We start from the raw sequence: 57,671 nt of genomic DNA on the forward strand, positions 1-57,671 counted from the left end.
TTCCAGTACAAAAGAAATTTATCAGCAGTACAGGAAGTCGGGCTACAACAGGAATTTTTTTGAAGAGCATAAAGAAGAAATTATGACTCATAAAGCTGCGAAAGATGCTTTCGATAAATACAAAGGTAAGTTTCCATCTTACAAAGAACTCAGTGCTGAGTATGACAAAGTGCTTTCAAAAAAGAGAGCTGCCTATTCCGAGTACAAGGAAGTCAGAAAAGATATGCAGACATATCAGACTGCAAAATATGATATCGACCAGATACTTGGTATTGGAAAAGAACAGGAACAGAATAAAAATCGTGAACGTTCACGATAATCTTTTGGGGCAGTCCATCGTGGCTGCCTCTATCTATTAACAACAACCAAACGTCATTTGCCATCTTCTTGGCGGAATTTCTTTCAGCTCCGGAAGGAGCGTAGTCAGATTTTAATCTGAAGCGAGGGGATTGGGGATGTGCCCCAACAAGTGAGTTTCGATGGGTATATATCGAAACCCCACTTGCCACTTTACTCTACCCCTTTGGGGATGGGGATGATGCGCGGGGCTTTTGAGGGAGGAACAAATAAAAATGATCAGGGGAAAACAAAACGGTAACAAAAAATATGAAGTCATATATGCGGATCCGCCTTGGAGGTTTCGGGTCCGAACAGAAAAAGGGAAGGGCAGGAGTGCAGAGAATCATTACCCGACAATGAAGCTTGAGGATATCTGTAATCTTCCGGTTAAAGAAATTGCTGCAGAGGATTCGATTCTTTTTATGTGGGCGACCTTTCCGAATCTGAAAGAGGCGTTTGATGTTATCGATGCCTGGGGATTTGAATTCAAGACTGTGGCTTTCGTTTGGGTGAAACAAAATAAGAAATCGGATTCTCTTTTCTGGGGCATGGGCTATTGGACAAGATCCAACGCGGAGATCTGCCTGCTTGCAACCAAAGGACATCCGAAGCGAATTGACTCATCAGTACATCAGGTTATCATCAGCCATATTGAAGAACATAGTAAAAAGCCTACAGAGACAAGAGACCGGATTGTGAAACTTGTGGGGGATGTTCCTCGGGTGGAACTTTTTGCAAGACAAAAGACTCAAGGCTGGGATTCCTGGGGGAATGAAGTGGAGAATGATTTGGAGTTTGCAGCATGAATGGTTTTTGAATTATCGTATTGAGGAAAATAGAAGAAATAGCAGTCTGTAATATGATAAAATTATTATTAGGTTCTTTGAAGTATAATCTTTGGGAAAAATGAAGCCTTCAATGGAGAGGAATTATTATGAAACCAATAGACGATCTTGATGAACAGCTAAAAAATGAAGAGAGTACAAAGCTTAAATATATTACCCCAGCATTACAGAAAAAGTGGAATGCTGATGGGGATCAGATTGTAATGGAATATGGTAAAAAGGGTTCTGGTCATTATTTCACCGATGGTCAGATTTTGGTTGAACCTGATGGCAGTGTAAAACGTGGGGAGCAAAAGAAATTGGATTATCTTTTGCTCTTTAAGCATAATTTGCCGCTAGCTTTAGTAGAAGCTAAAGGGTATGACCATAGTGTTGATGAAGGTGTGAGTCAGGCATTAGAGTATGCAGAGTTACTTGATGTACCTTTTGCCTATGTTTCAAATGGACAAATATTCCATGAGGAAGATCGTCTTACGGGAAAAAACTGTGAGTTTGGGATGGATGATTTCCCTACATCTGATGAATTATGGGAAAGATATAAAAAGAGCGAGAATATAACCGATGAAGAGACGGATTTGATTATTAGTCCATACTATATTAGTCCGGATGGAAAGAAGCCACGTTACTATCAGAGAAATGCTATCAATAGATGCATTAATGCGATAGCTAAAGGGCAAAACCGCTTGCTTTTGGTTATGGCAACTGGTACTGGAAAAACATTTGTTGCTATGCAGATTATTTATCGACTCTATGCTAAGGAAGTGAAAAAGAAAATCTTATTCCTTGTAGACAGAAATGCGCTGGCGGATCAGACTTTTGATGACTTTGGCGTGTTTAAAAATACAATGGTTAAGATTGGAGAAAAATATACTTTAAAGAGTGAAGAAGAGATAAAGAAACTTACTTCATATGAAGTATTCATATCTCTTTATCATCAAATGAAATCCGGAAGTTCAGATGAGGATTGCGATTATGTCGAGTCTGAAGATAATGGGAAGGCATATTATAAAAACCTTCCTAAAGATTTTTTTGATTTGATTGTTGTTGATGAATGTCATAGAGGCTCTTTGAGAGAGCAGAGTGGCTGGCATGAAATGCTAGAGTATTTTGGTTCAGCAACACAGATTGGACTTACAGCTACACCAAGAGAAACTGAATTTGGTTCTAATATCGAGTATTTTGGTAAACCGGTATATAGTTATTCTCTTAAACAAGGTATAGCGGATGGATTTCTTGCCCCATATAAGGTCGTTACATATGAGCTGGATGTTGACAGAGATGGTTATATGCCAAAACCTGGCGAATTAGATATTAATGGCAAACCTCTTGAAATGCGTCGCTATGAGCAAAAAGAGTTTGATAGAAAGCTTATTATTGATGACAGGAGAAAGCTTGTTGCTAAGAAGATAAGCGATTATTTGAAGGCTACTGATCGCTTCCAAAAAGTCATTGTCTTTTGCGAAACTGAAGAGCATGCAGGCGCCATGGTCAATTATTTAAGAAATGAAAACAGTGATCTTGTGAAAGAGGATCATAGATATGTCATGAGAATTACAGCAAGTGATACTGTTGGAAAGAGTCATATAAAGAGTTTTAAAGCCCCATCGCAAAAGTATCCAGTTATTGCTGTTACAAGTAAACTATTGTCTACGGGTGTTGATACACAGACTGTAGAGCTGATTGTACTAGATAAAACGATTGGAGCAATGTCTGAGTTTAAACAGACAATAGGCCGTGGAACTCGAATCAAAGAAAACTATAAAGTCGGAGAAGAAGAGAAAAGTAAGACTCATTTTACTTTAATGGACTTTAGAAAGAATTATCTAAAATTCGATGATCCTGATTTTGATGGAGATATCGAAATAATAGATGGCGGAACTTCTATGCCATTATCTACGAAGACAAAAAAGAAAAAACGTGATGTCTTTAGGATTAAGGGAGTAAATGTTGAAGTAGCAGGTCACCAGATTATGTATTTGGATGAAAATATGCAACTGGTGAAATCACAGAATATTGAAGAATGTGTTAAGAATAATATTGTTGATAACTATCCAGATTACAAGGATTTTAAAAAAGCATGGAAAGAATCGGATGATAAGAAGGCACTTATCAATGAATTGCTGATTAATGAAGGCATTGCAGATAAGTTGATGTCTGATTTTGGTATTCCGATGGATTACTTTGATCTTATTGCTTTTTATGGTTATGGGATACCGGTACCATTGAAGGAGGATAGAATTAGTAAGGCTAAAGACTATATTGTTACCTTGGAAGATGGGCAGAAAGAGGTTATGGAAATAGTTATTGAATGCTACAGACATACGGACTTTACTGACTTGCGACACATAAAGATATTTTCTTTGGCGGCATTTGCTAATAAAGGCTTTACTCCAAAGACTGCAATAAAGCCATTTGGTAGTAAAGAAGGATACGAGAGAGTTATAGATAGTTTGGAGGATAAATTGTTTTGAACGGAGATGCATTAGTAAAGAAGACTACGAAGATTATGTTCGGTGATGCCGGCATTAGTGGAACAGCTCAGTATATGTCCCAGTTGGTATGGGTATTGTTCCTAAAGGTATTTGATTATAAGGAAGAGGAATGGGAGTTGGAAGGAGACTATATGCCTGTTATTCCTGCACCATTTCGATTTAGGGATTGGGCTGATCCGAGGAACGAGGACGGATCAAAAGATTACTCAAATAGAATGACAGGGGATAAGCTTATAGGCTTTGTCAACAATTCATTATTTCCGTATTTGAGTGGAAAAGAAATTGAGTTTGATGGTAAGAAAATACTGTTTAGTTCTGATGATAATAAGGCTAAGATAATACGTTCGTTCATGGCCGAATCTCAGAATTATATGAAAGATGGAGTTAGGCTAAGACAACTAATTAATGAGATTGGAGATATTGATTTTGATGTTTCCTCCCAAAAGCATGATTTTAATGATTTCTATGAAAGACTTTTAAAAGAACTACAGAATGGAGGTAAAGCTACAGGCGAGTTCTATACTCCTAGAGCCATTACGCAGTTTATTGTAGATCATGTTGATCCTATTATTGGGGAAAAGGTTGCAGACTTTGCTTGCGGGACAGGTGGATTCCTTGCGGATGCTGTTTCGCATCTACAAAAACAAGCAAAATCAGTAGATGATGCGATAAAGATACAAAAGTCGGTTTATGGCATAGAGTGGAAACAGTTGCCTTATATGCTCTGTGTTACCAACATGTATCTTCATAATTTGGATGATCCGAGCATTGTTCATGGTGATGGACTTGCGAAAAATGTATTGGATTTGTCTGATGATGATCTGTTTGATTGCGTTATTATGAATCCACCTTTCGGAGGTGAGTTTAATAAGGCTGACTTAAATAATTTTCCCGACAACATTGCTTCGTCTGAATCTGCGGATTTATTTGTCGCTAGAATAATCTATTGTCTAAAAAAGAATGGAAGGTGTGGATTAGTATTACCAGATGGCTTGCTTTTTAATTCGGATCCATCAAAAGTCAATTTAAAGAAACTGCTGCTTAATGAATGCAATCTTCATACGGTAATTAGGTTGCCAGGTTCTGTATTTGCACCATATACGTCAATCAGTACTAATTTATTGTTTTTTGAGAAGTCAGGAAAGACAAAGAGTGTATGGTTTTATCGAATGGACATGCCTGATGGAGTTAAGCATTTTAATAAGACACATCCTATCACGAGAAACGATTTAAAGGTTGTTGATGAATGGTGGAATAATAGACATGAAATAAAAGATGAAAAGGAAGACCCTTCTTCATCTGAATCATGGAAAGCTAGGGAGTACTCATATGATGAAATAGAGAAGATGGGCTTTAACTTGGATTTGTGTGGATATCCACATGAAGAAGAGGAAGTTCTTAATCCATTTGAAACTGTTCAAATATTCAAGGAAAGATTGAATAGTACATTTACTGAAATTAGTAAGACGACAACTGACATAGAATCACTGCTTGTAGGGGGAGATGCAGATGCCGCATTTAACAATCTGATTAGTGAGTGTATGCATTTGTCTGAAATAACCAATGATTTGCCTGGGAATTTAAGAAAATCGATACTTCAATACGCTATGCAAGGGAAGTTAACAAAGCAGTTAGAGTCTGAAGGTTCAGCATATGATTTGCTTCCGGAGCTATGCATAGATGACAAACTAAAAGTAACTGATATACCATATGATATACCAGAAACGTGGATGTGGCTTCCGATAGGTAGCCTGGGTGAAACTACTGGAACAGATAGTTTCTCAGATGGTCCTTTTGGCAGTAATTTGAAAACAGTACATTACATTTCTGAGCCAGAAGTTAGAATAATACAGCTAAGCAATATTGGTGAGAATGGTTGGAAGGATAAAAATGTTAAGTATACTTCATATAAGCATTTAGAAGAAGAGATTCCTCGATGTGAAGTTCATCCAGGAGACTTTGTTATCGCTAAGATGATGCCTGCAGGAAGGACTATCATTGTTCCGGATTTAGGTACAAGGATTACTTTGGGATCAGATGCTATGAAATTTGTTCCTAACAAAGCATTAGACAAGGAATATTTATTATATGCTATGCATAGCCAAGTTTTTTTGGACCAAGTTTATGCTAAGGCACATGGAATTACAAGAGTTAGAACAACGCTTAAAGGCATAAAATCATATGTATTACCTATACCTCCAGTTAAAGAGCAGGTAAGAATTGTAAAAAGGTTAAAAGAGATTCTTGTACGTATAGATGGTGGATTAGAGGAAGCATGATATGGAAAAAGTGGTACTGCGAAAGGATTATTCTGATACAAGCAGGCAAGCTTATTCAGAAGAAGAACTGATGCAAATAATGAGCGAAGCAAGAGATAAACTGCCACGCATTGTTTCGAGACATGCAAGAAGCATGGGAATTGATTATGAAAAAGTGTTAGTAAAGAGTCAAAGAACTCGCTGGGGAAGCTGCAGCGATAGAGGAAATATAAGTCTGAATTGCCTTCTTGTTCAAGTGCCTTCTTTTGTAAGAAAATATGTTATAATACACGAACTGGCACACCGGATAGAAATGAATCATTCTACTGCATTTTGGCACTTGGTATCTTCTGAAATGCCAGATTATAGAAGGGCAATAGAGTGGCTTGATACAAATGGAGAAGAAATGATAGATAGACTTGGATAAAGTGAGACTTTTCTCAAAGGTAACTCAATGACTGACATTAAAGAGCGGCTGTTTTCAAATTTACAGGCCGCTCTTTTACAATTAATAATTATAATGATATTATTTTGCGTTAATAAACAATTTATAATTCGTTGATATAATAATAGTAATATGGCGGATTATGAGGATATTATGGATAAACGATATAGAAATCTTATCGATGAAGCAAAAGAATACTATAGTAGCGAAGCTCCAGAACTCAAGAATATTGTAAAGAATGATAAGCTATTTGATTTTAAGTGGTGCGATTGGCTTGAACAAGAAATAAATCTATGGACATATTGGCAGGGGGCCGAATTAGAAACATCAGAGATTATGGTTATAGGGCAGGATTTTGGAACTTGCTATGATCCAAAAAATCAAGCTTTTTACAGGTACTTATGCGAATCAAATGATGACTATGTTAAAAAATCACAGGCTTATATTTCAAGGATAGAGGCGGATTCAAAAAATAAAACGGATAATAATTTGCTTCTGCTTACTGCGGAATTGGGAAAAAACTATTGTGCCAGTATACCAGCAAATAGAATGTTGTTTTTTACTAACATGTGTCTGGGGTATAGATCCGGATCTGGGATAAGTGGAGGAAATGTTTCGTATTATCTGAAACATGACAGTGTGTATATAAGAGAGCTAATTCGTATCAAACAACCCAAAGTTGTTATATGCTTGGGCGCAGATACATATTTTGCATTGCTATCGTGTTTATCTGTTGATAATAATACATTGAATTTAATAGCTACTGACTTTTGGACGCTTTTGGAAAACGCGGATAATTTTATTGATATTTCGCTTGATAAGCTTGACCTAAGAATATATGGTGTCTCCCATGCGGGGGCGTATGGGTTAGTAAATAGAAAGAAGCTTACAGGACATAAGGATGACAATTTTACAGGGCTTGATCTGATGAAATCAGATTGGGGTAGAATTGGAGTATATCTAAATAACAGATAGATGATCATTTGAATCGGAGGTAATTCCATGCAGATTATAAGCCAGAAAAAGGTGTCACTAAAGAATCATCCAGAAATAAATGAGAAAGCTATACAAGAGTATATTTTTGACCATCCAGAAGTGTTAAATTTAGGAGATTTACAACCAATAAAGATGGAAAAGATACAACCTCTTGGGGGACGTCTTGATATGCTGTTTAGTGATGAAGAAGATAATAGATATGAAGTCGAACTTCAACTTGGACCAACGGATCCAAGCCATATTATAAGGACATTGGAATATTGGGATACGGAAAAGAAACGCTATCCGCAGTATGACCATACTGCAGTTATAATTGCGGAAGATATAACAACAAGATTCCAGAATGTTATTTCGCTATTCAATAATCAAATACCACTTATTGCGATTCAGATGTCTGCTACGATGACGGATGATGGTAATATTGCGCTGTCTTTCATAAAGGTTATGGATAAAATAGAGCGCGGTACAGAAGAGGAAGAATATGCTGAACCCACCGATAGAGTTTTCTGGGAAACAAAGAAATCAAATAAAAAATATCTTGGACTTACAGATAAAGTGTTTGATGCATTGGGGGAAAGGAAAGAAGGATATGAACTAAAGTACAATAAGTTTTATATTGGTCTGGCTAGAAATGGTGTGGCTAAAAATTTTGTGCAGTTTGTTCCACATAAGTCTTTTTTGACTTTCAGAATCTACATTAGTCCTGATGAAGAAAATGGAGTTATTTTGGAAAACAATGGTCTTGACATAGAGTATTCCAAGAGACGAAGATGTTACCAAATTAAATTAAAAGATATCGGAGAGTTTAAGGATAATTCAGAAATTATTATGAAAATGGTGGATAATGCCAAAGAACAAAAAAGTGCAGAATGATTGATGGAGATTATGCAATATGGGGAAAGATCTATCTCAAATATTTGATAAGAAGCCAGAACAGTGGGGACTTAGAGGTGATCCCTATTTGTGGGATGAGATGAAAGAAGTGTTTGTCGGCGAATCTTTGGATATATCCACTAGAGACTTGGCAAATCAGATTTGTGAATATTATGAGAAAGCCGTAGGAGAACCCTTAAAGTATGGATCCATGGTGTATGTTGAGAGATTTGCTCACGGTGGAATGTCTTCAGGCCATGTTTCTGGTGAGTTTTGGATATGTTGCGGCATTCCTCTTCTGATAGAGAATTTTAATAATATATGTTCAGAAAAAAACGCGGAGCGATAAGGCGGTAACCTGGAATATCTGTTCGAACACACTGAGACATAATACGGACACCTTATGTGTTAATGTAGAATCAGATAAAGAAAACATTTTTGTGAATGAGATCAATACTATAAAAATCCGAATATGCGAGGGGATAGATATGAGGAATAGAGTAATAAATAAGATACTGGCATGTGTTTTGGCAGCCACTATTGTCTTTGAGACAGGCTATGTATGTTATGCCACAGAGGATGATACAACAACGGTGGATACTACCGCCACAAGCAGTCAGGTTGATAATTCTATTGCGATGCTAAATTACCTTACCGTAGTTACGCAGGAGATAAATGCATCAAGTAACAGTAGACTATTCCTGGAGGAGGCATATTCATCGCTTATAAACAACACATCGCCTAACGCTATTGATAAAAGGACCAAAACTCAGCTAAATGACATGCTTGATACTATTGATGCATATCGAATGGTTGATGTTAAAAGGGAACGCTTACAATATATTTACGAGCAGAATCAGGCTCAGGCATTAAGAGAGGCTGTTCCGAATCCATTAGGATTACTGGCAAGTGTACAATCATTTAATTTAAGAAGCCTGGTTACATCCATTGTTTATATGGCTATTGACTCAAAAGCTAGTTATGATACAGCAATGGCTCAGGCAGATATGCAGTACTTACAGGATGGATGGGAACTGGATGATGCTGAAACAAATGCTTTGACTGAAAGCCGAGAGCAGTTGTTCAATTATATGATTGATATCGTGCATACATACAATATTCCTGACAAGGATGCCCTCAGCGAAGAAGCTGTTAATGAATTTGTAAAATGCAAGAATAATACAAATGTTGCGAGAAGGATACAATTCCTTGAATCCAATAAAAAGAAGTATGAGAACTTTGGTGAATACTGGCTTCTGTGCGCAAAAAGCTACTATGAAGACGGTGATTATCAGAGCTGTCTTGATGCTATTGAGAAATATGATTCTATGGAGATAAATATCTTTAGAAAAGATCACAACTATGCAGATGTTTTACCGCTTGCAATAGCATCTTCTGAGGAAGTATATGGTGCTAAGCCTATATGTGAGGAAAAAATCCGTTATTATGTTGAGCAACTCACCAATAACCTAGAGACAGAGGATTGGTCATTAAGATATTTTGCGGCTCAGACGTATTTAGAATTATATACCAAATCCAAGAATAAGGCAGATATTCAGACAGCCTATAAGCTGACGGAAGATAATGTGAATTATCTTATAGATGAACAAAATACGAAGAATTCAGTGTATTTGAATCCTGTTGTAAAAAAAGATGTTCCTAAGAACCTTTCATCTGCAAAGCAGAAAGAGATCAAGCAGTATAACAAAATGCTTGAGGAAACAAGAAAGAAGGAGCTACCTCCAGTATATGAGCCGTTGTATTTAAATTGTGATCTTTTGTTTGCACTTGCAGATGAGTTGAGTCTTGATAAGAGTGCTAAGAGTAGAATGGAAAAAATACTCCACGGAGGAGATATACCGCTTTTCCTTACGACTCCTCTCGATAATACTTATTATTTCACCAATACGGCAGACGAACAGAGCTATGAGTTTAGTTTTGACAAGGGGGAGCTTATTCTTCCAGCATCGATTTTGTCAGATCGCAGCAAAATAGTTGTCAGTATTACAGACGGTAAGAATATGACTACTATAGATGACTGGAAAATAGATAAGGTAAAACGTGGGACAGAGAAAGACATAAGTACTTTCAAGGCAACATATAAGAGTGAAAAGGCTAAGAAATATAAGTATATTGAGGGAACGACAATAGATATCACAGTAGTACCGGTTGAGGGTAGCTCCTGTGAAGAAGTTGAGGCGCAGTTTGTTGCACATGAGAAGAAGTTCGTTGTTATTCCTACAATAGAATTTGAGAGAACAAAATGAAAAAAAGAGTAGAGCTAGCATGGAAGCTGATTGCCATACTATTAGCGATTGTTCTTGTAATTCCGGGGAAGGTCTGCGCTTATAATTCGGATGAGCATGATAAGTTCCTAAGAGAGGTTCTTTTTGGTAATACGGCCGTTAGAAATACGGATGTCTTAGATGCATTAAATGATGCGTCTGCAATCGCAATAGATCAGCATAATGGGGATGGGCAGCCTACATTAGATGAATTAAGAAATGTTTATAAGATAAAAGGGTTACCATCTTCAGTAAGTAAATTTAATGTAGGCCATGGATATTTACATAGAAATTATACACACAAGGGCTGGAATTATGACTATAAGAAAAACGATGGTGATGATGAGGCTCATTGGGGAGATATCAGAAAAGATATATTATTAAAGACTGTGAATCAGTCATTTGACTTTGGCTTTCTATCAGGAAAACCTTTGCTGGGCTATTCTGATCAATGCGAGGGACTTGCTGCATTGATTTACTATGTGCATGTTCTTGGTGACCATGTGGCTAATGAGACATACAGTTCAAATTATGAGGAAATACCACTAATCAAAGGGAATGGACAGTTAGGATTGATAGAGGACCTTGAATACTATAGCGGATTGTTATTTACTGATCATTCGACAAGGACATACAAGAGTTATATCTCTGAGCTGGATAGAATAAAGGATGATATAAGAGGAATATACTATGCACCTGCAGATCTTGAGGATCCTGAAATCTATGAGCAGTATCACGGATATGCTGAAGAAATAATGCAGTGCCTCAAGGATTACATCCCACTGTTGATAAAAAAAGAAAAGTTTTTTCAAAAGGTTTTTTACCCGGAATTAGTTGGAAAATAAGGAAGGACGCCATCTCTGTGATGTCGTTCTTTTTTATTGCCATTTTTTAATCTGTCTCGATATCTGTGTTATGAACATATCCCTAATAAGGGTAATACCGCATTTAAGCCACTACCTTGAAAAGGGTAACTGAGGCATTATTTTATTATGAAATACTGTTAATGATGGGCGAGGGATATGATTTCATACGACAGATTTTGGAAATATATACAAGAGAATAACATAACTCAATACAAGCTGATGAATTCTGGAATCAGTCATTCAACATTGACACGTCTTAAAAGAAACGAGTCAGTAAACATGGAAACAATAGACAAGCTATGTACCATACTTGAATGTGATGTTGAAGAAATTGTTGAGTGTAAAAGAAATCCCATAACAATGGGCGAAGATTGATTGTAATTGAATAGATGTATCTGACGGGACTGTAGCTTGGCTACAGTCCTTTATTGTGCTTTAAGCCTTTTTGTGTCTTCCGGTTCTCGAAAACTGCTTAATCTGCAATGAAAATACCGCGTAATGCGCGGTCATAAAAGCGTATTACGCAGTATAGGTATCGCGTAATTTTGTGTAGATTATAATTCGAGGTAGCAATATGGCATATAAAAAATCAAAGCATAGAGACACAAGAGATAAAAGACCTGACAGCTTAAAGGGGAAAAAGTTCAATAAAGTTGCAGGTACTAATCTTAAGACTTTGCAAGATAAAGTCGATTGGACTAATGTTCAGATGGCGGCACTTCTTGGAGTTGGAACAAGTAGCTATGACAGAATGGTTAGCGGGGAAATAGCTATCAGTCCGGAAAAGCTGTCAATACTATACTACAATCTTAATGCTGATCTTCACAGGCTTATCGGAAATGATAATAACTATGATGTGCTAAGGCACGGCGAGGATAATGAGTTTGATTTCAGTACTGCGATAAGTGATATCATCATGGATATTCAGAATACAGACAGCTATGATGAGAGAGCAGAAAAGATATTATATATGTATTCGGAGTTTGGCAAAATGATTGCTTATCTCATGAGGCCGGAAGGCAGGGATAAGAAGTAGTTTATTGACGTTAAGCAGTCGGGAGCCGGAAGCTTTCATGCTACTGCTAAAAACGTGTTTTTATTTGGGGTTCTTCAGTTTGACATAATTATCAAGGCTTAAATACTGGTGCTGGAATGCTCTTTATTCCGACCAGTTTTTCTTTTGGCAAAAAGTATGTTGGAGGGGCGTAACTGATGTTTGCGGTTTTTGTTATAGAGGGAAGAGATAAGGATGATTATAGGAGTTACAACACATGAGATTATCGTGAACGAGTGCATCGCAGCGGGGATAGACTATGAAGAGATGTACAAAGTTATTAGAGAATTGTTGATAAAGTTCAATGATGGAAAAGCTTTTGCAAAACGTATGGGAATAAACTGGCTAAATAATATGTCAAAGAAGATCCCATACAGGACCAAGTTTCTGCAGATAGTTGCAGAGCCATGGAAATATTCCCAGAAAGAGAAAAGATCATTTGCATGGAAAGTTGCATGTGAGAAATGGTATGGCGATAAGAGTGGGCTGGTACTGGAGCAGATGAAAGCCTTTGTGGAAGGCGGCGATATTTTGGCACATATCATTGACTCGGTATACATGAAAGGAAAGAATACAACTAAAACGGATGATGCAATGCTGATTGAGCTTTACATGGGGCGGACAAAGTATTTTTCGGTAAAAAAGGATGCAATAGTCTTGTATGGATTGCTGATCTGGAAATATTGCAAACGCAGAGACCAGGAAGACAAAGATAAAGGCATCATAGATGAAAATGGAGAGCTTATAGATTAAGGCAAAACAAGGTAGGGACTGCTTCGGCAGTCTTTTTATTTTGCTCAAAAATTGTGTACACAATTGCGAACTGACTGCGAACTGGCCGCGAACTAGGTGCGAACTAGGTGCGAATTTAATCTGAACTGACCGCGAACTTGGTGCGTATTTACTGCGAACTCGTAAGTACGATTTTGATGCTATCATTGCCATTGTTCAAGGGAAGGAGGTAGAAAAGCCTTGTTGGGACTAATCTTTTACTATGTTTGCGGTCCGCCATGACTCTGTTTCTTCTATATAATAATGTCTTCTTTTGGAAAGGAAATTATCATGGAGAAATTGTACGGAAGAACAATAGGGGAAAGAATAAGGATCCTAAGGGAAAGTGCAGGAATCCGGCAGGAAGATTTAGCTAAAGACTTTAAACTTGCTAACGCTGGAGTGGTTTCATTTTATGAAAATGATAGAAGACCGCTTCCAACAGATATAGTCGTTGCATACTCAGATAAGTTTGCAGTATCTACAGACTGGATCCTGAAGGGTGATGCATGTTAGTAGCATGTTTCCACACTATACAAATCTTATAAGTTTTATACAGATTGTAAAATGACCTTTGATACTGCAGGACTTACAATTAATAATGTAGAAAAAAGTTCTGCGGTTTCAAAAGGGGGAAACAGTAATGGGAGCAAGAATGAACGCAAGTATTCTCGATAACTATAGGAAAGCTAATGATGAAAAAAGGATAAAGATAGTCCTTGATCATTATTCTAGTTTCATGCCATATGTAAATGCTTATGAAGCGGGGCTTATCAGAACTATAAAAGCAGAACGGGAATATAACAGACGAGTTGCTCTTGGAGATCCTGGTGTGAGAGTTCAGACTTCTAACATTGGAAATCCTACATCCAGCGAAGGCGATGAGGACATGATAGTTCGCCAGGCGGTCAGAGCTGGAGACTATATCACTGCACTTCGTGGTGCTGATAAGTTTGAAACACATAAGTGGGAGATTCTTTTGCTGAAGGACATGAGAGAGATCTATGGGCTTGTAGAAGAGCAAATTGGTTCTCTGGGTGATGAAAAAGATGTATTCAAAAGATACCTCAAACGTGAGTTCAAACTTGCTGCCATTGCTGGTACTGAGGGGGTCACTTCTGAGGCAATGAAGAAGAGATTTGGAACCTTAAGGAAAGACGTGGTAGATAACTCTCTTAAGTGGCTTAAGGAGCAGAGACCTTACTCATATTTGGAACAAAAAGGAGCATAAGGAAATGAGTAATCAGTTGGAGATGGTAAAGAAGACGCGTGGAAATACGAAGCGTCTATATACATATGAAGAGATATCACATCTTATTGCAGGGGATAAGAGAACAATAAGAAAGATGGCCGAAGCATGTGGTGCATACCACTATATAAACAGGGCTACAGTGTATATTGATTATCCAATATTGGAAGAATTTATTTTGTCACATAAGAATCGGTAACGTATGAATAAGACTTGGCAGATTCAGATTAGTTCTTGCTACAGCGCTCGAATAGAGTCATAATAATATTGTGCTGAAGTGCTTTTCATGAATTACAGCCAAGTCTAATTTCATAAAACGTCTTTAACTTTGCAGAAAGGAATCAAATGGGCAATGACATTGCTACAGTAAAAGAGACTAAAGCAAAGGCAACAAGACTGATGCGACTCAAAGAAGCTTCGGAGTATTTTAAGGTCGGCAGAGCAACTATGAAAAAGTTGGCAGAAGCCTGCGGAGCTTATTATCCACATAGTAAGACGCTTGTTTTTGTGGATCCGGAACTTGTAGAGGAGTATTTACGAACCGCGAAAAAACGGTAGTTATGGAGGAAGAATGGCAAATTCAAGAAAAGACTTGAAAGGTAACACCCTCTTCCGCGGAGAACATCAGAGAAAATCAGACAAGCGTTATATGTATATCTACATTGATCCTATCGGCAGGAAGAAATACATATATGCAGATAATCTGTTAGAACTTAGACGGAAAGAGGACAAATTAAAAAAGGATCAGCTGGATGGACTAGATATCTATGCTGCAGGCCTTGCAACCATCAATTCGACATATGACAGATACATTTCAACAAGAATAGACCTGAAGGATTCGACACAGAGTAACTACGAATATACTTACGAGCGTTATGTCAGAGATGACTTCGGAAAAAAGAAACTTGTTGATGTAAAGTATTCCGATGTGTTGCAGTTCTACACCTTTTTACATTCGGAAAGGCATCTTTCATTTTCTACTATTGAATCTGTAGATGGATTGTTGCATCCAACATTCGAGTTGGCTGTAAGAGATGATATAATAAGAAAGAACCCGACCGAAGGAGCAAAGAGAGAACTTGCAAAGAGACTTCCTAAGACGGAAACGGAAAGGCAGGCACTTACTCCAGAGCAACAAAAAGCCTTTATGGAATATGTTGCTATGAGCCCGGTGTATTATCATTGGTGGCCGCTTTTTACTGTACTTCTTGGAACGGGAATGCGAATTGGAGAATGCACTGGCCTTCGTTGGCAGGACATCGATCTGAAAGAGGGATGGATAGATGTTAATCATACACTGTCGTACTACCCTCAGAAGGGTTCACGCACATCAAAGCTAAGGATCTCAACACCTAAGACCAAAGCAGGTTGTAGAATAATCCCTATGATGGATGCTGTTAAAGAAGCATTCCAATTTGAAAAGGAAAACCAACTTGCAGGCAAGGGGTACAATCAGACTGTAGTAGACGGATATTCGGGATTCATTTTCCAAAACAAGTATGGCTCAGTAATGAGTGCTGCCTCAGTTAATAAAGCAATTAAAAGAATCTACAATGATTACAATCATGAGGAAGAGATTGACGCTGTTAGGGAAGATAGGGAACCGATAATACTTCCGCATTTCACATGCCACTATCTGAGACGTACATTTGCTACAAGGCTCTGTGAGGTGGAAGACAATCCAAAAGTGATCCAGGCAGTGATGGGACACAGACAGATTTCTACTACATATGAAATCTATGCTGATTCGTCAGATCGGAGAAACAAAGAATCAATCAATAAGCTTGCAGCAAAGCTTAATGGCGTTTTCTAAAATGGTACTCCGAAAAGAATTTTTCTGACAAACCAAAATTGACAAAACAACATTCTGACAAACGAGCATAATTAGTCAAAGGAAAAGCGCAAAAGTCTACGGAAAGTATACGCTGAAACAAGTACGAAATATCGTGACTGATACAGCCTTTGACAAACAGCTGACAAATCTGTGGGGAAGTCAAATGAACGTAGATGTTCTCAAATGCGTAACCCTAAAAGTACAGTGATGAAGATGGATGCTCGTATATGCTCTCAAATGCTTCCAGATGCTTAAGCGGTCGAAAAAATCCCGACACTTAAGAGCTTGGACAAGTAAAAGATTGATAAATACTGAGGATGCAGTAACCATGAGGGGTGTCACCACACCCAATTTACACCCGTTCAAATTGAACTTTAGATCGTGGGTGCATTCGTTAATCAGATATTCTGTGATATTTAAAAGGTTTTATCAGTTAACAAAGTGAGAAAATCCTCCAAAATCGGACAAATTTTATCAGAGAACTCATGAGACAATTTGTGAACGAAAATAGAGGATGATCTCCTGTGAATTTAATAGTGATTTTTACATAGAGCAATTTTCCAGCTTCGGAGAATTGCTCTTTTTTCTTGCCCGAAAAACGGGTTTAACCACTATTTCATTTCACAGGAGGAAAAAGATGAATTTCGAAGATTTCAAAGAAAACTTTTCAAGCGATGTAAAAGACACATTGGAGAGAAGAAACGGTATTGAGTACGAGGTGGATGCCAGGACAGTCGAAAAGATGAATTCAACCTACGAGGCACTTACAGTAAAACCTGAGGGAAGCGTCATCGGCGTTAATCTTAATCTCACAGATATCTACAAGGAATTGGAGAATGGTGCAGATTACGGAGTTCTCGTTTCAAAATCTGCTGATCTTGCAGCAGAGGCTATCGAAAATCGTCCCGATTTCGATCTTGCATCCATTACAGATTACGACAAGATGAAGAATACGCTGGCGATTGAGGTTGTATCAGCTGAGAGAAACAAGACAAATCTTGAGAACGTGCCTCACAGAGATATGGAGGATATGGCAGTTGTTTACAGATTTGTCCTGGGGGATACAGGTTCGGGCTCAAGCAGCTCAATTCTCGTGACAAATCAGATGCTTGAGAACTACGGTAACACTGCAGATCAGCTTCATGAGGATGCAATTAAAAATGCACCGGAAATCAGACCTCTCGTTATTGAGGGTATGGCAGAGGTTTTAGCAAAGCAGATGGGTGTTGAAGACCTTGAGTTGATGGGGCTCAATATCCCGTCAGAGCAGGAGCAGATGTTTGTAGCATCCGTGGAAGGAAATGTTCATGGTGCAGGAGTACTTGCTTATCAGGACTTCATGGATAAGGCTGCTGAAAGAGCTGGAGGAAGCTTTTTCATTTTGCCCAGCAGCATCCATGAGGTCCTTATTATTCCTGATAATGGAAAATTCGATACAGCGAGCCTTGAGAACATGGTCAGAGAGGTTAATGCCACAACAGTGGATATCGAAGATCAGCTCACAGACAATGTCTATCACTACGATGCAGATGAGAAAGTTTTTGAACTTGCAGAGAAGTTCGAGGACAGAGTAGCTGCTAAGGAAGCTGATATTTCAAAGGAGGAAAAGCCTAAGGAAATATCAAAGCCTCACAAGGATCGTGGAGGCGAAGCTCTCTAATGGATAAATACGCGGAAGATAAGCCTTTGAGCTGTAAATACTGCTACTGGGGCACAAATAAGGGCGAATGTACAAGGGATGTATGTTATTACCTTGTGAAGCCCAGGAAGAAACCGCGTTTTAAGTGCAAAGATAATTGTCCTTACAGTGTAGGCCAGCCGTGTATCGGCTGGTGTACACGTAAGATGCTTGAGGAAAAGGGGAAATAATCTAAAATGGCTGATTTTGAATATTTTTACGGACAGGAAGCTGATCTTTTCAGTTTTATAAGGGTACCAAAGCTTTTGTTTACAGATGACAGGTTTAAGAGATTAAACAGTGATGCGAAAATTCTGTATGGCCTATTGCTCGATAGAATGAGTTTATCCGCAGATAATAAGTGGTTTGATAAAAAAGGAAGAGTGTATATTATCTACACGATAGAGGAAATCGAGAAGACAATTGGCTGTGCTAATGGTAAAGCCGGTAAAACCTTGAAACAGTTAGTCGATATTGGACTTGTTGACAGGACTTATCAGGGACAGGGCAAGGCGGCACTTCTTTATGTGAAGAAAATTCTTTCAGACATGTCAAAATCGCATTCCAAGACATGCGAAAATCGCACTTCTAGGGATGTGAAAATCGAATCTCAAGACATGCGAAAATCGCAATGTAATAATACTGAGATTAATAATACTGATTTTAGTAATACTGAGAATAATAATCTTATCTCATCCAATCTCATCAGAATATACCCTCCGGGATATAAGGCTGAGGATGAAGCAGATAAGATACGATGCGATGAGATAAGAGAAGATAACATGTCTGATATAACAGAATTAAAAAAGTCTGTTATGGAGAAAATAGATGCTGACACTCTTAAGCAGCGATTCCCGTATAGCAAAGACCTTATTGATCAGACTGCTAACCTGATTGTAGATGTTCTATCCGATGATGTTGATTATTACATCATTGGTGGAGCCAGGAAGAAACCTGAGCTCGTAAAAGATCAGTTTAGAAACCTTGAATACAGGCATGTTGCATACGTGATTGATTCACTTAAGACCGTCACTAATGACATTCGAAATATAAGACAGTATCTGATAGCAGCACTTTATAACGCACCATTAACGATTGACGCCCACTATGAGTCACAGGTTAACCATGACTTATACAGGGGCGATTTTTAGTTTAGGAGAAAAACAAATGAGTAAAGGCACAGTATACGCCCTGGTAAACCAAAAGGGAGGAACGGGGAAGACCCAGAGTGCAGAGAATATCGGGATCGGACTAGCTGATGAAGGCAAGAAGGTTCTGCTGGTTGATATGGATCCACAGGGTTCCCTGACTATAAGCCTGGGATATCCAATGACGGATGATATTCCGGTGACCATAACAGATATCATGGCGAACATTCTCCAGGAAATACCGATAGAACCGGGTGAGGGAATAATCCATCATACAGAAGGTGTGGATCTCATGCCTGCTAATATTTCTCTGGCCGGAATGGAGGTGTCACTTGTAAATGCCATGGGCAGGGAGAGAATCCTCAAGGAATATATCGATTCTGTAAAACACAATTATGATGCTGTTCTGTTGGACTGCAGCCCATCACTTGGAATGCTGACCATAAATGCCATGACAGCTGCAGATAAACTGATTATTCCGATGCAGGCTCAGTATCTTTCAGCAAAAGGACTGGAGGCGCTTCTTCAGACTGTAAACAAGGTGAAGAGGCAGATGAATCCGGGACTGAAGATTGATGGCATTCTTCTTACCATGGTTGATGGGAGAACCAATTATTCCAAACAGATCAGTGAACTTGTGAGAAATGTTTATGGCGGAAAAATCAATGTCTATGCTACGGAGATTCCGCATTCAGTGAGGGCTGCAGAGATAAGTGCAGCTGGAAAGAGTATTTATAAGCATGATCCGAAGGGAAAAGTGGCTGTGGCATACAGGCAGCTAACGAAGGAGGTGCTGAAAAATGCAGAAATTGCGCGGAAACATTCAGCTTACGAGTTATGATGACATTTTCAAGACGGATGGGGATGGCCTGAATAATAGCCAGGGAGACGATAAGGCCAAAGAACAGTTTGATAAAGGGGGAGAACAGGTTGTTGATATTTCTATATCGGATCTCCATCCATTTAAGAACCATCCCTTTAAGGTTCTGGATGATGAGGAGATGGCTAAAACTGTTGATAGCATCAAAGAGTTCGGGGTACTCACTCCGGCAATTGTTAGACCAAGAAGTGAAGGCGGGTATGAGATTGTGTCAGGACATAGAAGATGTCATGCTTCTGAAATTGCTGGAAAGGAAACACTTCCATGCATAGTCCGAGACTTGGATGATGATGCCGCTACGATTTTGATGGTGGATGCCAACTTACAAAGAGAGTCGCTGCTTCCGAGTGAGAGAGCATGGGCTTTTAAGATGAAATTAGATGCAATGAAACGGATTGCTGGAAGACCATCTAAAGAAAATTCTGGTCGAATTGACCAGAATTTAAAGGGCAAGGTTTCAAGAGATATTTTGGCTGAGCAAGTAGGAGAGAGTTCAAAGAATATACAGCGCTATATACGCCTAACTAATCTGCTCCCTGAAATTCTGGATATGGTCGATAACAAACAGATCGGTTTCAATCCGGCAGTTGAGATTTCATTTTTGGATGAAGCACAGCAACGCCAGCTCCTTGAAGCTATGGACTTTTCACAGTCTACGCCGTCGCTGTCTCAGGCCCAGCGCATAAAGAAGCAGGCACTTGAAGAAGGTATAACACAGGAGGCTATGAATGTAATCATGTCAGAAGAGAAAAAGTCAGATGTGGACAGAGTTACGATAAAGAACGATGTCCTAAGGAAATATTTTCCGAAGTCATACACTCCAAAACAGATGGAGGATACAATTGTGAAGCTGCTTGATCAGTGGCAGAAAAAGAGAATGCATGAAAAACACCTATGACCACGGATAAAGCCAGCTGATAGTTAGAGAGGGGGAGATTTTTATGCAGGAGACGGTTGAAGAGAAAACCGTAAACCTGGCTATCAGGACAGGCAAACTTTCCATGAGATGTCTGGTGGGGGCAGTCAGGGGATTTATAAATCACAAAAGGCGAAAGCAGATGATGGGACCCAAAAGATACAGGGGCAAGCAGACAGTAAAGCAGCTCCTTAGTCAGGATCAGGGTGCCACCAGTATGGTTATAGGAGATGAGGGTATAAAGGAATTTCAGCGTATAGCTAAAAGATATGGGGTGGATTTTGCAATAACGAAGGATAAATTTGCTGATCCACCTGTATATACAGCGTTCTTTAAGGCAAAGGACATGGATGCGCTTGAAGCAGTCATGGATGAATTTGAAAACACAAGAGCATTCAAGAAAGACAGACCCAGCGTAATAAGGCAGCTTGGCATCTACAAGGAAAAGGCAAAGGAGCAGATTATCAAAGCCAAAGTCAAAGTAAAGGAGATGATCAGATGACACGTAAACAGAAACGTATTATCCTTCTTAATCTTCCGTATCTGCTTATCGGGCTTGTTGCCACAAATCTTGGAGAAGCCTGGAGACTTTCTTCAGGGACAAATGCTACTGACAGAATCAATTCGCTGATACAGGAAATACCGGTTGCCATGGCGAACTTTTTGCCCAGTCTTCATCCTTTTGATATGATGATTGGCGCAGCAGTTGGTGCAGGCTTCAAGCTGGTTGTGATATACAGAAGTAAGCATGCAAAGAAATACAGACAAGGTGCTGAATATGGTACAGCAAGATGGGGAACAGCTCAGGATATTGAGCCATATATGGCTCAAAAGTTTGAGGATAATGTCATACTGACTCAGACTGAACGCTTATCCATGGAGAGCAGACCCAAGAACCCCAAGTACGCAAGAAATAAAAATGTTCTTGTTGTCGGAGGTTCAGGTTCAGGTAAAACACGATTTTTCCTGTTGCCTAATCTGCTTCAGATGCACAGTTCATATGTAATAACCGATCCCAAGGGGGACCTCATTATCAAAACTGGCAACTGTCTTAAGAGGCATGGATACGAGATTAAGGTGTTCAACACCATCAATTTCAAAAAGAGCATGCATTATAACCCGCTGCATTATATCCATTCCGAAAAGGATATTCTGAAGCTGGTTAACACACTTATTTCCAATACAAAGGGTGAAGGAAAGTCCGGTGATGAATTCTGGACGAAAGCGGAGACGCTGCTCTATACGGCTCTGATCGGTTATATCTATTATGTTGCTCCTTATGAGGAGCAGAACTTCAATACACTGCTTGAGCTTCTTAATGCATCGGATGTGAGAGAGGACGATGAAGATTATATGAGTCCGGTGGATATGCTTTTCAGGGATCTTGAGCGGAAGGAGCCAAATCATTTTGCAGTAAGACAGTATAAAAAGTTCAAGATGGCGGCGGGCAAGACCATGAAATCAGTGCTTATAAGCTGCGGCGCAAGACTTGCTGCTTTTGATATCGAGGAGCTTCGTGAAATAACAAGGTATGATGAACTCGACCTTGATATGTTGGGAGATAGGAAAACAGCTCTATTTCTTATCATGAGTGATACAGATCCGACCTTCAATTTCCTTATTGCTATGATCTACAGTCAGATGTTTAATCTGCTCTGTGAAAAAGCAGATGATGTTTATGGTGGTAAACTCCCTGTTCATGTGAGATGTCTTATCGATGAGACAGCGAATATCGGGCAGATACCGCACCTTGAGAAGCTTGTGGCGACCATTCGAAGCCGTGAAATAAGCGCATGCCTGTTCCTTCAGGCAAAGTCACAGCTAAAAGCTATATACAAAGATAATGCTGATACCATAGTCGGCAATATGGATTCACAGCTATTCCTTGGCGGTACAGAGCAGACCACTCTGAAAGATCTTAATCAAATCCTTGGCAAGGAAACTATAGACATGTACAACACCGGTGAGAGTAAGGGTAACAATCCATCGTACTCCATGAATTACCAGAAGACAGGTAAGGATCTCATGTCCATAGATGAGATAGCAGTAATGGATGGTGGAAAGTGCATCTTGCAACTTAGAGGTGTGAGACCGTTCTTGTCGGATAAATACGATGTAACGCAGCATCCGCACTATAAGGAGACAGCGGAGTATAACCCCAAGAACAAATATGACATAGAGAAGAATCTCATTCCAAAGATGTCACTTAGGGATGAGGATTTATATGATGTAGTAGAGGTGTAAAGATAGTGATGAGGCAGAAGTTGGCTATGAAGTATCATTCTTTGTAGCATTCTGCCTTATCAAAAATGTATTGAGTTTATAAATGAATGATTATATACTTTAGGGACATGAATTTTTACGCTTTGCGAGGACTAAATGGAAGAAGTAAAAAATACAGTTTATGTGTATGTGGATGAGTCAGGTAGTATTACTAAAACAAATATAAGCAATAATAGATATTTTATTATTGCCATGCTATTTACGGATAATCCTACCGCAATACGTAGGCTGTTTAAGAAGAAAATTTCACAACTAATAAAGAATGATAGCAAAAGAAAAGAGACACTGATTAAGAACAAAGAGATTAAGGGATCTGATATATCTGAGAGCAAAAAATTACAGATATATCAGCATGTGTTAACACACGGAAAAGATACTCTTGAGCTAGGAATAATCGTTTTAGACAATAATTATGCAACTGACAAATTCATTGAAAATCATGCTAGGGCATTTAATTATCTTGTTCAGGTATATTTCGATAGTTGCTATAGAAAGCATAGCAAATATATGACAGGATCAGGTAAAATTGAGATACTCCTTGATGAACAGAATGTTGCAACTGGAGCAAAGTATAACTTGGAGGAATACCTGAATCAGCAGCTGACTATGTCCAACCCAATTTGTGATTCGTTTGCCGCAAATTATACAGATTCCAAGAATGAAAAACTTGTTCAATTAGCAGACTTTGTAGCAAATACTTTTTACAGAAATATTGAAAAGAAAGATGAGAATAGCGCTGAAAATATCAAATTATGGATGGATTCTTTATGTGGTGATGATATTTTTGACTTTTCTGAGGCGCATGATATCAAACTAAATTTTTGACTAAAATCCTATTTAATGTTAATATTAAATCAGCAAAGTAAATCGTTGCAAACCGCATGAGGATGTAAGGCAGATGTAAGCTGTCCGGTCCAGCGTTTTTGTTAGAAGGGCATTCCAGATATGGGATGTCTTTTGTTGTATATAGAATTTTACATAGGCCAGCAAAGGCCGGAGACGTCCGGTACTTACTGGTCTGTTTTTATGCCCAAATTCAGGTGCACAGGGAGGAAGGCATAACGAAACTATCAATCATATTTTAAATCGAGAAAGGAGAGTAGTCCGAAAGCCGGCGCGGTTTTTGGATGAAGATAGGAAGATGAAGAAAGAGGTACGGATGAAGATGAGATTATGAAAATAGAGTACGAGGCGTGGGTTTCGGGCGTGGGAATCCCGATAGAACAGTTCAGAGAAGGACCAAGTGATCCGTTTATTCTCTATAAAACGGGCTATTATTTGGTATTAATAGCCTTTGCGATTGTTCTGTCACAGGGGATCCCGGTGAGCACAATGGAATTTTTTCAGAGCGCAGTAACATCATTACAGACAGTAGTAGTTGCCCTTGGTGCAGGTCTTGGAGCATGGGGCGTGGTTAACCTTCTTGAAGGTTACGGAAATGACAATCCGGGCGCGAAGTCTCAGGGTATGAAGCAGCTCATGGCGGGCGGTGGTGTTGCCCTCATCGGAACCCAGCTTATTCCTCTTCTTGCAAACCTTTTCTGATTTGCAGGAAAGCGCGGCCTGCCGCGCTATAGCAAGTGGCAGGACTGAAAATTTCATATGGTAATCATACAGAGCCAGGCGGAGATGCCGGTAAAGGGCATTTCCGAGTCTTGACTCTGGTCTTTAAAAATAAGCAAAGGAGCATAATCTATGGACAGAGTTATAGAAGAACTGACCTCCTGGCTTAAGTCTTTACTTGTTGACGGGGTTATGAGCGTTTTACAGGGCATGTTCGACAGTGTCAATAACCAGGTGGGTGAAGTGACCACACAGGTTGCGACAACACCCGCGGCGTTTCAGGCAAATGTCTTCAACCTGATAAAGGAACTGTCGGAAGGCGTGATCATGCCAATAGCAGGTATGGTACTGACATTCATCGCCTGCTATGAACTGATCCAGCTCATCATAGCGCACAATAACCTGGCAAATTTTGAGACATGGATATTCTTTAAATGGATCTTCAAGACATTCATAGCAGTAATGCTCATCAGTAACTGTTTCGACATAAGCATGGCAGTGTTTGATGTGGCTCAGCATGTTGTAAACAGTAGTGGTGCTCTGATACAGGGGTCGACGGCTGTTGATGATTCAGCTCTTGCTGGTATGAGGGCTACGATTGAAGCGATGGATCTGGCAGCCATATTCGGACTGTTCTTCCAGGTGCTGTTTGTTAATCTGGCAACGCAGATACTTGCTGCATTCATCTTCGTGGTCGTCTACGGAAGAATGGTGGAAATATATCTCATGATCAGTCTTGCACCCATACCCTTTGCTACATTCGGCAACAGGGAGCAGAGCCAGATTGGACAGAATTATTTAAGGGGACTTATCGCACTTGGATTCCAGGGTTTCCTCATCATGGTGTGCATGGGGATTTACGCAGCCCTTATACAGTCTGTTGCCTTTACGGATGACATAGTCGGATCCATGTGGGGAGTGTTGGGATATACGGTGCTTCTGTGCTTTTCCCTTTTGAAAACAAGTTCCCTTTCAAAGAGTATTTTCAGTGCAAGGTAGGGGGTAACAGAAAAAATGGCAAATTTCGTATCAGTACCCAGGGATCTTACAAGGGTCAAGGAAAAGATAGTATTCGGTCTTACCAAAAGACAGATTATATGCTTTTCACTTGGGGCCCTGGTGGGAGTTCCCCTGTTTTTTGTTACAAAGAAGATGACGGAAAACATAAGTGCATCAACACTTGCGATGATGGCGGTGATGATGCCCTTCTTTTTTGTGGCTCTTTATGAAAAGGACGGAATGAACTGTGAGACCATCCTTCGGCACATGATCGTCTGGAGATTCAAAAGACCCAGGATAAGACCATACAGGACAGAGAATTACTACGCTGCCCTCATGAGGCAGAGAAAACTAAAGGAGGAGGTAGAGGACATTGTTGTTTCATTTGTTCAGAAAGAAAAAGAAAAGAAACCTTAAGGTTCCGGCACGCCTCTCATCCGAGGAGAAGAAGCAGATAAAGAAGGTCATTGATAATGCGAAGAAATCGGACGATGTTCCCCACTCCGCCCAGGAATCCGTGACCTTTGAGAGGATGTTTCCCAGCGGCATATGCAGGGAGGAAGGGGATTTCTATTCAAAGACGATCCAGTTCCAGGACATCAACTACAAGCTCGCCCAGGATGAGGACAAGACAATCATGTTTGAGGAGTGGTGCAGTTTCCTGAACTTCTTTGACAGTTCAGTGGAGTTCGTGCTGACATTTCTTAACGTAAGTACGGATGCAACAGCTTTTGAAAAGAGTATCAGGATACCCTTAAGGAAGGACGGATTCAACGTCACAAGGGATCAGTATTCAAATGTACTGAAGAGGCAGCTTGAAAAGGGTAACAACGGTCTTACAAAGACCAAGTACCTGACATTCGGAATCCATGCATCATCCATAAGGGAGGCAAAGCCAAGGCTCAACCATATCGAGATAGATATAATGAATAACTTCAAGCATCTCGGTGTCATGGCAAATACCTTAAACGGCAAGGAGCGTCTTAAGCTCATGCATGACATTTTCCATATGGGAGATGATGACAGGTTCATGTTTGATTGGAAGTGGTGCAGTGAAAGAGGACTTGGTCCCAAGGACTTCATCGTTCCAAGCAGCTTTGCATTCCAGAAGAAAAAGAGTTTTGAGATGGGAGACATGTACTGTGCGATGAGCTTCCTTTCGATAACGGCATCCGAGATAAATGATGAGATGCTGGCAGATTTCCTTTCAATGGATTCATCGCAGGTGCTCAGTATACACATGCAGTCAATTGACCAGAATCAGGCTATAAAGAACGTCAAGCGTAAGATAACGGAGCTAGACAGGAACAAGATCGAGGAGCAGAAAAAGGCCGTAAGAGCCGGGTATGACATGGACATAATTCCCTCAGATCTTGCCACCTATGGTAAGGATGCAAAGGCACTTCTTCGCGAGCTGCAGTCACAGAACGAGAGAATGTTCCTAATAACCTTCCTTATCATGAATACGGGTAAGACTGAGAGGGAGCTTGAGAATAATGTTTTCCAGGCAAAGAGCATAGCACAGAAGCATAACTGCATTCTGGTAAGACTTGATTACCAGCAGGAGATGGGACTTATGAGCAGCCTTCCGCTTGCACGTAACCATATCCAGATACAGCGCGGCATGACAACATCAAGCTCAGCGATCATGATCCCGTTCACGACCCAGGAGCTTTTCCAGGAGGGTGAGGAGTCACTATATTACGGACTTAATGCCCTTTCAAATAACCTTATCATGGCTGACAGAAAGAAGCTGAAGAATCCCAACGGACTTATCCTTGGGACACCGGGTTCGGGAAAGTCCTTCTCAGCAAAGCGTGAGATGGCAAACGTCATGCTCGCAACGGACGATGATATTATAGTATGCGATCCTGAGGGAGAGTATTCCCCGCTTGTCCATAAATTCAACGGCCAGGTAATCAAGATAAGTGCCAATTCCACACAGTATATCAATCCCATGGACATCAACCAGAACTATTCCGACGATGACAATCCCATAGCACTGAAGGCTGAGTTTATCCTGTCCCTCTGCGAACTTGTCCTTGGAGGAAGGGACGGCCTCATGCCAATAGAGATAACCGTCATAGACAGATGCGTCCATAAGATATACAACAGATACTTTGAGGATCCAAGGCCTGAGAACATGCCGATTCTGGAGGATCTGTACAATGAGCTGTTAAAGCAGAGTGAACCTGAAGCCAGGAATGTTGCTACTGCACTTGAGATCTATGTAAAGGGTTCCCTCAACGTATTCAATCACAGGACAAACGTTGATATCCATAACAGATTCATCTGCTATGACATCAAGGAGCTTGGAAAACAGCTTAAGAAGCTTGGAATGCTGATCGTTGAGGATCAGGTCTGGGGCAGGGTTTCAGCAAACCGTGAATCCGGAAAGAGTACACGTTACTATATGGACGAGTTCCACCTGCTCCTGAGGGAGAAGCAGACCGCAAGCTACAGCGTGGAAATCTACAAGCGATTCCGTAAGTGGGGCGGAATACCGACAGCAATCACGCAGAACGTCAAGGACCTCCTGTCGTCTCCTGAGATAGAGAATATCCTGGAGAACTGCGAATTCATATATATGCTGAACCAGGCGACAGGAGACAGAAATATACTTGCCAGAAAACTTGGCATCAGTGACCATCAGCTCTCATACGTAACCCAGGCGGGTGAAGGTGAAGGGCTGTTATTTTTTGGAAACGTGATACTGCCGTTTGCAGACCATTTCCCTACAGACATAGAGCTGTACCGAATACTTACAACCAAACCGAATGAGATTGCACAGTATAAGGAAGAGAAGGGAGCATAAAAACTTGAATGACAGAAAGTATTACAGGAGTAAGTTTCGCACGAAGTCCTCCCTGAAGGCTGAATACAGGAAAAAGCTTAATCATGGCAGAGGCGTTCAGAAAAGTCAGGATGGCGATATCATAGGTGATCCGCTCAAAATTACTGAGATGGATGCGACTGATATATCCAAAGAGGAACTTAAAAAACGGAGACTCCGTGCAAGGCATAGGAAGAAAGTTCTTGAAGGAAGAAAAGAGTCTGAGGAGCTTCTTGGTGTAAAGGCGCAGATGATTGAGGAGAACAGACATATACAGGAGGATAACTATTCCAGAAATATGTCACAGATTACAGACGAATCCCATAAGGAATTCGCTGATCATATATCATTCATGAATTCATCTGAAGCTGAGAAGTCCAATGTATATCAGGCTGAGGTTGTGGCGAGCCATGTATTTGGCAAGAGCACTTCAGGCACTCCCGGATCAAGGCTTGATGCTATGAGGAGAACTACCTCGGGCATATCTCATGGTGTTATCGGAGCAGCCGGTCTTGCAGCGTCTGCAGCCACAAGTGTTGTTGGAAGTGCCTGTACACCTGACGGAACAGACGATGACAATTCAGGTGATGATGCAATCCGTGAAGGAATTCGGGCCACGGAAGAAGCCGGCAGAAGGTTTAATGAGAGCGTATACCGCAGGAAGCTTAAGCGTGAGCACAGGGAAGAAAGGAAGAATTCCAACGAGCAGAATCCGAAGGACGGGTCAAATCCAAAGTCCAGGGCAGCACAGAAAAAGAAGAGAAGGAAATCCTATTATGAGAGGGAGAAGGAGCGTGAGGCAGCAAGAGGCGGTCTTACAACGCTGGAAGAGATAGCTGAGAAGATCTCAGAAAAACTCAGTGACATTGCAGCAGCGATTGTTGCCTTTGTTGAGGAAAATCCCAAGCTTTTTGTGGCGATAATCATCATAATGCTCATGATAATCATGCTGTGTACCCTTATGTCCAGCTGCGCACTTGTTATGCCTGCCATGAACGATGGTGGTGCGACATCATCCTACAGTGCCTACGATGAGGATATCAAAGGCGTTGAAAAGGATTACCGGAAACTCGAGGAAGATCTTGAAGATACCATTTCAAAGACCCCGGAGCTTTATCCCGGATATGATGAATACGAGTACGAGCTTGATGAGACAGGACATGATCCCTATCAGCTTGCAGCTTTCCTTACCGCCAAGTATGACGATTACAAACGGAAGGACATGAAGAACATCATTAAGGAGATCTTCAAAAAGCAGTACAAGCTCACCTATTCGGAGAGACAGGAGACAAGGACCAGGAAAGTCCAGAAGATAGGACTAAGGTGGGTGGAGGATCAAAACCACGCTGATGGCGGGTACTATGAGCAGTATACCTATGAGGTTGATGAGCAGTACACAGTAAAGATCCTGAAGGTAAAGCTCGATAACAAGGGACTTGATCATGTCATTGAGCACTCGGGTATGACGGATAAACAGAAAAAGCATTACGAACTTCTCTTGTATACCCGTGGTAACAAGGAATATCTCTTTGAGGATATCTACGGAGACGGAGATGATGATGAGTATCATGTTCCGGGAGAAGCACTCACTGACCAGCAGTTTGCAGCGATGATAGCTGAAGCTGAAAAGTATCTTGGAAGAGCGTATGTCTGGGGAGGCAGCAATCCCACGACAGGCTTTGACTGTTCGGGATTTGTATGCTGGGTGCTCAATCACACGGGATGGCACGTGGGAAGGACAACTGCACAGGGACTGAGGAAATTCTGTACACAGATCTCACCGGAAGAAGCAAAGCCGGGGGATCTTATTTTTTTCCAGGGAACCTATGATACACCCGGTGCAAGCCACGTGGGAATCTATGTCGGGGACGGCATGATGATACACTGCGGAAATCCCATTTCCTATGCATCGGTAAATACAAAGTACTGGCAGAATCACTTTTTATGCTACGGGCGTTTGCCTTAAATGGAAAAGCAGCTGCCAGAAGGGGGAGACATGTTTGAGAGATTAGACAGATACAAGGCCGAACTTGCGAAGGCCAAAGAGAAAAGAGCCGAGGCTGATGCAAAGGTCAGGGCTCTTGAAAAGAAATGTCAGGAGGAGGAAAAGACTGCCGTCCATGAAATGATGAAGGCAGCCGACATCACTCCTGCGGAATTACAGAAGCTTATCGCCTACACAAAGGGGAACATGCCCGGGGATAAGAGTGTGGGAGAGATAGTTAATAACGATGAGGAGGAGATCACAGATGAAACTGAAGACTAAAATACTTATATTTGGCGCAGCGGTGTTTGCGCTGACAGCGTTCTGTATTACAGGCAATAACATCACTGCAAAAGCCTTTGTTGATCCGGAGGCTGTAGAAGCTGAGGAAGAGAAACCCGATCCGCCTGCGGAGGAACCGGAAGAGGAGATGGGACCTCTTACTCCCGAGGGAAACCTTACCATAGTTGATGACTATGGCAGTCCTGAAAAGAGCGGAAAGCAGTTCATCACTGTCACGACGAAGAACGGAAATATCTTTTATATCATCATCGACCGTGATGATCAGGGTGAGAATACAGTTCATTTCCTTAATCTTGTTGATGAGAGGGATATCCTGTCACTTCTTGATGAGGATGAGATAAAGGAACTGAAGGGTGAAACTGATGAAGAGGTCACACCTGCTCCTGTGGTGGAAGAGCCTAAAGAAGAGGAGCCTGAGCCCGAACCTGAGGAGCCTAAGAAGGGAGGATCCAAAGCGGCTCTCATTGTGATACTGATACTCATGGCTGGTGCAGGTGGCTTTTATATTTACTCCAATAAGGACGAGTTCATAAAGAAGGAAAAGGAAGATCCTGATGAGGATTTCCAGGAGGAAGAGGAAAAGAGTGTACTCGACAGTATGCCAGAAGAGCATGAGGACTCTGAAGAGTAATCAGGATATTAAAAGGGCAGTGCCATTAGAGATTCATAAGAATCCCATGAATTGTCCTGAAAAAAAAGCGGCTGCAGATGCTTTGATCTGCAGCTGTTTTCATGAGAGGAGGGAATCATCATGGTGGAAGCAGATGTAAGAATGCCGATGACTGCAGAGGAAAAAGTGGACATCATCTCAAACCGTCTTTCAAGCTACAGCTTCAGGATGGGTGAGGTTATTGATGCCAGAAAGAAAGCAGCGGAAAAAAAGAAACAGCTGATAAAACACGGTAAAAAGGATGGCAGGGAATCAGTTCTTCAGAAACTGGAGAACTACAAAAAAGCGAAAGGAGTGCTGGCATGAGCGGACTTGATATAGCAAACGACAGGCTGAACAAGGAAGAGGAACTTACAGAAAAAGAAGAGTCCATCCTTGAACAGCATACTATCCATTCGAAAAAGAATTATCTCAAAACTGTGGAGGATGCAGTCGAAGGTAATGACAATAACTTTGACGGAGTGATCAACTCGGTTCCTGAAATAAAAGAGGATGATCTGAGAGTTGTGCCTGCCTGGGCTTTGGAATTTTTGGAAGATCTGGACAGGATCCTGGAAGGTGATGACACGGAGCTGTCCGGAAGAAAAGCCAGGGAGTATGAGGAAGCAAAGGCAAAAGCTGAAGAGGCTGAGAGGATTGCAGGGGAGAGAAGACATGCAAGAGCGCACGCACAAAGTTACTGTCAGATTGACAGATGAGGAATATGCAAGACTTATCGCCAAGATGGATGAGGTCGGTGTCAGCAGCATGAGCATGTATATCAGGAAGATGATGCTGGACGGGTATTGTGTGAGATTAAAGACGGATGACTTTAGTGAGATCGTGTATCTCCTTCGCATGTGTTCCAACAATCTTAACCAGTATGCGAAAAAGGCAAATGCTTTCGGAGATGTATATGCTGCAGATATGGAAGATCTGAAAAAGAGACTTGATGAAATCTGGGAGCATACAAAAAACATGATGATAGCTTTTTCGCAGATCAGATAAATGACATAAAGCATGGATATGTAAGAACTTCCTAAATGACAAACTTGGCAGATAAGTTTTTCAAATCTATCATTATCATATCAGGAACGGATATTTGTTTTCCGAGGAATCGCAGTTGGCATGATTTAAAGACTGGAGGTAAAGCGATGGGTATGATGAGAATTGTTTTGAAGGTTCTGCTTTTTCCGTTATTCCTTATGGTGTTCACGGCAAACATGTTTGCAAAGATGTTTGTGAATATCTCTGGATTTGTTGCAGGGATGATGTTCCTTGTCGGGACAATCCTTATCATCTACTGCTTTGCGACCCACTGCATCTTTGGAGTGGTGATGACCTTCATTGCAGGGATGATGGTAATGGCAGCGATGCTCGCCATTGGACTTTGTGAGCATCTGATCGAGATGGCGGTGGAGCTTTACCAGGATTTCTGATAACTGAAGACAATGGATATGGCTATAAAAGCAGTCTGTATTTTTCATAAATATGGGCTGCTTTTTCTAGTGCGCCCGACGGCGCACGTTTCTAATGGGTGTAAGTCCCTAGCCCGCCCGACAGTGGGAAGGGCACAGCCGAACACCAAGGGTGTCCTATCGTGGCAATGACCACGTTAACGCGAGGGGAATCTGAAGGAAGGTGTAGGCAAATCTCCGACCATACGGACAGAAACTATATATGAGGCTATGCTGCTTTGGGGGTAAGACTGCTAGACAAGTCAAAGCCCAATAACTGTACGGAACCGCGCATAGTAAATATGGTTGGTGCATGGAGTGAAAGAAACGTGTGGTACTCGGGGAGGTCTCGTCAGCGGGAGGAAACAGAGTATGAAGCCCGTGAGTAACAACGAATGATGAGAAGTCAGCAGAGGTCGTAGTACCATGGCGACTATAGGCGCCGTGGGAAGGACTGAACTTTTAGGAGACACAAGCAATGAATGTAACCGAAAGTAGGTTTGAGAACAGACAACTTCATATTGAAGACTACCTGCAAATGGCTACTGCGGAACAGGAAGAGTATGCAGGAGTGTTCGACTACGCTAGGATTACTGAAAAGAGCGGTGTCATCACAGATTTTTGGATGGACAATCTACTGGACTTGATTTTGCGTAAAGACAACATGAATAAGGCTTATAAGAAAGTAAAATCAAATGGCGGCGCAGGTGGAATTGATGGAATGCAGGTGGATGAACTTCTGCCCTACCTAAAAGAACACAGTAACGAGCTAATCCAAAAGATAAAGGATGGGAAATATAAGCCCAACCCTGTCCGCAGGGTAGAGATACCCAAAGAAACAAAGGGTGAGTATAGAAAGTTGGGAGTTCCGACAGTTGTAGACAGAGTCATACAGCAGGCAATAACGCAGGAACTCGTGCCCATCTTTGAGCCACAGTTCTCAGAGAGCAGTTTTGGCTTTCGACCCAAAAGAGGACAGCATGATGCCCTCAGACAATGCCAGAAATACGTCAATGATGGATATATGTATGTGGTGGATATGGACTTGGAAAAGTTCTTTGATACCGTCGGTCATAGCAAGTTGATAGAGGTATTGTCACGTACCATAAAGGATGGCAGAGTTATATCTCTCGTTCATAAATATCTGAATGCAGGAGCTATGGCAAACGGACTGTTCGAGAAAACAGAAATCGGTATGCCTCAGGGTGGACCCCTCAGTCCATTACTTAGTAATGTCATGCTTAACGAGTTGGACAAGGAACTGGAGCGCAGGGGCCTGCGGTTCGTAAGATTCGCGGATGACTGCATGATTTTTTGCAGGAGCAAGAGAAGCGCTCAGAGAGCCATGGTCAACATAGTTGCATATATTGAAGGGAAACTCTTCCTTAAAGTAAACAGGGCGAAAACAGTAGTTGCGCATATCAGAGATGTTAAATACCTCGGATACGGGTTCTACATCTACAAGCATGTATGCCGTTTTAGAGTACACCCAAAGTCAGTTACGAAGATGAGAAAGAGAATCAGAGAGCTAACTGATAGAAATAAAGGCATAAGCAATGCTGAACGTGAAAAGAGATATCGTGAGTATGTGGAAGGATGGATTGTATATTTCCGCCTTGCTGACATGAAGAATCTTCTCAAGAATACAGACTCATGGGCTAGACATAGAATTAGAGCCGTCTATTGGAAGCAATGGAAGAAAGTCAGAACGAGATATAAGATGCTGAGAGCACTGAAAATCGAGGAGTGGCAGGTGAATATGCTTGCCAATACAAGAAAAGGCACTTGGAGAGCGGCACAGATGCTTTCCGTAGCCCTTACAAATAAAATAATAGTCAAACTCGGATACACGTCCATGCTTGACTATTATCTGAAAGTCTGTTGAAAACTAAAGGAACCGCCTTGGTACCGGACGGTATGCCGGGTGGTGTGAGAGGTCGGCTACTCACCTGATGGGTAGCCTCCTACTCGATTTGCCGGGAAAACGAAAGAAGGGGGACCGATCATGGCAGCAACCAGGCTTATTTCACTTCATCATGTTAAGACAAAATCTGTTACCCAGTGCCTTAAGCGCTGCATTGATTATGTCAGGGATGAGAAGAAGACTGAGGATGAAAAGTATATCAGCACCTACGGCTGTGATCCCAAAACAATCGTCGGTGAATTCCTTCTTTCAAGAAAAATCTATGAGGACAATGTAAGAAGACCGCATAAAAAAGATGTTATCGCCTATCAGATAAGACAGTCATTTAAGCCGGGGGAGATCACTCCTGAAAAGGCAAATGAGATAGGGTACGATCTCGCAATGCGCTTCACAAAAGGAAGGCATGCTTTCATGGTTGCCACGCATACGGATAAACACCATATCCATAATCACATCGTTTTCAACTCCGTATCCATCGATGGAAAAAGCAGGTTCAGGAATTTTTATTTTTCAGGACTGGCACTTTCAAGAATATCCGACATTCTCTGTCTGGAGAATAATCTCTCAGTGATTCAGAGCAGATATGAAGAAAATATCAGAAACAAAAACAGTAAAAGGCATCGCTCCGGGAATCGCGCCCTTGATCAGAACAGCCTAAGCTTCCTTGTTGATATCGAGAAAAAGATGCGCGAGGGAAAGGGCAGGGGATATGAAAACTGGGCGAGGAAGTTCAACCTAAAGCAGCGTGCCAAGGTGCTTCTGTTTTTGGAAGAACATGGCATTTCCTCTTATGAGGAACTTGTAAAAAAGACGGATTCCATGGAAGCAGATATCGATGTCCTGAATGAAAAGATAAAAGCCCGTAACACTGCCATGAAGGAAAACAAGGAATTACAGAAAGCCATCATAGACTATTCCAAGACCAGGTCAGTTTATACCGAATACAGGAAGTGCGGATACAGTAAAAAGTTCTATGCCGAACATGAGGATGAGATCGAAAGACACAAAGCAGCGAAGAAGATCTTTGATACTGTTTCCAGCGGAAAGCTTCCCAAAATGAAGGAACTCCGCGATGAATACGGCGAGCTCCTTGCTGTAAATAAAACTGATTTTCAGGAGTATGTACGCATGCGGAAAGAGAAAAAGGACTTCCTTATTGCAAGGAAGAACCTCGAACTTCTGCTGGAGCGTGAGAAGGCAGAAGAGAGAGAAAAGGCGAAGGCGAAGCAGAGCCGCAGCTCGAGGTCGGAGACCTCGTTGTAAAAGCAGAAATCGCATTTGCCCGACAAATGCACTGCTTGCATGCGACCCAGCCTGAGGCTGTGGTCGTCCCGGGGTAACAGCCAGGAAGAAAAAGATCATCAGAGCTTTTCAAAAAAGCTGAAAACACAAACAAACTATTTTTCAAAATGAGGGGAGACAAAAGTCATGAGAATTGATATCAGAACAAGAGCACTTGAGGAGACAACAAACGGAGTAAGGGGAGTTGCGACAGTAACCTTTGGAGGCAGCTTTGCTGTAAGAAATATTTCCATCGTGGAGAGCAAGGCCGGGAATCTTTTTATCTCGATGCCCAGCTATAAGATGAAGACCACAGATGAAAACGGAAAGGCCCAGTTCAAGGACATCGCTTATCCTGTGACAAAGGATTTTAGAGAAAGATTACAGGAGAATGTTCTTCAAAGCCTGGAGATTGGTGAGGACGTAACCTTTGAGGTGTGATCTTTGACTACAAGAATATGCTGAAAGGGGGAGCGTTATGACTGAAGATTATGAGAAATCCAAAATGGACCAGATCTCGGAGAAACTTGAACAGGGACTCCGGGATCTTTTTAATTCTGAAAACTATAAGGTATATCTGACCACAATGTCTAAGTTTCACACTTACAGTTTCAACAATACCCTGCTCATAGCCATGCAGAGACCTGATGCAACTCTTGTAGCCGGGTACCAGGCCTGGAACAGAAATTTTGGAAGATATGTAAAGAAAGGTGCAAAGGGAATCAAGATCATTTCTCCTGTAGTCAAAAAGGCAGAAGAGCCAAACAGAGAAAATATGATCCCTATACTTGCACCGGGACAGACTCTTGAGGATTATCAGAAAGCCCAGGCAGAGAAAAAACCGGAATACCAGATGTCAGGGTTCAAAGTCACAACTGTATTTGATGTATCAGATACGGACGGAAAAGAGCTTCCGACCATTGGATGCAGGGAACTTGGCGGTAATGTGGAAGATTATGAAAAGATGATCGCTGCACTTACTGCGGTTTCTGTTGTGCCGATCGAGTACCATGAGATTCCAGGTGACGTAAAAGGTTACTACAATATGAGTGAGAAAAAGATTGTGGTCAACGAAGGAATGTCTGAGGTACAGACCATCAAGACGCTGATCCATGAACAGGTCCACAGCAGGCTGGATGATAAGGATAAAATAGCAGCGGAGGGGCTGGAGAAAAGAACCCGCAATGATGCTGAGCAGATCGCGGAGTCTGTAGCATATGTTGTATGTCAGCATTATGGAATAGATACTTCTGAGTATTCATTCGGATATATCGCTTCCTGGAGTCAGGACAAAGATGCAAAAGAGCTTAAAGCTTCCATGGAGACCATAAAGAAAACTGCATCAGGTCTTATCAAGGAAATCAATGCCGAACTTGGCATTGATGAAATTGGTAAGGAGAAAAAGAACTTCATGGATAAGCATGTCTCTGCAAAGGGAGCAGAACACTCAGAGGTTAAAGTTGTCAAACCAAAGAAAGATATGGAGATGGCAATGTAAAAACTATCGTCAGCTGACGATGAAAATGTATTTTGAAATTGCTGGTGGAGGAATAGTCCATCCGAACTTTTTGGGGTGTCATTTTATCATCAGCTGACGATGTTTTGGAGGTCAAATTTGTGTCCTGGAGGTTAGTTATGGACGAACTTTTAAAAATCGAATGTGAAACCATTGTTAACTGGAACAAGGAAGAGCCTTTTGCGATTGTCTATACCAGGGATCCGGATGTGATGAAGAGGCTTGATCAGTTATGTACCAGGTACCCGGAACTCTATGCGCTGACAAAGGAAACCAGATTTGATAAATACTATCAGATTCCTAAAGGTTATGTCAGATTTCATAATCCTGCGCAGAATTCTCAGAAATCAAGGGAGGATGCCAGCAGGCGGATGAAGGAAATAAACAAAGCAAAATGGAACGCAAAGAAATGATTTCACAAAAGGGGTTGCAATAAATTTGCAGCCTTTTACATACTCGGCAACATTGATTTGCATTGAAGATCAAAATAAGCTTTACAGAAGAAATGCTATTACTACTGTTTTGATTATTGAGTGGGTGAACATATGGAAATCGATTATGAAATTGTTGGAAAACGCATAAAAGAATATCGTGAGAGACTTGATCTTACACAGGAGGATCTGGCATTTGCCATTGGGACCTCATCGGCATATATAAGTGAAATGGAAAGAGCTTTGAAGAAACCAAGTCTAGATAAGCTGGCTGATATTGCGGAGGTTCTAGGGGTAACTGTGAATGATTTCATATATCCTGCCTCGATAACCATGACCAATGTGAAGGAATTGAAATCAGCATTCTTAAAGCGGATATCAAAATATACACTGGATGAACAGAGCAGACTCCTTGATAATCTTGATTCAATAGTGGACATAGTAAGTACAAAGTAGGTGGCGGCCAAACGGCTGCCATTTTTTTTTGCAAAAAAATACAAAAACTTAACCTATAGCACGAGCAGTTTAACCTACAGCACGTGGTGAAAAAACATTATTAATATTATTTTCATATTACGGAGTACTTAAATGCCGCAAATGAGAGATGTCGGGAGGTAGCAGCGTTGGGAAATGACAAGAAATCCAAAGATGAAGATGCCATAAAACAAAAGATCAGGGAAAGATATAAAGGTGTCAATGAAGAGCTGATAGATGTTATACCGGCTAAGCCCAAGGAGGATTTTTATAAATCTGAAGTACATAAACGTGTAGCGGTTTATGCTCGCGTATCGACGGATGATCCTCACCAGACATCTTCATATGAGCTTCAGAAGAACCATTATGAAGACATGGTCAATGAAAAGCCTAACTGGGATCTTGTTGATATATATGCAGATGAAGGTATTTCCGGCACTTCGCTGCAGCACAGGGACAACTTCATCAGGATGATCAATCACTGTAATGAAGGAAAAATCGACATCATTGTTACCAAAAGTGTCTCCCGATTTGCAAGAAATATAGTGGACTGCATAAGTTATGTGAGGCAGCTAAAGACGCTGGATCCTCCGGTCGGTGTGTTCTTTGAGACAGAAAACATATTCACTCTTGATGAGAATTCTGAGATGGCACTTTCCTTTATAGCTACGCTGGCACAGGAGGAGAGTCACACAAAGTCTGAAATAGGAAATGCATCCATTGAGGCGAGATTCAAGCGAGGGATATTTTTAACGCCGGTGCTTCTAGGGTACGACCATGATGATGAAGGAAATCTGATAGTCAATGAGGAAGAAGCAAAAACTGTTCGTCTTATATTTTTCTCATATCTCTATGGATATACAACTCAGCAGATTGCAGATGCACTTACACAGCTTGAGAGACTCACTAAGAAAGGAAATAGTACCTGGTCTTCCAGCAGAATACAGCAGATCCTGACTAATGAAAGGTATTGCGGTGATGTCCTTGCTAGGAAAACCTATACACCAAATTACCTGGATCATAAGAGCAAGAAGAACCGGCATAACAGAAACCAGTACAGAAGAAAGAACCATCATGAAGCCATTATTTCAAGAGAGGATTTCTTTGCAGTACAAAAGCTCCTCCGGAATGCCAAATACGGAAACAAAGGCTATTTTCCTGAGATGAGGGTGATTGTTGCAGGAATACTTAAAGGATTTGTTTCTATACATCCCAGATGGGCTGGTTTTGGTGAAGAAGATTATTACATGGCCAGTGACAGCGTTGACGGGGATATGTATAAGGTACCTGCAAAGCCACTTGAGATTGGAGTTGAAAAGGGGAACTTCGATCTTAGGGGATATGAGCTGGTAAGAACGCAGTTCATGTCTGTGACAGGACAACCTACGCTAACCATGACAAGTACACATATGACTTTCAATAAAAGTGCTATAGAGAAGATGGACAGAACAAACAGGATAGAGATCTTTGTGCATCCCGGAAAGAAGATATTGGGAGTCCGAAAAGCAGTTGCCCAGTCAAAGAACTATTTTGTATGGAGCGGACAACGTGAAGGGGAACTTGTTAAAAAAACAATTAGCGGAGCCTCTTTTTTACCGGTTCTGTTCACAATCTTTGGATGGAGAAAGGATGCAAGTTACAAGATTCTTGGACATCTGCATCGTAAGGATGGGGAGTCGGTTCTGATCTTCAACGCAAATGAAGCTGTCTTATATGTTGATGAAAATGCAATAAATGATGATGACGAAATTGAGTCAGAGACAGATGAAAATATTGATGGGGATGCGCAGCCAAAGAAAAAGGGTAAAAAAATCCCGGCTTATCCTACAAAGTGGGTCAATAGCTTCGGAGATGATTATTACAAAAGCACAGCACTTTTTGATGAAGTGGAGCCTGAAGATCAGGATTGGGAAGTTGATAAAGATGGTGAATTGTTCAAGGCTACGGGAACAAATGTAACATCGCAGCAGGAGGCAGCCAGGAATATTACAAAGATTCTTGGGGATATAGGAGTGGGGAATGAGTGAAGAGATTACAGTAATGGAGCAGGAGACGCTTCCTTTAATGGATATGGTATCTCAGGAATACAAGGATACTGAAAATGCTAAGGAAGAAGAACCTATATCAAAGAAAGAACAAAATGCACATGTGGGAGAAGAGACTGTAGAGGAGTTTTCTTATGAAGGTTTTGAAGTTGTAAGGGAGGAATTCTTTGCCCATCTTTTTGAACCCTCAGTAACACTGAATAATGAAAAGGTATATGTAAATGTGGCGTGTCTTAGAAAACTTCCGAATGTGGAATATGTTCAGTTCCTGGTTAATCCTGAAAAGAAGAAACTAGCTGTAAGGCCATGCACTGAGGATACGAAGGACTCTCTCAGATGGGCAACGGGAGAGAACTTAGCAAAAAGAAAGCCAAGGCAGATTACATGTAAGATTTTCTATGCAAAAGTATTAAGGCTTATGGGTTGGAGTGCAAATTATAAGTATCAGGTTCTGGGAAAGCTTATCAGGACGGCGACGGATCAGGTTTTTGTTTTTGATCTGAATGATGCCAAGACCTATAGGAAGAAAAAGGCTGGCGAGGAAGTGAACACAAGGGAGGCGCTGTTCCCGGAAAGCTGGAAGAATCAGTTCGGTGTTCCTGCCACAGAGCATCAGGATACTGTTCAGATAAGCATATTCAATGAGTATACAGTGTTCTGTATTGAGAGGGATGAAGAAGAGAAGGGAGGAAGGCCTCATGAAGACGATGCCGATAGCGATATCGCTGGATCTGAGGAAGAACAGGATCCGGATACACAAGCAGACGTTACGGAGCTTGGGGAAACCTGAATTTATACAGATACTGGTTAATCCATCAAGTGCGGTCATAGCTATCAGAAAATATCATAAGTTTATGAAGGATGTTCACAGGATAGATTATGACGATGATGGAGACTGCGAGTTTTATAGCAAGGTTTTGGTTCATAGGCTGGCTGAATTAATAGAGTGCAATGATGGGAATTCGACGTATTGCATACCGGGGGTGAGTTTTAATGGTAATGTGGCAATTTTCAGAATGGAAAATGCTGAGGCTGTAGAAAGGCAGGATGACCTGTAAAGGGAAAACATATGGAAAATAATAATCAGAGCAATTATAGTCTGGATCCTATTTTCGAGCGCTATGTTCAACCATATTCCAAGGAAGCAAAGCAGCAGCTCCTTACTTCAATATTGGAAAATAAAGATGGGAGAGTAGTGCATGTCTGGAAGCACATGCATCTCAATGACAAGGAAAAGTATGAACTGTGCAAGCAGCATGGGATAAAGGAAACGATAAAAATTTATTGCTTTAATGGCAGAAACAGTGCCGCCTACTATATCTGCACAAAAGAGCTTCAGAGGGATGATCTGTGTGAAGAATACAGAAAATACCTGATTGGAGAGCTGTATCATTACAAGGAGCTAATTGAGAAGCGGGATGTTTTTAAAAGATCGATGATGAAAGGGCGGCTTTCTGATGAACTGGGGCTTAAACTTGGTATTTCAGGTGGAACAGTGAAGAAATACAGTAATTATGCTGCAGCCATGGACATCATTTTTGATACAGATAATGAATTTGCAAAACATATTTTATTGGGGAAGGTGAAGGTGTCCCATGAAAATGTGGTGGAATTGTCGAGGCTGCGAAGAGAAGAAATAAGGATCATTGCCAAGGCAGTAGAAAATGATAAGTTGGAAAAGCTTACACTTCAGGATATCAGAAACGAGATTAAATGGAATTACCTGAGAATACAGAATTCACTGCCAAAAGCTAAACGTGAGGTGGAAAAACGGGTACCTAAGGCGGGAACTATCAGGCAGATGCCCGCATACGATCCGGATTCTGAAGTAAACAGCTTATGTATGACTATAGGATCATGGGTATCATCGATAGAGAGGGTTAATAAAACTGCTGATTTTACGAAGATCACGACTAAGGCGCGTATACGGTTATCCAAAGAATTGGTTTCGTTGAATCACATGATTGAGAAGATTCAGTGTTCTCTGGAAGAAAGGACAGGCTAATATGAACGAAGAATATAATGATTTTGTACCCAATGTGCATTTTGAGCTTATCCCTATAAAGGATCTTGTGTCGAATCAGGATTATCAGCGTAACCTCTCGATGCAGCATGTAAGAAGAGCGGCTGCCAATTTTGACATAAACCAGGTCAATCCCATAAAGGTCAGCAGAAGAGACGGAATTAACTATGTATTCAACGGACAGCATACTGCGGAAATAATAGCCATGGTATCAGAGAGCAGGGAAACACCAGTCTGGTGTATGATATATGATGATCTGGAATACAACGAAGAAGCAGATATCTTTGCTAATCAGATGAAGAATGTCAAAGCCCTGTCACCATATGAGATATTTAATGCAAATTGTGAGGCGGGTAATGATAAGGAGCTTCTGATCAAGGGACTTGTGGAGTCCTATGAACTAAAAATACTTCCGTCAGCCGGAGTTGGAGGCATATGTGCTGTCGGAGCCCTGGAAAATATTTATGATAAATATGGATATGATGTCCTGGATCGAGTGCTCAGGCTGATCATTATGACCTGGGAAGGTGAGCAGAAGTCCTTCTCAGCAAATATGATGAACGGGGTGGCGAGGCTTCTGAACAGCTTTGGGGATGAACTCAAGGAGACTACATTCAAGGAAAAGCTTGGGGTTGTATCTGTCAAGGATATCACCAAGAATGCGAAGGAGAGACGACCGGGATCGCTGGGATTTGCAGAGGCTATGCTGGTGGTATATAACAAGCGTATGAAACCGGGGCTGCAATGGAGTAAGTTGTATTCGGTGAAAGCAACTGGGAAGAAGAAAAAAGAGAATAAAGAATATGATGAGGAAGCTGAAGTAGAGCAGGATGCATCATAATAAAATCATAAAAGCAGGCTATACAAATTGTGTGGCCTGTTTTTTATAAGTCCGGATTAATGGACAGCTAATATGGAATAATGATAATTGAGGGATTGTTGAGGGTTTGAAAAAATGATTGTTTCATATAGTGATGGAACGGGAGAATATATTCTTCAAGAATGTAAAGATAATATGGGAGAGTTAATTGAGTCACCTTTATGTATATAGTATAATATCATTATGTTGCGTTAAGAGCGTTAAGGGAGCAATGAGCGAAAATTGCTTTTGTAGAAAGGGTTTCATTGGAATGACTATATCATACAACGGACTATGGAAATTACTAATCGACAAAAATATGAACAAGACTGATCTTATGAACGAGGTAAAGCTTAGCAGTGGAACTATTGCCAAAATGAGCAAAGGAGAGCCTGTGTCTATGCTTGTGTTAGAGAAAATTTGCGATAAGCTTGACTGTGACTTTTGCGATCTTGTTCATTACGAGAGAGAAAAAGTAGGTGATGGACTTGAGTGACTATAAGGGATGTGGTGCACTTACCAGAGAACAGTTTTTATTTCATGAATCAAAGGTGGTAGCGAAGCTTATTGTTGATGAAGGATTATCTGATGATGAGATAATCAGTAAAGTTGCGGAAGAGAATCTGTTTCAGTTCCCAACAGAGCGCATGATAAAAAACATAGCAGGAGTATGCATAAAGAGACTGCATTGCCTTGATGATATGACGCTAATAGGAGTTATAGCACATAGCCCGGTCGAGGTTGCCAAGCAGGCTTGTCTTTATGCCATGATGAAGCAATATCGTCTGGTGTGGGATTACATGATAACTGTCATAGGCAAGAAGTTCGAGGAACAGGATTTATCATATGGCAAGATGGATCTGAATGTTTTCTTTATGAGACTACAGGAACAGGATGATGAGGTAGCATCGTGGGCTGATTCAACGGTGCAGAAGCTCAAACAGGTGCTTAATAAAATCTTGATAGAGAATGAATATATAGACGGACCGAGAGCAACAAAGCTCAATCCTGTACTTATCAGTTCAGAATTGGAAAATGCCATAAGGGCAAATAATGATGAAGTAGCACTTCCGGCTTTTAATTGCTTTTTCTAAATGCTACACAAGGAGAATTTTATGAGTGATATTTTGGAGCGTCTGGATAAATTGAAGACCAGGATTCAGGAAGAAGATTTCTTAAAGGGAAATGGACTAAGCAACGAAGTGAATATACACATCTTCTGCTATGATCCAGCAGATGAGATGGCGGTGAGGTATTTCACTGAGCAGCTGATATCAGATCAGTCTCTTACATCTCATGTGATTGAGAAGAATCTATATAAGGTTCTTTTAGAGATATGTGATGAAAAGAGAATTACTAAAGCAGCTGCATCTATGGAAGAGAAGAAAGGCAAGAAGTTCCTTAAAGACCAGATCATAAAATTTGCTAACAACAAAGCATTTGTAGAAAAGATAAAACCAGAAACACAGGAGCTTGGAGATGTACTTCTGCTGACAGGTGTTGGCGAGGTATTCCCATTTGCTAGAGTTCATGATTTGCTGGAAGCAATTCAGCCAGAAGTACCGGATATACCGATCTTGGTTATGTACCCGGGGACATTTAACGGAAGAGAACTGAAACTATTTAATAAGCTTACACCTAATGGCTATTACAGAGCCTTTAATGCAATTTAATGGAGGGTACATAATGCAGATTCAACAGATGTTCAAGGATGACATTGATCGTAAAATCAATGGCGTTGTAAAAGTAGATCAGGACGCTAATGATGTCCTGATTCAGGAATTAAATGAGTATGTAATCACAAAGGAACTGAAGAAACACTTCATTACCTTTTTCAATAATTATGGGGAATCATTTGATGAGAAGACAGCTGATATCGGCGTATGGATATCGGGTTTCTTTGGAAGTGGTAAATCTCACTTCCTGAAGATTCTGTCATATATCCTTGCCAATAAGGAAGTGGATGGAGTTAAGACTGTCGAGAGATTCCGTAATAAATTCGAGGATGATCCTGCCACCTTTATGCTTATCGACAAGGCTACAAAAGGAGAGACAGATACCATCCTTTTTAACATTGATATCGAGGGATCTATCAACAAAGATGCTACAGCAGTATTACGTGTATTTGCTAAGATGTTCTACAACTACCTTGGTTTCTATGGAGAAGATCTAAAGGTTGCGAAGCTGGAGCAGTTTATTGAAAAGCAGGGAAAGACTGAACAGTTCCGTAAAGTGTTTGAAGAGAAAAACGGTGAGTCTTGGCTTAGCACCCGTGATGCATTTGCATTCTTTGAGGATGACATCGTAGCAACTCTTGAAGAAGTACTTGGCATGAGTGAAGAGTCTGCCCGTAACTGGTTCAATGGAACAGAGACAGTCGAGATGTCTATTGCTCAGCTCGTATCTGAGATTAAAGAATATGTAAACAGTAAGCCGGAGAACTTCCGTCTTCTTTTTATGATTGATGAGGTTGGACAGTATATCGGTTCTAACACAGACCACCTTATTAACCTTCAGTCACTTGTAGAGAAGATTGGTTCTGAATGCGAAGGAAAGGTATGGGTTGTTTGCACTGGACAGGAAGCTCTTGATGAAATCATCAAGACTCGTCAGGATGAATTTTCAAGAATTCAGGCACGTTTCAAGACAAGACTTTCGCTTTCTTCATCATCTGCTGATGAAGTTATCCAGAAGAGAATCCTTGCTAAGAACAGTGATGCTGAAAAGAAACTGACAGAAGTATACAATGCGAATGATTCTGTACTTCGTAACCTGCTTCAGTTTAATAAAGATGATGCGCTTCTTGACATCAGAGGATATGAAACAGACGGAGATTTTGTGAGAAACTTCCCGTTTGTACCTTATCAGTTCATTTTGATGCAGAAGGTATTCTCCGAAATCAGAAAACATGGAAATGCCGGTAAACACCTATCAGGTGGTGAGCGTTCTATGCTTTCCGGATTCCAGGAAGCAGCACAGAAGATTGAAGGTAAGGATGAATATGCCCTGGCTCCTTTCTATCTTTTCTATGATACTGTTCACACATTCCTTGATGGAGCAATAAGAAGAGTTATCGAGAGATGTGAGAGAGCAGCAGATGAGAAGAGAGGCATTGAACCACAGGATGTGAATGTATTAAAACTTCTGTATCTTATCCGCTATCTTGACAATGATATCAAATCCACACTGGATACAATCGTCATTCTTATGGCTGATGATATCCGTATGGATAAGATTAACATGCGTAAAGAAGTCAGTGCTTCTCTTGATAGACTTCTTAATCAGAACTATATCGGAAGATCCGGTAACACATACAGCTTCCTTACAGATGAAGAGCAGGATATCGCAAGAGAAATCAAGGACACTTCTGTAGATACAGCCCAGATAACTGAGAGAATCGGTCATCTGGTATTTGGTGATATCTATGATAAGAAAAAGTTCCGTTATGAAATTTATGACTTCTCTTATGATCAGTATGTTGATGGAACAGCTATTGGTTCCGTAACCGGAGGAATGAAGCTGAATATTATGTCTGTTGCTACAGATGATACAGAGAAGGCACCTTTAAAACTTCAGGCTTTTTCTAAGAACCAAGCTATCGTAGTTCTTGGTGATAGCAAGTATTATGAGTCCATTGAAAATGCTTTGAAGATCAGAAAGTATGTTAAGACTAGAAATGTAGCACAGCTCCCTAAGTCTGTTCAGGATATTATCCGAAACCAGCAGGATGAGGCTACTAAGTATGAGAACGATGCACTTGATCAGATTAGGGCAGCTATAGTAGATGCTGATTTCTATGTTGACGGAGAGCATATTGAGATAAAGGGTGGTGATGCTAAGAGCAAACTTGATCAGGCATTAGAGTACCTTGTTACTCATGTTTATTTCGATTTGAATCTTGTTGGAAAACATGCGGATAGTGATGCAGATATCGTAGATATCCTGACTGGAGCTAATCCATCAATGCCTGGCATGAATCCAAACAGTGGAGCTGCGGCTAAGATTGAAGAGTTTCTTGAAATGCAGGAAAAGAAGAATCTTCCAACATCATTGGCAGATATTCAGTCTAGATATCAGGGCATACCAAGTGGATGGAGAGAAATTGATATTGCAGCTGTAGTAGCACTTTTGATTTACGAGCAGAAAGTTACTATCAAATACTCCGGCATGACTATTCAGCCAAGTGATTCAAAACTTCCGGATATGCTTCGTAAAAAGAGTGAGATTGGCAAGACTGTCATTAGTAAGCGTCATGTAGTTAAAGCTTCGCAGATGAAGGAAGCAAGAGAGTTCCTTCGCGACTATCTGGATGTTATGGATGTACCTGCTGATGAGGACGGACTTGTTCAGTTCATTATCGATGAGTTGAGTAAACTACAGGCTCACTATGATGATTTGAATAAGAAATATGATGGACATAAGTATCCGGATCAGAATCTCGTGAGAGAAGCAAGCAGGGCTGTAGCGGACGTTCTATCACAGAGGAGTGACAACATTGCCCTAATAGACAGATTAGTGGCAAGAGAAGATGCGCTTTATGACGCTAAGGATCATTTGGCTAATGTGGAGAGTTTCTTCAAGAATCAGGTGACTGTATTTGATGATGCTGCAAAGTATGTAGAAGATCTGAAAAACGACCTTGATTACATTGCTAAAGATCAAGAGGCAAATGATGCACTGAATCAGATGCGACTGATTACACATATCATTGATGGTAAACCTTTTGATTATAAGAGAATACCTGAACTCAATGAGTTGAAAGCTAAGGTTATGAATTCACATAATCAGATGCTTGATAAAAAGAGAGCAGGACTAAAAGATATCGTTGTGGAATGCCTTGGAGCAATTCATGAGAAGGTATATGAACATGATGAAGGTAAGCAGGTTTCTGAAAAAGCTGATAACTATTACACTCAGCAGAAAGAAAGAATTGATGAGACAAAGAGCTTGGCTATTCTTGAAGGATTCTCAGTTCAATTGTGGAGTTATAGGGATGATGCACTGGAAAAAATAGAGGCTTTGATTGCACCGCCTGTAATACCTGTGAAGCCAATTAATCCTTCAGATCCTCAAAAGCCAGTGGTGAAGAAGATTATTAAGCCTGTAGCTAGGCAACAACTCTTCCCTGCAAAGACTTTGACTTCAGAAGAAGAGATTGATGCTTATGTTGAGAATATCAGAAAGCAGATGAAGCAGTATCTTCAGGGCTCTGATGGAATTAAGATTAACTAATAAAATGTGATTTGGGAGATAAGCGCCATGGATAAGAATGCTATTAAGAAATATGCCATATGGGCAAGAACAGAGCTGATTGCGAGGGTAAGTCAGCGAGCAGAGAAATATGATATTACAGCAGAAGCGGATGCGGATGCATCTAGTGTCAATGGTATACTTCTTTCTGATGCGGAGAAAAAACAGCGTAAAGCACTGATAGAGCAGGTGAAGCAGAAGGGCTTTGATCAGGTCATGGAAGAAGTTGCCTATACTTGGTTTAATAGATTTATTGCACTCAGATTCATGGAAGTAAATGGATATCTTCCCTCACATATTCGTGTATTTACTGACGAAAATAATAGCTTTAGGCCTCAGATACTTGCTGAGGCTATTCATCTGGAGTTAGATGGCCTTGATATGGAAAAGGTCTATGAGATGAAAAATAACAATAAGAATGAGGAGCTTTATAAGTATCTCATTATTTCTCAATGTAATGATCTGAGCAAGATACTACCAGGAATGTTTCAGGAGATTTCTGATTATACTGAACTGCTTTTTCCGGAAAACATTCTCCGAGATGGTAGTGTCATAGAGCAGATGGTCTCTCAAATCGAAGAAAAAAACTGGGATATTTCTGAAGGTGGTCAAGTTGAAATACTCGGTTGGATGTATCAATTCTATATTTCGGAGAAACACGAAAGTGTAATTGATCCAATACATGGTAAATTTTTGCCGAAAGAAGAAGTACCAGCTGCTACAGCATTATATACAACAGACTGGGTAGTTAGATATTTGGTAGATAATTCTGTCGGAAGGTATTGGATTGAAAGAAATCCTGATAGCAATTTAAAAGATGAATTGGAATATTATGTTAAGCCAAAGAATGGAATAATTTCAAAAGTGGATAATAGCATTACCCCAAAAGAAGTAACAGTACTTGATCCATCTATGGGTTCGGCACATTTTAGTGTGTATGCATTCGATGTTTTAATGAAGATTTATTTAGAATATGGTGTTTCAGAAAGAGATGCAGCTGCATCTATTGTGAAATATAATCTTTTTGGCTTAGATATAGATGATCGCTCTGCTCAAATTGCTTATTTTGCTATCATGATGAAAGCTCGCCAGTATGACAGAAGATTTTTTACAAGGGACATACAGCCAAATTTTTATGCGATTCAAGAAAGTAATGATATTGATAACTATATTATTGAGTATTTTTCAAATGGGGATAATAAGCAAAGAGCAGAGATTGTTAAGGTAATTACTTTATTTAAAGATGCAAAAGAGTATGGCTCTATTATTGAGATGGAACCTATAGATTTTGATCTGTTGTATAAGCGTCTTGAAGAAATTAAAGTTGATATAAATATATATAAAGATGTAGTTATTAGTAAACTAATGCCCTTGGTTAAAGTTGCTCAAGTAATGTCTAACAAATATGCAATTGTGGCAACAAATCCGCCATATTTTAATAGGTTCGATGATAAATTAAAGAAGTATACACAAACTCATTACAAGGATTATTCAGGAGATTTATTTAGTATTTTTATATATCATAATTTCGATTACTGTAAGAAGGATGGATATTTAGGCTTTATGACTCCATTTGTATGGATGTTTATAAAGACATACGAAAGCTTACGACAATATGTAGAGCAAAATAAACACATAGTATCATTGATACAGTTTGAGTATTCGGCTTTTGAGGAGGCTACTGTTCCTATATGCGCATTTGTTTTGAAAAATGAAAAAAGTTACGAAAAAGGTTACTATTTTAGGTTGTCTGATTTTACAGGGGGAATGGAAGTTCAAAAAGAGAAGGTTCTTGAGGCACAGAGAAATAAAAGCTGTGGCTTCTACTTTGAATCAATGCAAGATGCATTTTTGAAAATACCTGGGAAACCAATAGCTTATTGGGCTAGTGATGATATTGTCAACGCCTTTCAAATTGGTGATATGCTCGAAGACTATGCAGATTGTTGTACTGGTATGCAAACAGGAAATAATGATCGTTATGTACGTTATTGGTTTGAAGTAAACATGAATGATTTTGATAAAGCAGCTGTTTCTACAGGAAAAAAATGGATTAAGTATAATTGCGGAGGAGATAGTAGAAAATGGTATGGTAATCACTGGAGGGTAATTAATTGGGAAAATGAAGGAGCAGAGGTAAAAAAAGAAAAAGGCTCCGTAATTCGAAATGAAGCATTTTTCTTTAAAGAGGGAATTTCTTGGAAGAGGATAGGAAGTTCAGATTTTTATTTAAGATATTTACCTCAAGGCTTTATTTTTGATCAGGCGGGAGATTCTATGTTCCCGAAGGATGAGGATAACCTTTACTACATTTTAGGATTTGTAAACACTCCGGTGGCATTATCTATGTTCAAATTTATTGCACCAACGCTTAATCTGACTGCTGGAAATATGAATAAATTGCCAATTATTTTGAACCTTGATAAGAAAGAAAGAATCTCGGAGCTAGTAAAGGCTAATATAATTGAAGCAAAAAGAGATTGGGATTCATTTGAAACATCATGGGATTTTGAAAAACATCCATTGATCAGGAATGAAAAGACTATCGAAAAAGCATTTGAAGCATGGGAAGATGAGTGTGAAAAGAGATTCCATCACGTAAAAGAGAATGAAGAGAAAATAAATGAGCTATTTATAGATATCTATCACCTTAATGGGCAAATTAATCCCTTAGAGAGTGATTCAGAAGTAACAATAAGAAGACCTGATAAAAGAAGAGAAGTTATATCATTTATTTCATATGCAGTTGGATGTATGTTTGGTCGTTATTCATTGGATATTTCTGGAGTAGTTTATGCTGGAGGTGAATGGGATAATTCAAAATATCTGTCATTTCCGGCGGATAAAGATGGTATTATTCCTATCAGCGACGAGGAATACTTTGATGATGATATTGTTGAGCGATTTATTTCTTTTGTTCAAATAGTATATGGAGATGAGTGTTTAGAGGAAAATCTGTCATTTATTGCAGAAGCCATTGGAGGAAAAGGAAGTCCTAGGGAAATAATTAGATCATATTTCCTTAATGATTTTTATGCTGATCATATCAAAACATATCAAAAAAAGCCTATATATTGGCTTTTTAGTTCTGGAAAAAAACAAGGATTTAAGTGTTTACTTTATATGCATCGATACAGAACAGATTCTATTGCCAGAATACGAACAGATTATGTGCATGAGCTGCAAGCAAGATATAGGACTGCTATAGAAGAACTATCAAATAAAGAATTAGTTGCAGTAGGATCAGAAAAAATAAGGACAAGTAAAAAATTAAAGAAAATAAAGGAGCAAGAAGCTGAACTTCATAAATATGAAGAGAAAATCCATCATTTGGCTGATCAAATGATACAAATAAACATAGATGATGGAGTAAAAACAAATTATGAAATCCTCAAGGAGGTATTAGCTAATCTTTAATGCTTAATAGGTGTTTATATGTATATTACATTTCCTAAAGATACAATAATTAATGTTCAAAAAATAAATATCTTCCGTTTTCCAAATTGCATGGAAATGCATGAACAGGTTCTTAGTGAAAAAGGAACCTGTTCCTTTGGAAGATTTGGCAAAAGAGTTGAACGGCAACCAATTACTAATGATAGCGGTTATCTTTTGTTTTATCAGCATGGAAAAGTATTTTTGACGCATGTTATTAGAATTGAAAAAGAGGCTGTTAACTATCCTGGGATTTACGAAGATTATTTTTTTAAAAATGGTCTTTATCCTGTTAACTATCTTCTGTTAGATATGATAACCGAAATAGATGCCATAATATTAAGCAAACTTATATATCTTAGTAATCGAAGAATTATGAGCAGAACAATAAGTAGATGTAATAATGCGTTTATCACAGGTAGTTTTATAGAAGACTATTTCATAAGTACATAATCAATAGAGTGCTTTAACTTAGTAATTATTTTTGTAGAAATCTATATCTTGAATGGATAATAGTTTTTTACCTGGGCAGCATGGGGACATAAACAACATCGAGGAGGAGTAATAGTTATGGCAAAATCAATTCATAGAAATAATTTGCCTGTAATATTAGCAAAATGTGCCAATGAAGAAGAAGTTAAAGCTAATGTTGCATCAGCTTTTAATATAAAATATGACACAAAAATGCATATGGACTTGTATACATCTACTGTGCTTTTTGAGTTTAAATATGATAAGAATATGCAAAATCTTAAGCAGCGTTCTAAGATAATTGCACAGATGCTATATTACATTAGAGAGTTAAAAATAAATGGAGATTTACACCCAATTCCTCCTTATCTATGTGGTATTGATAAAGATGAAGCGTTTTTTGTTCAGACTTCGGTTTTTTCCAGATTGATTAATGATGACAAAAATAAATACGATTGGGATAGAGCGGCTTCGACTCCATGCCCTAAACTGGTTGAGTCTGTTGCAAGGTATAAAGCTACAAAAAACACGCATATTTACAAATTTGATAACAATGAAGATTATGACAATTTTTGTGATAATTTGATTGAAAAATTGAATTATTCTCAAATGCAATTGTTTGAGCTTATTAAAGACAATAAGAAGATAATAAATGAATCCAATTTTGATAAAGCGTTTTCCTTATGGGATAGCTTGTTTGGAGATTATGTAAGAAATGGTATTAAGTCTTCAAAATATTTCATTGCAGATATTCAGCAAGATAGGAATTTTGTTGTTCATGACAAAAACGAAGTAGCTTTTATGCTGTCAGATGACAAAACTATTATAAAGCCTATTCCGATGAAAGATTATTTGTATTTTTGGAACACGTATTCAAGATGTACAAACAAAAAAACCATCAATGCCATATGGCAAAGGCTGGATAGACTAACAGTTGAGGAGTATAGACGTTTTACGGGTGAATTTTACACACCAATTCCTTATGCCATAAAGGCTATTGAATATATTGAGCGAACTGTTGGTACAGAATGGTGGAGACGGGGATATAGATTGTGGGATATGGCAGCTGGAACTGGAAATCTTGAATATATGCTTCCAGAAGAGTCGTTACAATATTGTTATATGTCTTCACTACTTGAAGATGATGTGAGCTATTGTAAAAAAATTTTTCCTAGCGCAAATTGTTTTCAATATGACTACCTTAATGATGATGTTAATTTATTATTTAAAGCCGGGATTGATGTCGACAGACTAGGGATACCTACAAAGATGCCTGAACAGCTTCGAAAAGATTTAAATAATCCAAATATAAAATGGATTATTTTTATCAATCCCCCGTTTGCTACTGCTAATAGCCATACAGAAAAAAAGAAATCGACAATATCTATGACTCAAATTAGAAATTTGATGAATGTAGAGGGACTGGGAGAGTCATCAAGAGAATTATTTACTCAGTTTTTATGGCGGATTAGCAAAGAGTTTAACGATAAATGTGCATTTTTGGGGCTGTTTTCGACGCCTAAATACATGACATCAGACAATGATCAGAAAATTAGAGATTCTTTTTTTAGATATGAATTTAAATCTGGGTTTATTTTTAATGCAAGGAATTTTAGCGGAAATAGCAAGATTTTTCCAGTGTGTTTTGCAATATGGGATTTGTACAAGAGAAAAACAATCGAATCACAAAAAATATTATTAGATATTTTTTGTGATATAGATAACGATTCAACTTATAAGGTGGGAATCAAAGAACTGAAATGTGTAAGAAATGAACAATTATTGAGTAAATGGTGTCCAAGGTATCGTAATAGTAATATAATGCCTCCATTTTCGGATGCAATTAGTATAGCTGAAAATAATAAAGATGTGAGAGATCGTGTGACGTCAGATTTTTTGTTTAGCATGATGGCTTTAGGAAATGATTTTCAACAGCAAATGAGAACAGCTCTGTTCTCAGGACCTGGTGCTTCGGCAGGAGCCTTTTCGGTAACTCCTAACAATTTTGAGAGAGCATTGGTGACATATACAGTGAGAAAATTACCAAAGGAAAATTGGCTGAATAATAGAGATCAATGGTTACAGCCAACTAAAAAATTGCCAGAGGGTTTCGTATCGGATTGTGTGGTTTGGGCACTATTTAGCACATCTAATAATACTGCATCATTGAAAAATGTTAAATACAAGGGGAATACATATCAAATAAAGAATGAATTATATCCCTATAGTCTTGAAGAAATAAAGAATTGGCATATTAGTTTATCTGTTATAGAAGATAGTTTGCTACTGGCAAAAAAGAATCGCTTTGCGTGTGATTGGCTATCAAAACATTATATTTCTACAGAGGCACGGGAAGTGCTTGATAACGGAAAAATTATATATCGATATTTCTATGAACATTCCAGTGAATTCCCATGGAAGCTATATAAAATTGATAATTGGGATTTGGGATGGTATCAAATTCGAATGGTGTTAAAACATGAGGAAGTATGCATTAAAGAAATGAATGCTTTGAAAGCAAGTATTATGAAATTGGGGGAGAAGATTATTCCCCAAATAAGGAAATATGGTTTTTTATCAGGATATATACATTTGTTTGAAGAATAAATATAGTTGCTTTTTCGACATTGAATTAAATATACAAAAAGCAAAGAGGATAATAAATTGAGTTTATTGGAACATAATATCGATTTAGGAACAGTAATACAAGAAATAAATAAACGTTTCATGTCTCCTCTTCCTGAGTTTTATAAGCGACGTATCATTGTATGGTATGACGAGGAACAAGAGTTTGCTGAACAGATAGCTGATATTGAAATACCTGGAGTTAAGACACTTATTCTAACTGGAACCAATAACTTCCAGATTAAGAAGCTAATTTCCATAGAAGAGCCAACAACAAACTTTCTTATTTATAATCCTCATTCATATGATAATCCAGAAGATAATTGGCTTATTGATATTGAGTTATATAGTGAGGAATTCAGAGCAGATCTTACTGCTATTTGGATGGATGAAATGGGGATACCTCAAACGGTTGCTCTTCGTAATCAGGTAAAGAGATATAGTAAATACCTCAATGCCAAGAGCCGTCGCGAAAATGTTGTAAAGCGCATGGATAACATTGATAGTGCGTCTAAGCTTCAGCTCGCAATTATGGCATCACTTGGTGAATCACAGAAGACAGATATTGTATCTATTATTAAGTCTGTTCTAAATCATGGGCTTGACATGAATGACAATGTGATATATCAGGAATTTGTTAAATATGATGCGACTGAGCTTTTCTGGGGGATGGTAGGAAGCTTCACCGGATATACAGATGTTGATAGGAGCTTTACCAGACTTGCAGCTCACATCCTGTCTACTGCAGGAACTAGAACTCTGCAGCCGGAAGTATTCGATGGACTTGATGCGTATATTTCTACACCGCATGAAGCATATTGCTATGACCTTGTTTCTGACTGGATTCATAGTGAGGATTCTGACAAATATGTTGAGATTGCTCAGACTGTTGAAGAAGAGATGCACATGGAGAATCGCCTTGGGAAGCAGACTGTAGAAGCTCTTGCTGACACAGAAGTATATCCATGTATAGATCAGATCATTCTAAAAAAACTGATGACAGATATTGGTAATCATATTATCAACTCAGATCAGATTTTGGATATTGCTGAGAAGAGAAGAACAGCTGCATGGTTTTCTGAGTATAAGGATTACTATGCTGGAATTGTAGCGCTTGCAAAGATGCAAGAGTTCTACAAAGAGCATGCAAGCGGATTTCATAATGTTGAACCTAAGAAGATATGGGATGAGTATACCAATGAATACTATAAGATGGACACTTATTATCGTCAGTTCCATATGAACTATGAGAATAGTAAAAAGTCTTATGTTTCAGCTCTCCATGACCTCTTTGCCGGTGTTTGTGATAAGGTTGAAGGTTTATATACACAGTGGTTCCTTGGAGAACTTGGAAAGAATTGGACTGATGCTATATCTGATAATCTAAGAGATTTAGGATATATAGAGGGTATTCCTCGCCAGGAAGATTTTTATAGTAGGAAGATTAAGAACGCTGATAATAAAGTATATGTAATCATTTCTGATGCAATGCGTTATGAGGTTGCTTCATCGTTAAAAGAACAGCTTAGCCGTGAGATGCAGAGTAAGGTTACTCTGTCTGGAATGCAGGGCGTTTTCCCTACTATAACCAAGTTTGGTATGGCTGCATTACTTCCGCATACAGCAATGTCAATTGAATATAAGGATGACAGCAAAGCCTTTAAGGTACTTGCCGATGGACAGTCTACGGACAGTACATACAGGGAAAAACTTCTGAAACAGGCAAATGAGAATAGCGTTGTTATTAAGGCGAAGGATCTTGTTTCCATGAAGAGAGCAGAACGTTCTGAGCTGGTGAAAGGCAAGGAAGTAGTCTATATATATCATGACACAATTGATGAGACCAGTCACACTTCAGAAGAAAAAGTATTTATTGCCTGTGATGAAACTATAGATGAGCTTAAGAATATCGTGAAGATTATTGTTAATGATTTCAGTGGTGTAAATATCTTTATTACCGCGGATCACGGCTTCTTATATAACTACAGTCCTCTGACAGAGGAAACAAAAACAGAAAAATCTGATTTTGTTAATCGTATTGCTGAGTATGGTCGCAGATTTGCTTTGCTTAAGAAAGGTGCAGATCCAGAGTATCTTGTTCCGGTTAAGCTTAATTACGGTAATGAAGATTATGAAGGTTATGCTCCAAGAGACATTATTCGTATTAAGACCAGTGCTGGTTCCGGTATGAATTTTGTTCATGGCGGCATTAGCTTACAGGAGATATGTGTTCCTCTTATTGAGTACAAGCATTTACGCAACAGCTCTAAGGAATACATCAGAAATAAAGAGAAATATGATACAAAGCCTGTTAAGGTTGAGCTTTTATCAGCTAAT

56 protein-coding genes (2 of these 56 cut by a window edge) are annotated in these 57,671 nt (G+C 39.8%); all 56 read left to right on the top strand.

Annotated features, from left to right (window positions below; all coding sequences use genetic code 11):
- Positions 1–319, top strand: partial view of a relaxase/mobilization nuclease domain-containing protein gene (locus tag G608_RS0109915; RefSeq protein ID WP_026495888.1) — the final stretch only. 1,094 nt of this gene lie to the left of the window's left edge; 319 of the gene's 1,413 nt are visible here — the last part of the coding sequence; its start codon lies beyond the left edge, outside the window; its stop codon occupies positions 317–319.
- A 253-nt stretch (positions 320–572) separates the two neighbouring features.
- The gene (locus G608_RS0109920) at positions 573–1,145 is read left to right on the top strand and encodes an MT-A70 family methyltransferase (RefSeq protein ID WP_035795248.1); all 573 of its coding nucleotides are present in this window, start codon (positions 573–575) and stop codon (positions 1,143–1,145) included.
- 128 nt (positions 1,146–1,273) lie between these two features.
- Positions 1,274–3,655, top strand: coding sequence for an EcoAI/FtnUII family type I restriction enzme subunit R (gene hsdR, locus G608_RS0109925; RefSeq protein WP_051209137.1), 2,382 nt, complete (start codon positions 1,274–1,276; stop codon positions 3,653–3,655).
- Positions 3,652–5,955 carry an N-6 DNA methylase gene (locus G608_RS23585; RefSeq protein WP_081677381.1) on the top strand — a complete coding sequence of 768 codons (2,304 nt, stop codon included), beginning with the start codon at positions 3,652–3,654 and terminating at the stop codon, positions 5,953–5,955. The genes hsdR and G608_RS23585 overlap by 4 nt, the downstream gene beginning before the upstream one ends.
- 1 nt (position 5,956) lies before the next feature.
- The gene (locus tag G608_RS20775; protein WP_035795251.1) at positions 5,957–6,361 is read left to right on the top strand and encodes a M48 metallopeptidase family protein; all 405 of its coding nucleotides are present in this window, start codon (positions 5,957–5,959) and stop codon (positions 6,359–6,361) included.
- A 171-nt stretch (positions 6,362–6,532) separates the two neighbouring features.
- Entirely contained in the window at positions 6,533–7,354 is an 822-nt protein-coding gene (locus G608_RS0109940) for a hypothetical protein (RefSeq protein WP_026495891.1), read from the top strand.
- 27 nt (positions 7,355–7,381) lie between these two features.
- Positions 7,382–8,248 carry a hypothetical protein gene (locus tag G608_RS0109945; RefSeq protein WP_026495892.1) on the top strand — a complete coding sequence of 289 codons (867 nt, stop codon included), beginning with the start codon at positions 7,382–7,384 and terminating at the stop codon, positions 8,246–8,248.
- A gap of 19 nt (positions 8,249–8,267) precedes the next feature.
- On the top strand, positions 8,268–8,597 hold the full coding sequence (locus G608_RS20780) for a hypothetical protein (RefSeq protein WP_035795254.1): 330 nt from the start codon (positions 8,268–8,270) through the stop codon (positions 8,595–8,597).
- 139 nt (positions 8,598–8,736) lie between these two features.
- Entirely contained in the window at positions 8,737–10,515 is a 1,779-nt protein-coding gene (locus G608_RS20785; RefSeq protein ID WP_051209144.1) for a hypothetical protein, read from the top strand.
- Positions 10,512–11,378: a hypothetical protein gene (locus tag G608_RS0109960; RefSeq protein ID WP_026495893.1), complete on the top strand. Its 867-nt coding sequence runs from the start codon at positions 10,512–10,514 to the stop codon at positions 11,376–11,378. The genes G608_RS20785 and G608_RS0109960 overlap by 4 nt, the downstream gene beginning before the upstream one ends.
- A 177-nt stretch (positions 11,379–11,555) precedes the next feature.
- On the top strand, positions 11,556–11,774 hold the full coding sequence (locus tag G608_RS0109965; RefSeq protein ID WP_026495894.1) for a helix-turn-helix domain-containing protein: 219 nt from the start codon (positions 11,556–11,558) through the stop codon (positions 11,772–11,774).
- 199 nt (positions 11,775–11,973) lie between these two features.
- The gene (locus G608_RS0109970) at positions 11,974–12,435 is read left to right on the top strand and encodes a helix-turn-helix domain-containing protein (RefSeq protein ID WP_022763302.1); all 462 of its coding nucleotides are present in this window, start codon (positions 11,974–11,976) and stop codon (positions 12,433–12,435) included.
- Between the two features lie 213 nt (positions 12,436–12,648).
- Entirely contained in the window at positions 12,649–13,206 is a 558-nt protein-coding gene (locus G608_RS0109975) for a hypothetical protein (RefSeq protein WP_026495895.1), read from the top strand.
- 282 nt (positions 13,207–13,488) lie between these two features.
- Positions 13,489–13,740, top strand: a complete 252-nt coding sequence (locus tag G608_RS20790) for a helix-turn-helix domain-containing protein (RefSeq protein ID WP_081677382.1) — start codon at positions 13,489–13,491, stop codon at positions 13,738–13,740.
- Positions 13,741–13,867: 127 nt separating this feature from the next.
- Positions 13,868–14,455: a hypothetical protein gene (locus G608_RS0109985; RefSeq protein WP_026495896.1), complete on the top strand. Its 588-nt coding sequence runs from the start codon at positions 13,868–13,870 to the stop codon at positions 14,453–14,455.
- A 4-nt stretch (positions 14,456–14,459) separates the two neighbouring features.
- Positions 14,460–14,672, top strand: coding sequence for a hypothetical protein (locus G608_RS0109990; RefSeq protein WP_022763306.1), 213 nt, complete (start codon positions 14,460–14,462; stop codon positions 14,670–14,672).
- 146 nt (positions 14,673–14,818) lie between these two features.
- Positions 14,819–15,031, top strand: a complete 213-nt coding sequence (locus tag G608_RS0109995) for a DUF6462 family protein (RefSeq protein ID WP_026495897.1) — start codon at positions 14,819–14,821, stop codon at positions 15,029–15,031.
- A gap of 13 nt (positions 15,032–15,044) precedes the next feature.
- Entirely contained in the window at positions 15,045–16,286 is a 1,242-nt protein-coding gene (locus G608_RS0110000) for a site-specific integrase (RefSeq protein ID WP_026495898.1), read from the top strand.
- 658 nt (positions 16,287–16,944) lie between these two features.
- Positions 16,945–17,967, top strand: a complete 1,023-nt coding sequence (locus G608_RS0110005) for a DUF5688 family protein (protein WP_026495899.1) — start codon at positions 16,945–16,947, stop codon at positions 17,965–17,967.
- On the top strand, positions 17,967–18,176 hold the full coding sequence (locus G608_RS20795; RefSeq protein ID WP_035765119.1) for a hypothetical protein: 210 nt from the start codon (positions 17,967–17,969) through the stop codon (positions 18,174–18,176). The genes G608_RS0110005 and G608_RS20795 overlap by 1 nt, the downstream gene beginning before the upstream one ends.
- 6 nt (positions 18,177–18,182) lie before the next feature.
- A complete protein-coding gene (locus tag G608_RS0110015; RefSeq protein WP_026495900.1) occupies positions 18,183–19,136 on the top strand; it encodes a replication initiator protein A in 954 nt (317 codons plus the stop codon).
- A gap of 16 nt (positions 19,137–19,152) precedes the next feature.
- Entirely contained in the window at positions 19,153–19,974 is an 822-nt protein-coding gene (locus G608_RS20800; protein ID WP_026491472.1) for a ParA family protein, read from the top strand.
- A complete protein-coding gene (locus G608_RS0110025; RefSeq protein ID WP_026495901.1) occupies positions 19,934–20,911 on the top strand; it encodes a ParB/RepB/Spo0J family partition protein in 978 nt (325 codons plus the stop codon). Before G608_RS20800 ends, G608_RS0110025 begins: the two co-directional genes overlap by 41 nt.
- A 43-nt stretch (positions 20,912–20,954) precedes the next feature.
- Positions 20,955–21,431 (top strand): PcfB family protein, encoded by a 477-nt coding sequence (locus G608_RS0110030; protein WP_026495902.1) that lies wholly within the window; start codon positions 20,955–20,957, stop codon positions 21,429–21,431.
- The gene (locus tag G608_RS0110035; protein WP_026495903.1) at positions 21,428–23,173 is read left to right on the top strand and encodes a VirD4-like conjugal transfer protein, CD1115 family; all 1,746 of its coding nucleotides are present in this window, start codon (positions 21,428–21,430) and stop codon (positions 23,171–23,173) included. Before G608_RS0110030 ends, G608_RS0110035 begins: the two co-directional genes overlap by 4 nt.
- 135 nt (positions 23,174–23,308) lie before the next feature.
- Positions 23,309–24,037 carry a DUF3800 domain-containing protein gene (locus G608_RS0110040; RefSeq protein WP_026495904.1) on the top strand — a complete coding sequence of 243 codons (729 nt, stop codon included), beginning with the start codon at positions 23,309–23,311 and terminating at the stop codon, positions 24,035–24,037.
- Positions 24,038–24,544: 507 nt separating this feature from the next.
- Entirely contained in the window at positions 24,545–24,757 is a 213-nt protein-coding gene (locus G608_RS0110045; protein ID WP_026491467.1) for a Maff2 family mobile element protein, read from the top strand.
- Between the two features lie 150 nt (positions 24,758–24,907).
- Positions 24,908–25,774, top strand: coding sequence for a VirB6/TrbL-like conjugal transfer protein, CD1112 family (locus tag G608_RS0110050; RefSeq protein WP_026491466.1), 867 nt, complete (start codon positions 24,908–24,910; stop codon positions 25,772–25,774).
- 15 nt (positions 25,775–25,789) lie between these two features.
- Positions 25,790–26,191, top strand: a complete 402-nt coding sequence (locus tag G608_RS0110055) for a PrgI family protein (protein WP_026495905.1) — start codon at positions 25,790–25,792, stop codon at positions 26,189–26,191.
- A 37-nt stretch (positions 26,192–26,228) separates the two neighbouring features.
- Complete coding sequence (locus G608_RS0110060) at positions 26,229–28,589, top strand: VirB4-like conjugal transfer ATPase, CD1110 family (RefSeq protein ID WP_442852222.1); 2,361 nt, start codon at positions 26,229–26,231, stop codon at positions 28,587–28,589.
- A gap of 4 nt (positions 28,590–28,593) precedes the next feature.
- On the top strand, positions 28,594–30,573 hold the full coding sequence (locus G608_RS20805) for a C40 family peptidase (RefSeq protein WP_051209147.1): 1,980 nt from the start codon (positions 28,594–28,596) through the stop codon (positions 30,571–30,573).
- A gap of 30 nt (positions 30,574–30,603) precedes the next feature.
- Complete coding sequence (locus G608_RS20810) at positions 30,604–30,873, top strand: DUF4315 family protein (protein WP_035765106.1); 270 nt, start codon at positions 30,604–30,606, stop codon at positions 30,871–30,873.
- Positions 30,857–31,525, top strand: coding sequence for a DUF4366 domain-containing protein (locus G608_RS0110075; RefSeq protein ID WP_026495907.1), 669 nt, complete (start codon positions 30,857–30,859; stop codon positions 31,523–31,525). The genes G608_RS20810 and G608_RS0110075 overlap by 17 nt, the downstream gene beginning before the upstream one ends.
- 120 nt (positions 31,526–31,645) lie before the next feature.
- Complete coding sequence (locus G608_RS0110080) at positions 31,646–31,870, top strand: hypothetical protein (protein ID WP_026491462.1); 225 nt, start codon at positions 31,646–31,648, stop codon at positions 31,868–31,870.
- Positions 31,867–32,262 carry a DUF4316 domain-containing protein gene (locus G608_RS0110085; RefSeq protein WP_026491461.1) on the top strand — a complete coding sequence of 132 codons (396 nt, stop codon included), beginning with the start codon at positions 31,867–31,869 and terminating at the stop codon, positions 32,260–32,262. The genes G608_RS0110080 and G608_RS0110085 overlap by 4 nt, the downstream gene beginning before the upstream one ends.
- Positions 32,219–32,551 carry a plasmid mobilization protein gene (locus G608_RS0110090; protein WP_026491460.1) on the top strand — a complete coding sequence of 111 codons (333 nt, stop codon included), beginning with the start codon at positions 32,219–32,221 and terminating at the stop codon, positions 32,549–32,551. The genes G608_RS0110085 and G608_RS0110090 overlap by 44 nt, the downstream gene beginning before the upstream one ends.
- A gap of 146 nt (positions 32,552–32,697) precedes the next feature.
- Positions 32,698–32,982 carry a hypothetical protein gene (locus G608_RS0110095; RefSeq protein WP_026495908.1) on the top strand — a complete coding sequence of 95 codons (285 nt, stop codon included), beginning with the start codon at positions 32,698–32,700 and terminating at the stop codon, positions 32,980–32,982.
- A 496-nt stretch (positions 32,983–33,478) separates the two neighbouring features.
- Positions 33,479–34,885: a group II intron reverse transcriptase/maturase gene (gene ltrA / locus G608_RS0110100; protein WP_026495909.1), complete on the top strand. Its 1,407-nt coding sequence runs from the start codon at positions 33,479–33,481 to the stop codon at positions 34,883–34,885.
- A gap of 120 nt (positions 34,886–35,005) precedes the next feature.
- Positions 35,006–36,187, top strand: a complete 1,182-nt coding sequence (locus G608_RS0110105) for a relaxase/mobilization nuclease domain-containing protein (protein ID WP_026495910.1) — start codon at positions 35,006–35,008, stop codon at positions 36,185–36,187.
- Positions 36,188–36,352: 165 nt separating this feature from the next.
- On the top strand, positions 36,353–36,646 hold the full coding sequence (locus tag G608_RS20815) for a SpoVG family protein (protein ID WP_051209150.1): 294 nt from the start codon (positions 36,353–36,355) through the stop codon (positions 36,644–36,646).
- A 37-nt stretch (positions 36,647–36,683) separates the two neighbouring features.
- A complete protein-coding gene (locus G608_RS20820; protein ID WP_035795310.1) occupies positions 36,684–37,703 on the top strand; it encodes an ArdC family protein in 1,020 nt (339 codons plus the stop codon).
- A 137-nt stretch (positions 37,704–37,840) separates the two neighbouring features.
- Positions 37,841–38,134: a hypothetical protein gene (locus G608_RS0110120; protein ID WP_026491456.1), complete on the top strand. Its 294-nt coding sequence runs from the start codon at positions 37,841–37,843 to the stop codon at positions 38,132–38,134.
- 132 nt (positions 38,135–38,266) lie between these two features.
- Positions 38,267–38,608: a helix-turn-helix domain-containing protein gene (locus G608_RS22455; protein ID WP_051200792.1), complete on the top strand. Its 342-nt coding sequence runs from the start codon at positions 38,267–38,269 to the stop codon at positions 38,606–38,608.
- A gap of 167 nt (positions 38,609–38,775) precedes the next feature.
- Entirely contained in the window at positions 38,776–40,653 is a 1,878-nt protein-coding gene (locus tag G608_RS0110130; protein WP_026495911.1) for a recombinase family protein, read from the top strand.
- Positions 40,646–41,461, top strand: a complete 816-nt coding sequence (locus G608_RS20830) for a hypothetical protein (RefSeq protein WP_051209153.1) — start codon at positions 40,646–40,648, stop codon at positions 41,459–41,461. The genes G608_RS0110130 and G608_RS20830 overlap by 8 nt, the downstream gene beginning before the upstream one ends.
- Positions 41,448–41,729 (top strand): hypothetical protein, encoded by a 282-nt coding sequence (locus G608_RS0110140; protein WP_026495912.1) that lies wholly within the window; start codon positions 41,448–41,450, stop codon positions 41,727–41,729. The genes G608_RS20830 and G608_RS0110140 overlap by 14 nt, the downstream gene beginning before the upstream one ends.
- Positions 41,730–41,740: 11 nt before the next feature.
- On the top strand, positions 41,741–42,676 hold the full coding sequence (locus G608_RS0110145; RefSeq protein ID WP_026495913.1) for a hypothetical protein: 936 nt from the start codon (positions 41,741–41,743) through the stop codon (positions 42,674–42,676).
- 1 nt (position 42,677) lies between these two features.
- The gene (locus G608_RS0110150; protein ID WP_026495914.1) at positions 42,678–43,535 is read left to right on the top strand and encodes a DUF6551 family protein; all 858 of its coding nucleotides are present in this window, start codon (positions 42,678–42,680) and stop codon (positions 43,533–43,535) included.
- A 289-nt stretch (positions 43,536–43,824) separates the two neighbouring features.
- On the top strand, positions 43,825–44,049 hold the full coding sequence (locus G608_RS0110155) for a helix-turn-helix domain-containing protein (RefSeq protein ID WP_026495915.1): 225 nt from the start codon (positions 43,825–43,827) through the stop codon (positions 44,047–44,049).
- The gene (locus G608_RS0110160) at positions 44,036–44,647 is read left to right on the top strand and encodes a DUF1819 family protein (RefSeq protein ID WP_026495916.1); all 612 of its coding nucleotides are present in this window, start codon (positions 44,036–44,038) and stop codon (positions 44,645–44,647) included. Before G608_RS0110155 ends, G608_RS0110160 begins: the two co-directional genes overlap by 14 nt.
- Positions 44,648–44,668: 21 nt before the next feature.
- Positions 44,669–45,226 (top strand): DUF1788 domain-containing protein, encoded by a 558-nt coding sequence (locus tag G608_RS0110165; protein WP_026495917.1) that lies wholly within the window; start codon positions 44,669–44,671, stop codon positions 45,224–45,226.
- A gap of 13 nt (positions 45,227–45,239) precedes the next feature.
- Positions 45,240–48,785 carry a BREX system P-loop protein BrxC gene (gene brxC / locus G608_RS0110170; protein ID WP_026495918.1) on the top strand — a complete coding sequence of 1,182 codons (3,546 nt, stop codon included), beginning with the start codon at positions 45,240–45,242 and terminating at the stop codon, positions 48,783–48,785.
- 27 nt (positions 48,786–48,812) lie between these two features.
- Entirely contained in the window at positions 48,813–52,220 is a 3,408-nt protein-coding gene (pglX, locus tag G608_RS0110175; protein ID WP_026495919.1) for a BREX-1 system adenine-specific DNA-methyltransferase PglX, read from the top strand.
- Positions 52,221–52,238: 18 nt separating this feature from the next.
- A complete protein-coding gene (locus G608_RS0110180; protein WP_026495920.1) occupies positions 52,239–52,691 on the top strand; it encodes a hypothetical protein in 453 nt (150 codons plus the stop codon).
- 117 nt (positions 52,692–52,808) lie between these two features.
- A complete protein-coding gene (locus tag G608_RS0110185; protein ID WP_051209156.1) occupies positions 52,809–55,316 on the top strand; it encodes a hypothetical protein in 2,508 nt (835 codons plus the stop codon).
- Positions 55,317–55,373: 57 nt separating this feature from the next.
- Positions 55,374–57,671, top strand: partial view of a BREX-1 system phosphatase PglZ type A gene (pglZ, locus tag G608_RS0110190; RefSeq protein WP_330366971.1) — the 5' portion only. The gene runs 330 nt beyond the window's last position; the window shows 2,298 of its 2,628 coding nt (coding positions 1–2,298); it begins with the start codon at positions 55,374–55,376; its stop codon lies off the right edge, out of view.

The sequence above is a fragment of the Butyrivibrio sp. WCD3002 genome (assembly GCF_000424265.1).
In the GTDB taxonomy this organism is placed as follows: Bacteria; Bacillota; Clostridia; order Lachnospirales; family Lachnospiraceae; genus Butyrivibrio.

Bases quoted from the DNA above. Each gene is read 5' to 3' on its own strand.
- G608_RS20815 (WP_051209150.1), top strand. From the start codon at position 36,353: ATGAGAATTGATATCAGAACAAGAGCACTTGAGGAGACAACAAACGGA.
- G608_RS0109975 (WP_026495895.1), top strand. From the start codon at position 12,649: ATGATTATAGGAGTTACAACACATGAGATTATCGTGAACGAGTGCATC.
- G608_RS22455 (WP_051200792.1), top strand. From the start codon at position 38,267: ATGGAAATCGATTATGAAATTGTTGGAAAACGCATAAAAGAATATCGT.
- hsdR (WP_051209137.1), top strand. From the start codon at position 1,274: ATGAAACCAATAGACGATCTTGATGAACAGCTAAAAAATGAAGAGAGT.
- G608_RS0110105 (WP_026495910.1), top strand. From the start codon at position 35,006: ATGGCAGCAACCAGGCTTATTTCACTTCATCATGTTAAGACAAAATCT.
- G608_RS0110080 (WP_026491462.1), top strand. From the start codon at position 31,646: ATGGTGGAAGCAGATGTAAGAATGCCGATGACTGCAGAGGAAAAAGTG.
- G608_RS0110075 (WP_026495907.1), top strand. From the start codon at position 30,857: ATGAAACTGAAGACTAAAATACTTATATTTGGCGCAGCGGTGTTTGCG.
- G608_RS0109990 (WP_022763306.1), top strand. From the start codon at position 14,460: ATGAGTAATCAGTTGGAGATGGTAAAGAAGACGCGTGGAAATACGAAG.
- G608_RS0109965 (WP_026495894.1), top strand. From the start codon at position 11,556: ATGATTTCATACGACAGATTTTGGAAATATATACAAGAGAATAACATA.
- G608_RS0110165 (WP_026495917.1), top strand. From the start codon at position 44,669: ATGAGTGATATTTTGGAGCGTCTGGATAAATTGAAGACCAGGATTCAG.
- G608_RS0109970 (WP_022763302.1), top strand. From the start codon at position 11,974: ATGGCATATAAAAAATCAAAGCATAGAGACACAAGAGATAAAAGACCT.
- G608_RS0110015 (WP_026495900.1), top strand. From the start codon at position 18,183: ATGGCTGATTTTGAATATTTTTACGGACAGGAAGCTGATCTTTTCAGT.
- G608_RS0110120 (WP_026491456.1), top strand. From the start codon at position 37,841: ATGGACGAACTTTTAAAAATCGAATGTGAAACCATTGTTAACTGGAAC.
- G608_RS0109960 (WP_026495893.1), top strand. From the start codon at position 10,512: ATGAAAAAAAGAGTAGAGCTAGCATGGAAGCTGATTGCCATACTATTA.
- G608_RS20780 (WP_035795254.1), top strand. From the start codon at position 8,268: ATGGGGAAAGATCTATCTCAAATATTTGATAAGAAGCCAGAACAGTGG.
- G608_RS0110025 (WP_026495901.1), top strand. From the start codon at position 19,934: ATGCAGAAATTGCGCGGAAACATTCAGCTTACGAGTTATGATGACATT.
- G608_RS0110185 (WP_051209156.1), top strand. From the start codon at position 52,809: ATGGCAAAATCAATTCATAGAAATAATTTGCCTGTAATATTAGCAAAA.
- brxC (WP_026495918.1), top strand. From the start codon at position 45,240: ATGCAGATTCAACAGATGTTCAAGGATGACATTGATCGTAAAATCAAT.
- G608_RS0109995 (WP_026495897.1), top strand. From the start codon at position 14,819: ATGGGCAATGACATTGCTACAGTAAAAGAGACTAAAGCAAAGGCAACA.
- G608_RS0110095 (WP_026495908.1), top strand. From the start codon at position 32,698: ATGGGTATGATGAGAATTGTTTTGAAGGTTCTGCTTTTTCCGTTATTC.
- G608_RS0110090 (WP_026491460.1), top strand. From the start codon at position 32,219: ATGCAAGAGCGCACGCACAAAGTTACTGTCAGATTGACAGATGAGGAA.
- G608_RS0110030 (WP_026495902.1), top strand. From the start codon at position 20,955: ATGCAGGAGACGGTTGAAGAGAAAACCGTAAACCTGGCTATCAGGACA.
- G608_RS0109920 (WP_035795248.1), top strand. From the start codon at position 573: ATGATCAGGGGAAAACAAAACGGTAACAAAAAATATGAAGTCATATAT.
- G608_RS0110145 (WP_026495913.1), top strand. From the start codon at position 41,741: ATGGAAAATAATAATCAGAGCAATTATAGTCTGGATCCTATTTTCGAG.
- G608_RS0110155 (WP_026495915.1), top strand. From the start codon at position 43,825: ATGACTATATCATACAACGGACTATGGAAATTACTAATCGACAAAAAT.
- G608_RS0110000 (WP_026495898.1), top strand. From the start codon at position 15,045: ATGGCAAATTCAAGAAAAGACTTGAAAGGTAACACCCTCTTCCGCGGA.
- G608_RS20790 (WP_081677382.1), top strand. From the start codon at position 13,489: ATGTCTTCTTTTGGAAAGGAAATTATCATGGAGAAATTGTACGGAAGA.
- G608_RS0109945 (WP_026495892.1), top strand. From the start codon at position 7,382: ATGCAGATTATAAGCCAGAAAAAGGTGTCACTAAAGAATCATCCAGAA.
- G608_RS0109985 (WP_026495896.1), top strand. From the start codon at position 13,868: ATGGGAGCAAGAATGAACGCAAGTATTCTCGATAACTATAGGAAAGCT.
- G608_RS0110085 (WP_026491461.1), top strand. From the start codon at position 31,867: ATGAGCGGACTTGATATAGCAAACGACAGGCTGAACAAGGAAGAGGAA.
- G608_RS20775 (WP_035795251.1), top strand. From the start codon at position 5,957: ATGGAAAAAGTGGTACTGCGAAAGGATTATTCTGATACAAGCAGGCAA.
- pglX (WP_026495919.1), top strand. From the start codon at position 48,813: ATGGATAAGAATGCTATTAAGAAATATGCCATATGGGCAAGAACAGAG.
- G608_RS0110005 (WP_026495899.1), top strand. From the start codon at position 16,945: ATGAATTTCGAAGATTTCAAAGAAAACTTTTCAAGCGATGTAAAAGAC.
- G608_RS0110160 (WP_026495916.1), top strand. From the start codon at position 44,036: ATGGACTTGAGTGACTATAAGGGATGTGGTGCACTTACCAGAGAACAG.
- G608_RS0110050 (WP_026491466.1), top strand. From the start codon at position 24,908: ATGGACAGAGTTATAGAAGAACTGACCTCCTGGCTTAAGTCTTTACTT.
- G608_RS20830 (WP_051209153.1), top strand. From the start codon at position 40,646: ATGAGTGAAGAGATTACAGTAATGGAGCAGGAGACGCTTCCTTTAATG.
- G608_RS0110055 (WP_026495905.1), top strand. From the start codon at position 25,790: ATGGCAAATTTCGTATCAGTACCCAGGGATCTTACAAGGGTCAAGGAA.
- G608_RS0110045 (WP_026491467.1), top strand. From the start codon at position 24,545: ATGGAATTTTTTCAGAGCGCAGTAACATCATTACAGACAGTAGTAGTT.
- G608_RS0110040 (WP_026495904.1), top strand. From the start codon at position 23,309: ATGGAAGAAGTAAAAAATACAGTTTATGTGTATGTGGATGAGTCAGGT.
- G608_RS20800 (WP_026491472.1), top strand. From the start codon at position 19,153: ATGAGTAAAGGCACAGTATACGCCCTGGTAAACCAAAAGGGAGGAACG.
- ltrA (WP_026495909.1), top strand. From the start codon at position 33,479: ATGAATGTAACCGAAAGTAGGTTTGAGAACAGACAACTTCATATTGAA.
- G608_RS20785 (WP_051209144.1), top strand. From the start codon at position 8,737: ATGAGGAATAGAGTAATAAATAAGATACTGGCATGTGTTTTGGCAGCC.
- G608_RS0110150 (WP_026495914.1), top strand. From the start codon at position 42,678: ATGAACGAAGAATATAATGATTTTGTACCCAATGTGCATTTTGAGCTT.
- G608_RS0110180 (WP_026495920.1), top strand. From the start codon at position 52,239: ATGTATATTACATTTCCTAAAGATACAATAATTAATGTTCAAAAAATA.
- G608_RS20820 (WP_035795310.1), top strand. From the start codon at position 36,684: ATGACTGAAGATTATGAGAAATCCAAAATGGACCAGATCTCGGAGAAA.
- G608_RS20795 (WP_035765119.1), top strand. From the start codon at position 17,967: ATGGATAAATACGCGGAAGATAAGCCTTTGAGCTGTAAATACTGCTAC.
- G608_RS0110035 (WP_026495903.1), top strand. From the start codon at position 21,428: ATGACACGTAAACAGAAACGTATTATCCTTCTTAATCTTCCGTATCTG.
- G608_RS20810 (WP_035765106.1), top strand. From the start codon at position 30,604: ATGTTTGAGAGATTAGACAGATACAAGGCCGAACTTGCGAAGGCCAAA.
- G608_RS0109940 (WP_026495891.1), top strand. From the start codon at position 6,533: ATGGATAAACGATATAGAAATCTTATCGATGAAGCAAAAGAATACTAT.